Origin of the sequence: Sulfitobacter sp. 1A12779, assembly GCF_043557315.1 — a bacterium.
Classification (GTDB): Bacteria; Pseudomonadota; Alphaproteobacteria; order Rhodobacterales; family Rhodobacteraceae; genus Sulfitobacter; species Sulfitobacter faviae.
The window spans coordinates 1-54,970 of sequence record NZ_JBIFFU010000018.1; the positions used below are offsets into that span (position 1 = coordinate 1).

55 protein-coding genes, 2 tRNA genes and 3 pseudogenes are annotated in these 54,970 nt (G+C 63.4%); 30 read left to right on the forward strand and 30 right to left on the reverse strand.

The genetic code is table 11. The features are described 5' to 3' along the window. Positions 1–379 precede the first annotated feature (379 nt). The 4 genes and pseudogenes from ACGYLQ_RS16415 to ACGYLQ_RS16430 all read left to right on the forward strand — a co-directional run bounded on the left by ACGYLQ_RS16415 (position 380) and on the right by ACGYLQ_RS16430 (position 2,029). The gene (locus ACGYLQ_RS16415; protein ID WP_394443940.1) at positions 380–589 is read left to right on the forward strand and encodes a hypothetical protein; all 210 of its coding nucleotides are present in this window, start codon (positions 380–382) and stop codon (positions 587–589) included. Then, positions 586–1,041 (forward strand): host attachment family protein, encoded by a 456-nt coding sequence (locus tag ACGYLQ_RS16420; protein WP_209218648.1) that lies wholly within the window; start codon positions 586–588, stop codon positions 1,039–1,041. Before ACGYLQ_RS16415 ends, ACGYLQ_RS16420 begins: the two co-directional genes overlap by 4 nt. Positions 1,042–1,137: 96 nt before the next feature. Continuing rightward, a pseudogene (gene rarD, locus ACGYLQ_RS16425) lies at positions 1,138–1,641 on the forward strand (EamA family transporter RarD); the annotation flags it as partial. 58 nt (positions 1,642–1,699) lie between these two features. Continuing rightward, positions 1,700–2,029: an EamA family transporter gene (locus tag ACGYLQ_RS16430; RefSeq protein ID WP_394443941.1), complete on the forward strand. Its 330-nt coding sequence runs from the start codon at positions 1,700–1,702 to the stop codon at positions 2,027–2,029. Here ACGYLQ_RS16430 and ACGYLQ_RS16435 read toward each other — a convergent pair. After that, positions 1,966–2,514 (reverse strand): TIGR00730 family Rossman fold protein, encoded by a 549-nt coding sequence (locus tag ACGYLQ_RS16435; RefSeq protein ID WP_394443942.1) that lies wholly within the window; start codon positions 2,512–2,514, stop codon positions 1,966–1,968. The genes ACGYLQ_RS16430 and ACGYLQ_RS16435 overlap by 64 nt on opposite strands. Before the next feature lie 104 nt (positions 2,515–2,618). Between ACGYLQ_RS16435 and ACGYLQ_RS16440 the strand changes: the two genes are divergently transcribed. The 3 genes from ACGYLQ_RS16440 (at position 2,619) to ACGYLQ_RS16450 (ending at position 7,470) form a co-directional block, all read left to right on the forward strand. Then, the gene (locus tag ACGYLQ_RS16440) at positions 2,619–4,547 is read left to right on the forward strand and encodes a LysM peptidoglycan-binding domain-containing protein (protein WP_394443944.1); all 1,929 of its coding nucleotides are present in this window, start codon (positions 2,619–2,621) and stop codon (positions 4,545–4,547) included. A 117-nt stretch (positions 4,548–4,664) separates the two neighbouring features. Beyond that, on the forward strand, positions 4,665–6,536 hold the full coding sequence (locus ACGYLQ_RS16445) for an ABCB family ABC transporter ATP-binding protein/permease (RefSeq protein ID WP_394443945.1): 1,872 nt from the start codon (positions 4,665–4,667) through the stop codon (positions 6,534–6,536). A 103-nt stretch (positions 6,537–6,639) separates the two neighbouring features. Then, positions 6,640–7,470 carry an ion transporter gene (locus ACGYLQ_RS16450; protein ID WP_271691669.1) on the forward strand — a complete coding sequence of 277 codons (831 nt, stop codon included), beginning with the start codon at positions 6,640–6,642 and terminating at the stop codon, positions 7,468–7,470. A 22-nt stretch (positions 7,471–7,492) separates the two neighbouring features. On the opposite strand, the gene ACGYLQ_RS16455 is transcribed toward ACGYLQ_RS16450, so the two are convergent. Next, positions 7,493–7,942, reverse strand: coding sequence for a DUF302 domain-containing protein (locus ACGYLQ_RS16455; protein WP_271689661.1), 450 nt, complete (start codon positions 7,940–7,942; stop codon positions 7,493–7,495). Between the two features lie 151 nt (positions 7,943–8,093). On the opposite strand from ACGYLQ_RS16455, the gene ACGYLQ_RS16460 reads away from it, so the two are divergent. The 3 genes from ACGYLQ_RS16460 (at position 8,094) to der (ending at position 11,790) form a co-directional block, all read left to right on the forward strand. Continuing rightward, positions 8,094–8,798, forward strand: a complete 705-nt coding sequence (locus tag ACGYLQ_RS16460) for a tetratricopeptide repeat protein (protein WP_394443946.1) — start codon at positions 8,094–8,096, stop codon at positions 8,796–8,798. Between the two features lie 67 nt (positions 8,799–8,865). Beyond that, positions 8,866–10,248: a PQQ-binding-like beta-propeller repeat protein gene (locus tag ACGYLQ_RS16465; protein ID WP_394443947.1), complete on the forward strand. Its 1,383-nt coding sequence runs from the start codon at positions 8,866–8,868 to the stop codon at positions 10,246–10,248. Positions 10,249–10,308: 60 nt separating this feature from the next. Further along, positions 10,309–11,790 carry a ribosome biogenesis GTPase Der gene (gene der / locus ACGYLQ_RS16470; protein WP_067266411.1) on the forward strand — a complete coding sequence of 494 codons (1,482 nt, stop codon included), beginning with the start codon at positions 10,309–10,311 and terminating at the stop codon, positions 11,788–11,790. 6 nt (positions 11,791–11,796) lie between these two features. Here der and ACGYLQ_RS16475 read toward each other — a convergent pair whose 3' ends face one another. Beyond that, entirely contained in the window at positions 11,797–12,513 is a 717-nt protein-coding gene (locus ACGYLQ_RS16475) for a hypothetical protein (protein ID WP_394413351.1), read from the reverse strand. 186 nt (positions 12,514–12,699) lie between these two features. Beyond that, positions 12,700–14,136 (reverse strand): serine--tRNA ligase, encoded by a 1,437-nt coding sequence (gene serS / locus ACGYLQ_RS16480; protein WP_394443948.1) that lies wholly within the window; start codon positions 14,134–14,136, stop codon positions 12,700–12,702. Positions 14,137–14,353: 217 nt separating this feature from the next. Between serS and yajC the strand changes: the two genes are divergently transcribed. The 10 genes from yajC to ACGYLQ_RS16530 are packed head-to-tail and all read left to right on the forward strand — an operon-like array spanning position 14,354 to position 21,165. Further along, positions 14,354–14,632: a preprotein translocase subunit YajC gene (gene yajC / locus ACGYLQ_RS16485; RefSeq protein WP_067627241.1), complete on the forward strand. Its 279-nt coding sequence runs from the start codon at positions 14,354–14,356 to the stop codon at positions 14,630–14,632. Between the two features lie 35 nt (positions 14,633–14,667). Continuing rightward, positions 14,668–16,317 (forward strand): protein translocase subunit SecD, encoded by a 1,650-nt coding sequence (gene secD / locus ACGYLQ_RS16490; protein WP_209218655.1) that lies wholly within the window; start codon positions 14,668–14,670, stop codon positions 16,315–16,317. Between the two features lies 1 nt (position 16,318). Further along, positions 16,319–17,287 (forward strand): protein translocase subunit SecF, encoded by a 969-nt coding sequence (gene secF, locus ACGYLQ_RS16495; protein ID WP_394443949.1) that lies wholly within the window; start codon positions 16,319–16,321, stop codon positions 17,285–17,287. After that, positions 17,280–18,035: a sulfite exporter TauE/SafE family protein gene (locus ACGYLQ_RS16500; RefSeq protein WP_394443951.1), complete on the forward strand. Its 756-nt coding sequence runs from the start codon at positions 17,280–17,282 to the stop codon at positions 18,033–18,035. Before secF ends, ACGYLQ_RS16500 begins: the two co-directional genes overlap by 8 nt. A gap of 18 nt (positions 18,036–18,053) precedes the next feature. After that, positions 18,054–18,407, forward strand: coding sequence for an Mth938-like domain-containing protein (locus ACGYLQ_RS16505; RefSeq protein ID WP_394443952.1), 354 nt, complete (start codon positions 18,054–18,056; stop codon positions 18,405–18,407). 19 nt (positions 18,408–18,426) lie between these two features. Beyond that, positions 18,427–19,038: a heme ABC exporter ATP-binding protein CcmA gene (gene ccmA / locus ACGYLQ_RS16510; RefSeq protein WP_394443953.1), complete on the forward strand. Its 612-nt coding sequence runs from the start codon at positions 18,427–18,429 to the stop codon at positions 19,036–19,038. After that, positions 19,035–19,691, forward strand: a complete 657-nt coding sequence (ccmB, locus tag ACGYLQ_RS16515; protein WP_067266391.1) for a heme exporter protein CcmB — start codon at positions 19,035–19,037, stop codon at positions 19,689–19,691. Before ccmA ends, ccmB begins: the two co-directional genes overlap by 4 nt. A 52-nt stretch (positions 19,692–19,743) precedes the next feature. Then, positions 19,744–20,478 (forward strand): heme ABC transporter permease, encoded by a 735-nt coding sequence (locus ACGYLQ_RS16520; RefSeq protein ID WP_394443954.1) that lies wholly within the window; start codon positions 19,744–19,746, stop codon positions 20,476–20,478. Continuing rightward, positions 20,478–20,633, forward strand: a complete 156-nt coding sequence (gene ccmD, locus ACGYLQ_RS16525; protein WP_271691655.1) for a heme exporter protein CcmD — start codon at positions 20,478–20,480, stop codon at positions 20,631–20,633. The genes ACGYLQ_RS16520 and ccmD overlap by 1 nt, the downstream gene beginning before the upstream one ends. Positions 20,634–20,646: 13 nt before the next feature. Continuing rightward, on the forward strand, positions 20,647–21,165 hold the full coding sequence (locus ACGYLQ_RS16530; protein ID WP_394443989.1) for a DsbE family thiol:disulfide interchange protein: 519 nt from the start codon (positions 20,647–20,649) through the stop codon (positions 21,163–21,165). On the opposite strand, the gene ACGYLQ_RS16535 is transcribed toward ACGYLQ_RS16530, so the two are convergent. The 3 genes from ACGYLQ_RS16535 to acnA all read right to left on the reverse strand — a co-directional run bounded on the left by ACGYLQ_RS16535 (position 21,155) and on the right by acnA (position 25,539). Then, positions 21,155–21,745, reverse strand: a complete 591-nt coding sequence (locus ACGYLQ_RS16535; protein WP_394443955.1) for an NAD(P)H-dependent oxidoreductase — start codon at positions 21,743–21,745, stop codon at positions 21,155–21,157. The two genes, ACGYLQ_RS16530 and ACGYLQ_RS16535, sit on opposite strands and share 11 nt — an antisense overlap. Before the next feature lie 63 nt (positions 21,746–21,808). Next, on the reverse strand, positions 21,809–22,621 hold the full coding sequence (locus tag ACGYLQ_RS16540; protein ID WP_394443956.1) for a hypothetical protein: 813 nt from the start codon (positions 22,619–22,621) through the stop codon (positions 21,809–21,811). A 143-nt stretch (positions 22,622–22,764) separates the two neighbouring features. Beyond that, positions 22,765–25,539: an aconitate hydratase AcnA gene (gene acnA / locus ACGYLQ_RS16545; RefSeq protein ID WP_067266372.1), complete on the reverse strand. Its 2,775-nt coding sequence runs from the start codon at positions 25,537–25,539 to the stop codon at positions 22,765–22,767. 252 nt (positions 25,540–25,791) lie between these two features. Between acnA and ACGYLQ_RS16550 the strand changes: the two genes are divergently transcribed. After that, positions 25,792–26,502, forward strand: a complete 711-nt coding sequence (locus ACGYLQ_RS16550; RefSeq protein WP_394443957.1) for a DUF1223 domain-containing protein — start codon at positions 25,792–25,794, stop codon at positions 26,500–26,502. 13 nt (positions 26,503–26,515) lie between these two features. Here the strand turns inward: ACGYLQ_RS16550 and ACGYLQ_RS16555 are convergent, their stop codons facing one another. The 4 genes from ACGYLQ_RS16555 to ACGYLQ_RS16570 form a co-directional block, all read right to left on the reverse strand. Then, positions 26,516–27,424 carry a lysophospholipid acyltransferase family protein gene (locus tag ACGYLQ_RS16555; protein ID WP_394443959.1) on the reverse strand — a complete coding sequence of 303 codons (909 nt, stop codon included), beginning with the start codon at positions 27,422–27,424 and terminating at the stop codon, positions 26,516–26,518. A 138-nt stretch (positions 27,425–27,562) separates the two neighbouring features. After that, positions 27,563–27,721: a hypothetical protein gene (locus tag ACGYLQ_RS16560; RefSeq protein ID WP_394443960.1), complete on the reverse strand. Its 159-nt coding sequence runs from the start codon at positions 27,719–27,721 to the stop codon at positions 27,563–27,565. 74 nt (positions 27,722–27,795) lie between these two features. Further along, positions 27,796–29,100, reverse strand: a complete 1,305-nt coding sequence (purB, locus tag ACGYLQ_RS16565) for an adenylosuccinate lyase (RefSeq protein ID WP_394443961.1) — start codon at positions 29,098–29,100, stop codon at positions 27,796–27,798. 219 nt (positions 29,101–29,319) lie between these two features. Continuing rightward, positions 29,320–30,531 carry an alpha/beta fold hydrolase gene (locus tag ACGYLQ_RS16570; RefSeq protein ID WP_394443962.1) on the reverse strand — a complete coding sequence of 404 codons (1,212 nt, stop codon included), beginning with the start codon at positions 30,529–30,531 and terminating at the stop codon, positions 29,320–29,322. Positions 30,532–30,699: 168 nt separating this feature from the next. On the opposite strand from ACGYLQ_RS16570, the gene ACGYLQ_RS16575 reads away from it, so the two are divergent. Further along, on the forward strand, positions 30,700–31,854 hold the full coding sequence (locus ACGYLQ_RS16575) for a trans-sulfuration enzyme family protein (protein ID WP_394443963.1): 1,155 nt from the start codon (positions 30,700–30,702) through the stop codon (positions 31,852–31,854). A gap of 38 nt (positions 31,855–31,892) precedes the next feature. On the opposite strand, the gene ligD is transcribed toward ACGYLQ_RS16575, so the two are convergent. From ligD to ACGYLQ_RS16630, 11 genes are all read right to left on the reverse strand, one after another. Continuing rightward, entirely contained in the window at positions 31,893–34,352 is a 2,460-nt protein-coding gene (gene ligD / locus ACGYLQ_RS16580; RefSeq protein WP_394443965.1) for a DNA ligase D, read from the reverse strand. After that, a complete protein-coding gene (locus ACGYLQ_RS16585; protein WP_394443966.1) occupies positions 34,352–35,191 on the reverse strand; it encodes a Ku protein in 840 nt (279 codons plus the stop codon). The genes ligD and ACGYLQ_RS16585 overlap by 1 nt, the downstream gene beginning before the upstream one ends. Positions 35,192–35,201: 10 nt before the next feature. Further along, entirely contained in the window at positions 35,202–36,149 is a 948-nt protein-coding gene (locus ACGYLQ_RS16590) for a YihY/virulence factor BrkB family protein (RefSeq protein WP_394443968.1), read from the reverse strand. Between the two features lie 74 nt (positions 36,150–36,223). Further along, on the reverse strand, positions 36,224–37,495 hold the full coding sequence (locus ACGYLQ_RS16595; RefSeq protein WP_394443969.1) for a DUF3618 domain-containing protein: 1,272 nt from the start codon (positions 37,493–37,495) through the stop codon (positions 36,224–36,226). Then, complete coding sequence (locus ACGYLQ_RS16600; protein WP_067266354.1) at positions 37,485–37,883, reverse strand: phage holin family protein; 399 nt, start codon at positions 37,881–37,883, stop codon at positions 37,485–37,487. Before ACGYLQ_RS16600 ends, ACGYLQ_RS16595 begins: the two co-directional genes overlap by 11 nt. Beyond that, on the reverse strand, positions 37,880–38,497 hold the full coding sequence (locus ACGYLQ_RS16605) for a hypothetical protein (protein ID WP_168613080.1): 618 nt from the start codon (positions 38,495–38,497) through the stop codon (positions 37,880–37,882). The genes ACGYLQ_RS16600 and ACGYLQ_RS16605 overlap by 4 nt, the downstream gene beginning before the upstream one ends. Positions 38,498–38,783: 286 nt before the next feature. Beyond that, entirely contained in the window at positions 38,784–39,584 is an 801-nt protein-coding gene (locus tag ACGYLQ_RS16610; protein ID WP_394443970.1) for a lytic transglycosylase domain-containing protein, read from the reverse strand. A gap of 96 nt (positions 39,585–39,680) precedes the next feature. Further along, complete coding sequence (locus tag ACGYLQ_RS16615; RefSeq protein WP_394443972.1) at positions 39,681–39,911, reverse strand: hypothetical protein; 231 nt, start codon at positions 39,909–39,911, stop codon at positions 39,681–39,683. Between the two features lie 82 nt (positions 39,912–39,993). Next, entirely contained in the window at positions 39,994–40,584 is a 591-nt protein-coding gene (locus ACGYLQ_RS16620; RefSeq protein ID WP_394443973.1) for an exopolysaccharide biosynthesis protein, read from the reverse strand. Between the two features lie 141 nt (positions 40,585–40,725). Beyond that, positions 40,726–42,132: a type I glutamate--ammonia ligase gene (glnA, locus tag ACGYLQ_RS16625; RefSeq protein WP_168613076.1), complete on the reverse strand. Its 1,407-nt coding sequence runs from the start codon at positions 42,130–42,132 to the stop codon at positions 40,726–40,728. 49 nt (positions 42,133–42,181) lie between these two features. Beyond that, a complete protein-coding gene (locus ACGYLQ_RS16630; protein WP_067266338.1) occupies positions 42,182–42,520 on the reverse strand; it encodes a P-II family nitrogen regulator in 339 nt (112 codons plus the stop codon). Positions 42,521–42,731: 211 nt separating this feature from the next. Here ACGYLQ_RS16630 and ACGYLQ_RS16635 point away from each other — a divergent pair, with 211 nt between their 5' ends. Beyond that, entirely contained in the window at positions 42,732–43,586 is an 855-nt protein-coding gene (locus tag ACGYLQ_RS16635) for an NAD(P)H-hydrate dehydratase (protein ID WP_394443974.1), read from the forward strand. Here the strand turns inward: ACGYLQ_RS16635 and ACGYLQ_RS16640 are convergent. Then, positions 43,583–44,104: a Hint domain-containing protein gene (locus tag ACGYLQ_RS16640; RefSeq protein WP_394443975.1), complete on the reverse strand. Its 522-nt coding sequence runs from the start codon at positions 44,102–44,104 to the stop codon at positions 43,583–43,585. The genes ACGYLQ_RS16635 and ACGYLQ_RS16640 overlap by 4 nt on opposite strands. A gap of 134 nt (positions 44,105–44,238) precedes the next feature. Between ACGYLQ_RS16640 and ACGYLQ_RS16645 the strand changes: the two genes are divergently transcribed. Continuing rightward, positions 44,239–44,322, forward strand: a tRNA-Leu gene (locus tag ACGYLQ_RS16645). A 49-nt stretch (positions 44,323–44,371) separates the two neighbouring features. On the opposite strand, the gene ACGYLQ_RS16650 is transcribed toward ACGYLQ_RS16645, so the two are convergent. The 7 genes from ACGYLQ_RS16650 to ACGYLQ_RS16680 form a co-directional block, all read right to left on the reverse strand. Then, positions 44,372–45,301: an AEC family transporter gene (locus ACGYLQ_RS16650; protein ID WP_067266328.1), complete on the reverse strand. Its 930-nt coding sequence runs from the start codon at positions 45,299–45,301 to the stop codon at positions 44,372–44,374. A 62-nt stretch (positions 45,302–45,363) separates the two neighbouring features. Further along, positions 45,364–46,173 carry an MBL fold metallo-hydrolase gene (locus tag ACGYLQ_RS16655; protein ID WP_394443976.1) on the reverse strand — a complete coding sequence of 270 codons (810 nt, stop codon included), beginning with the start codon at positions 46,171–46,173 and terminating at the stop codon, positions 45,364–45,366. Then, entirely contained in the window at positions 46,173–46,979 is an 807-nt protein-coding gene (locus tag ACGYLQ_RS16660) for a TatD family hydrolase (RefSeq protein WP_394443978.1), read from the reverse strand. Before ACGYLQ_RS16660 ends, ACGYLQ_RS16655 begins: the two co-directional genes overlap by 1 nt. Before the next feature lie 13 nt (positions 46,980–46,992). Beyond that, on the reverse strand, positions 46,993–48,105 hold the full coding sequence (locus ACGYLQ_RS16665) for a DNA polymerase III subunit delta' (protein WP_394443979.1): 1,113 nt from the start codon (positions 48,103–48,105) through the stop codon (positions 46,993–46,995). 52 nt (positions 48,106–48,157) lie between these two features. Then, entirely contained in the window at positions 48,158–48,802 is a 645-nt protein-coding gene (tmk, locus tag ACGYLQ_RS16670) for a dTMP kinase (RefSeq protein WP_394443980.1), read from the reverse strand. Then, complete coding sequence (locus tag ACGYLQ_RS16675; RefSeq protein WP_394413283.1) at positions 48,799–49,989, reverse strand: D-alanyl-D-alanine carboxypeptidase family protein; 1,191 nt, start codon at positions 49,987–49,989, stop codon at positions 48,799–48,801. Before ACGYLQ_RS16675 ends, tmk begins: the two co-directional genes overlap by 4 nt. Positions 49,990–50,011: 22 nt before the next feature. Continuing rightward, positions 50,012–50,899, reverse strand: a complete 888-nt coding sequence (locus ACGYLQ_RS16680) for an SPOR domain-containing protein (protein WP_394443982.1) — start codon at positions 50,897–50,899, stop codon at positions 50,012–50,014. A 247-nt stretch (positions 50,900–51,146) separates the two neighbouring features. Here ACGYLQ_RS16680 and ACGYLQ_RS16685 point away from each other — a divergent pair. From ACGYLQ_RS16685 to ACGYLQ_RS16710, 6 genes and pseudogenes are all read left to right on the forward strand, one after another. Then, positions 51,147–51,236, forward strand: a tRNA-Ser gene (locus ACGYLQ_RS16685). A 151-nt stretch (positions 51,237–51,387) separates the two neighbouring features. Beyond that, a complete protein-coding gene (locus tag ACGYLQ_RS16690; RefSeq protein ID WP_394443983.1) occupies positions 51,388–51,789 on the forward strand; it encodes an Arm DNA-binding domain-containing protein in 402 nt (133 codons plus the stop codon). Between the two features lie 30 nt (positions 51,790–51,819). After that, positions 51,820–52,059: pseudogene (locus ACGYLQ_RS16695) on the forward strand (transposase); the annotation flags it as partial. A 267-nt stretch (positions 52,060–52,326) separates the two neighbouring features. Then, positions 52,327–53,649, forward strand: a complete 1,323-nt coding sequence (locus ACGYLQ_RS16700; RefSeq protein ID WP_394443990.1) for an IS110 family transposase — start codon at positions 52,327–52,329, stop codon at positions 53,647–53,649. Continuing rightward, a complete protein-coding gene (locus ACGYLQ_RS16705) occupies positions 53,613–54,047 on the forward strand; it encodes a transposase (protein ID WP_394443991.1) in 435 nt (144 codons plus the stop codon). Before ACGYLQ_RS16700 ends, ACGYLQ_RS16705 begins: the two co-directional genes overlap by 37 nt. A 15-nt stretch (positions 54,048–54,062) precedes the next feature. Next, a pseudogene (locus ACGYLQ_RS16710) lies at positions 54,063–54,938 on the forward strand (IS3 family transposase); the annotation flags it as partial. Positions 54,939–54,970 lie beyond the last annotated feature (32 nt).

Genomic DNA, 54,970 nt, shown 5'->3' on the forward strand with positions numbered 1-54,970 from the left:
ATCTAGCGGCGGCGCGTGCGAGAGCCGCTCGCGCCTGATGCGTGTGGCGCTCTCCCAGTCACCGACGCCCACGGCTACGCCGCAGGCTGGGTGAACTGGGACAACGTCGCGTCGCGCCTGTGATCTAGCGGCGGCGCGTGCGAGAGCCGCTCGCGCCTGATGCGTGTGGCGCTCTCCCAGTCACCGACGCCCACGGCTATGCCTCAGGCTGGGTGAACTGGGACAACGTCGCGTCGCATATGTGATATGACGGCGCGGCCTTACGGCCAGCCCGAACAAGACAGAAACCCCGCAGCCTGCTGCGGGGTTTTTCGTTGGAACCGAGGACCCTTCGCGGATGTTTTTCTCTTGAGACTTTACGTCAAAAAAGGAGGACAACATGGCCGAGCGGAAGCGATCCAACGACGGTAGCAAGGAGACGGAAAAATTCCTCTCCGATACCGAGACGCCAGACCAAGGTGGCCGCGCCGGGGGTGATCTGCAAAAGGACGTTGGCACCCAAGACGCCATGCGCCGCGCCGAGAAGGGCGAAGACGGCGTGACCCGCGTCACCGGCAAAGACAAACGCAACCATGGAGAGCCTTCATGACCAAACTCAGCCAAGACACATGGGTGCTGATCGCGGATGGCGAAAAGGCCCTTTTCCTGCAGAACCACACGGACGGCGAAGACCCCTATCTTCAGGTCGTGCGCAAGGAAGAGCAGGAGAACCCACCGGCGCGGGAGCAAGCCGCCAACCGCCCCGGTCGGATGAGCGATGGTCCGAGCGGGCACCGCTCTGCCTTTGACGACACGGATTGGCATGAGCTGGAAAAAGAGCGATTTGCCAAGGACTTGTCGGACATCCTTTACAAGCTGGCCCATAAGGGCCGCTTTGATCGGATCGTTTTGGTGGCCCCTCCGGCAGTGCTGGGCGACCTGCGCGATGACCTCCACAAAGAGGTGCAGAGCAAGGTGGTAGGGGAAATCCCCAAGACCCTGACCAACCACCCCATCGACGAGATCGAAAAGATCGTGGCCGGGGAATTGGCCCAAGCCTGACTTTTCCCTTGGCGCGGGAATTGATTGCCTTCACAAGGAAGCAGTCTACCGCGCCAAGGATTTCCCATGACCGACACCACCAAGGGTTTCGCCGCCATGATCGCGGCCTGCTGTATCTGGGGGCTGTCGTCTATCTTCTACAAATTGCTGTCGCATGTGCCCGCCGCCGAGGTGCTGGCCCATCGCACCCTCTGGTCGCTGGTGTTCTTCGTGACCGTACTGGCGGTGCAGCGGCGGCTGCGGGCGATCCTTGACGCAATGGCCGGGCCGCGGGCCTTTGGCCTGCTTGCTTTCGCGGCGCTGGTGATCGCGACGAATTGGTACCTCTTCATCTGGGCGGTTCAGAGCGGGCAGGCGACAGAGGCGGCCTTGGGCTATTACATCTTCCCGCTGGTCTCGGTCCTGCTGGGCCGTCTTGTCTTTGCCGAGCGGTTGAGCCCCGTACAGCTTTTCGCGGTGGGGCTGGTGACGGTCGCGGTCTCGCTGCTCACCTATGGCTTGGGCACCGCGCCTTGGCTCGCTATGGCGCTGGCGGCGTCTTTTGGGCTTTATGGGCTGGCGAAAAAGCGGTTGGCGGTGGGGCCGGTCGTCTCTGTCACCGCTGAGGTGCTGCTGTTGTCCCCCCTTGCGGTGCTCGTGCTGTGGCAAACGGGTGACAATGGGGCGGGGGGCCTTCGGGGCCTCCTTCCGCGATACGGCGCTGCTGATACTCGCCGGGCCGATCACCGCAACGCCGCTGATCCTGTTCAGCTATGCGGCGCGGCGATTGTCGATGGCGACGGCCGGATTGCTGAGCTACATCAACCCGACCTTGCAGTTCTTCTGCGCCGTGGTCCTGTTTCGCGAACCCTTCACGGGCTGGCATGTGCAGGCCTTTGTGCTGATCTGGTGCGCGCTGGCGGTCTATTCCGTCAGCACCTTCCGTCAGGACAAAGCGCGGCGCAGAGCGCTGAGAGCAGCATCGGCATCCGGCACCACGGTGACGTAATCCAGCAGCGTCGCATCGGCAAAACCATGGGTCACGACATGGTTCATGAGCGACATGAAGGGATCCCAGTAACCGTTTGTGTTCACAAGGAAAATAGGCTTTTCATGCAGGCCCAACTGGCGCCATGTCAGCACTTCGAAAAGCTCATCAAGTGACCCCGCGCCACCCGGCAACACCGCCACGGCGTCGCTGTTCATAAACATCACTTTTTTGCGCTCATGCATCGTTTCGGTGACGATATAGCGGGTCAGATCGGTCTTGCCGACTTCCCATGCCACGAGATGGGCGGGGATCACGCCGAAGGTGTCGCCACCTGCCGTTTGGGCGGCGCGCGCAACGCTGCCCATCAGCCCGACATCGCCCGCGCCATAGACCAGCCGCAGCCCGGCCTCGGCCAGACCCCGGCCCAATGTTTCGGCGTCTTGGGTGAAGGCTTCGTCGTCGCCGGGGCGGGAGCCGCAATAGACACAGACAGAATGTTGCATGGTAAAGCGTCCTGTTGATTAGGAAAATTCGGCGCGGATCGTCTGCGCTTTTGACCCCTGTTAGCCTGCTTGCTAAAAAGGCTCAACCACAGGGGAAGTTGAGAATGTTCAAGGGATTTGGCCGGTTTGGCGGCATGGGGGCGATGGCGGCGGGCGCCTTTGCGGCGGCGGTGCTGGCGCTTGGCGCTTGGATCGGCAGCAAGCGCGGCGCGCCGGAGGAGGCAGCCTCTGAGACGGTGGCCGTGCTCCCCGAACGCGATGCCACCCCTGAGAATGCCACGCTGGTGCCGGATGCTGTGAAAGGTGTCTCGGTCGGCCCTGAGGGCGAGGCGGCAACGGAGCCCGAGGCGGCGCCGCAGGCCCCGGCCTTTGACGAAGTGCGCCGCGAAAGCGACGGCATGACGGTGATCGCGGGCCGCGCGACGCCCGGCAGCACCGTGGCCGTGTTGATGGATGGCGAAGAAGCGGCCCGCGCCACCGCCGATGGGGCCGGAAAATTCGCGACCCTTGCCATGATCCCGCCCGATGGCAAAGGCCATGTGCTGACGCTTTTGGGGAAGAACGGCGCGGCGGAGCTTGCTTCGGAGGAGGAGATTATTCTCACCCCTCGCGCAGCGCCGGTGCAGTTGGCGGAGGCCAATATCGCGCCGGAGGAAACCCCGGTTGCGTCGGTTGAGGAGGGGGCCACACAGCCGGACGAGGCGGCGGAGCCTGAAACCTCTGAGACCACGGTGGAAGAGCCGATCCCGGCAACTGCAAACGACGCTGAAGAGGAGAGCGCGGCAGCGACGGGTCAAAACCTAGCCGCTGCGCAGGCGGAGCAGGCGACCCCTCTGGCCGGAACGGCCACAGCCGAAGCGGAGCGCGCTGCGACCGACAATGCGGACGCGCAAGACGTCGAGGCGGACCGAGGACAGTCGACGCAAGACGAGGCTGACACGGACGAAGACACCGCATCGACAGAGCAAGACCCGGCTATCGCCGAAGAGGAGGTCACCTCCGCGCCCGCTCAGGCCACGCCGCTCTCCGATACCGGGACCGCTGAAGACGTGAGTGCCGCGACGGTGGAGCAAGACGATGCCGCCGAGCAGAGCGAAGATACCAGCACCGCTCCGTCCCAAGCCACACCAATGGCGGGAACGGGTACGGCTGAAGACGTGAACGCCGCGCCGCGGGACCAAGACGGAGCCGCCGATCAGGGGGCAGACACCAGCGCCACGCCTTCTCAAGCGGCGCCGTTGGCGGAAACCGGCACCGAAGAGGGCGAGACCGCCGCGCCAAACGCTGATGGTGAGGCGCCATCTCCAGCCACACCACTGGCAGAGACGGGAACTACTGAGAGAGACGCCACCCTCGCGCAAACACCGCCCGCAGCCGTGACCGAGGCCCCGAACCTCGCGGACCGCAGCCCATCGCCGCCGGAAACCACGACCCCCGCCCCTGCGGAGGAGCCCGACACCACCGCCGCACCGGCAAAGCCTCCCGCGCCCGCGCCGGTGTTGAAATTCACCGCCGAAGGGGTCGAACGGCTCGACACCGCGCCGCCGCAGGTGATGACCAATGTGGCGCTCGACACCATCGGTTACTCCGATCAGGGCGATGTGCAACTGGCGGGCCGTGCCCAGCCGGACACTCGCGAAGTGCGCGTCTATCTGAACAACAACGCCGTGATCAGCCTGCCGGTCGATCAAGAGGGCCGCTGGCGGGGCGATCTGCCCAATGTCGATGAGGGCGTCTATACCCTGCGCGTGGATGAGCTTTCCCGCGGCGGCGATGTGACCAGCCGGGTAGAGACCCCCTTCAAACGCGAATCTCCCGAGGTGCTGGCCGCGGCCACCGAAGGGCTGACCGGCCCGCTCAGCGCGGTGACGGTGCAAAAAGGCGATACGCTCTGGGCGATCTCGCGTGCGCGCTACGGCGATCCTTTGCTCTATGTGAAGGTTTTCGAGGCCAATAGCGCCAATATCCGCGACCCCGATCTGATCTACCCCGGACAGGTTTTCGACCTGCCCGAAGACCCGGCATCGGAGTGATCTGAGCGGCCAAAACCGGGGCGGCATTCGCAGCGCGCAGAGCGGCTGTGCGCCGCCCGGTACTGGCAACCCAAGGCCATGGGGCCTATGTAGCCTGTAATCACTTCAGGAATTCCCATGCCAGCCGATACAGACCAATCTAACGCCGCGCGGCGGCGCGACCGCAAGACGCCCAAGCCCGAACGCATCCCCACAGAAGCCGAGATGATCGACGCCGCCGAGCGTCAGTCGGGCTTTCTGGTGCTGCGCAAGGTCGCGCCCTACCTCTGGCCCAAGGATATGCCATGGGTGAAACGCCGGGTGGTTCTGGCCATGCTGGCGCTGCTGGTGTCGAAGCTGATCATCGTCGCCACGCCGTTTTTCTACCGCGACGCGGTGGATGCGCTGGCGGGCGAGGGGACGCCGATGCTGGCGCTTGGCGCGATTGGTCTGACCGTGGCTTACGGCATGGCGCGGCTCATGGGGGTGGGCTTTCAACAGGTCCGCGATGCGGTCTTCGCCCGCGTCGGGCAGCGCGCCCTGCGGATGCTGGCGCTTGAGACCTTTCAGCACATCCACAAACTCTCGATGCGCTATCACATCACCCGCAAGACCGGGGGGCTCAGCCGGATCATCGAGCGGGGGGTCAAAGGTGTCGACTTTCTGCTGCGCTTCCTGCTTTTCTCCATCGGGCCGCTGATCCTTGAGCTGATCCTCGTGGGTGTGATCCTCGCCGTGCTCTTCGACGTCTGGTATCTGGCGGTCGTGGCCGTGACCATCGCGCTCTACGTCTGGTTCACCTTTGCCGTCACCGAATGGCGCGTGCGCCTGAGGCGGCAGATGAATGACAGCGACACCGACGCCAACCAAAAGGCGATCGACAGTCTGCTGAACTATGAAACGGTGAAATACTTCGGCGCAGAGGGGCGCGAGGCCGCGCGCTATGACGCCGCGATGGCCGATTATGAGAACGCGGCGATCAAGACGAACTATTCGCTGGCCTTCTTGAACTTCGGCCAAGCCTTGATCATTACTGCGGGGCTCGTGGGGGTCATGGTCATGGCGGCGATGGGCGTGCAAAGCGGCGAGCTGAGCGTCGGCGACTTCGTCATGGTAAACTCCTACATGATCCAACTGACCGTGCCGCTGAACTTCCTTGGCACCGTGTACCGTGAGATTCGTCAGGCGCTGGTGGACATGGGGCAGATGTTCGGCCTGCTCGAACAACCGGCCGAGATTGACGACAAGCCAAACGCGCCGGCCCTCAAGGTCGCTGGCGGCCATGTGACGCTGGAAAACGTGCGCTTTGCCTATGACACCGACCGCGAAATCCTCAAAGGCATCTCGCTTGAGGCGCGCCCCGGAGAGACGGTGGCGATCGTCGGCTCGACCGGCTCGGGCAAATCCACCATCGGGCGGCTGTTGTTCCGCTTCTACGATGTCGCGGGCGGGGCGCTGAAGATCGACGGGCAGGACGTGCGCGACGTGACCCAACATTCGCTGCATATGGCGATTGGCGTGGTGCCGCAGGATACGGTGCTGTTCAACGACACCATCGGTTACAACATCGCCTATGGCCGCGATGGGGCGACACAGGAAGAGGTCGAAGACGCCGCGCGCGCAGCACAGATTCATGATTTCATCATGGCGCTGCCGCAGGGCTATGAGACCATGGTCGGCGAGCGGGGGCTGAAACTGTCGGGCGGTGAGAAACAGCGCGTCGGCATCGCGCGGACCCTGCTGAAAGACCCGCCGATCCTGCTGTTGGATGAGGCCACAAGCGCGCTCGACAGCGAGACGGAGCATGAGATCCAAGACGCGTTGCGCCGCGCGGGCCAAGGGCGCACGGTGCTGACCATCGCCCACCGCCTTTCGACCATCGCCGAGGCCGACCGCATCGTCGTTTTGGAGAAGGGCGAGATCATCGAACAGGGCAGCCATGAGGTGCTGCTCGCCCAAGGTGGGCGCTATGCCCAGCTTTGGCAGCGCCAGCAGGCGGAAGAAGAGTAGACGGAGAAGCTGGCCCCGCCTTCTGTTTCGGCAGGCAGGCGGGGCATTGCCGCCGAGGGGGGCATTCGCGGGCGATCTGCTCTTGCACTGTGCGGGGCGGCGCATGATATCTACCGCCATGACCGATCTTTCGACCCCCTCGCAGACCTCGCTGCGCGCGCGCGCAGCCCGGCTGGCAGACCGCCCTTCGTTTCAGAATTTCATTCTGGGCGTGATTCTCTTTAACGCCGTGATCTTGGGGCTTGAGACCTCGGACGAGGTGATGGGGCAGGTCGGGCCGCTGATTCTGCTGCTGGACCGTATCTGTCTGGCCATTTTCGTCATCGAAATTGCGATCAAGCTTTTCGGGCGCGGGCTTGATTTCTTCAAACGCGGGTGGAGCATCTTCGACTTCGTCATCGTCGCCATCTCGCTGATCCCGGCCACCCAAGGGCTCAGCGTGCTGCGGGCCCTGCGCATCCTGCGGCTCTTGCGCGTCGTCTCGGTCGCGCCCTCGCTGCGCCGCGTGGTCGAGGGGCTGGTTAACGCGCTGCCCGGCATGGGCTCGGTCTTTTTGCTGATGGGGGTGATCTTTTACATCGCCTCCGTCATGGCCACCAAACTCTTTGGCGCGGATTTCCCGCAGTGGTTCGGCACGCTGGGCCAGTCGGGCTATTCGCTGTTCCAGATCATGACGCTCGAGTCGTGGTCCATGGGCATCGTGCGCCCGGTGATGGAGGTCTATCCCTATGCCTGGATGTTCTTCGTGCCCTTTATCATGGTCACTACCTTCGCGGTGGTGAACCTTTTGGTCGGTCTGATCGTGAACTCGATGCAAGACGCGCATCATGAGGAAAGCAACGAGCAGACCAACACCTACCGCGATGAGGTCATGTCGCGGCTGACTGATCTGGAAAACCTGATTAAGGCGCAGAACACCCCGCCCAAACCCTAAAAGGCCGGGGCGGTGAGGGGCGTTATTCCTCGCCGATCGCCTTGGCGGTGAGATTGTCCAGCGCCTTGGTCATCTTGGTGAGATATTCCGCCTCTTCGGGCAGGCCGTGGGCGGTGACCAGCGTTTCAGGCGCGGCATAGGTCACATGCACGGCCCCCTCGCCATCGGCGTAGACCAGCACCCGCATCGGCAGGTCCAGCCCGGCGGTCTGGGCATCCTGCATCGCGGGGGTGCCGAGCTTTGGGTTGCCAAAGATCAAAAGCTGCGTCGGGCGCAATTCCATCTCGGCCTTTTCGGCCCCGGCGGCATGATCGACCCGGGCAAAGACCTCGGCCCCTGCTGCCTCAACCGCGCTTTCCAGCCGGTCCATCGTCGTGGGCACGTCATGGGGTGAGACTTTGGCCACCAAATCCTGCGCCAATGCGGGCATGGCCGCCATCACGACACCTGCCGCCAGTGCAATCGCTTTCATCGTCGTCTCCTTTCGCTGCATTCTGCCCCTGACCTAGCGTGACGCGCCCCCGGGCCAAGCGCTCGGCGAAAAGGCGCTGCGGTTCACTGGGTCTTGGCTTGGCTGGCCACGCGCGGTAAGAGGGGCAAAATCAGGCCGGGGGCAGGGCGCGATGAGCGATACCGACAGTTTTATTGACGAAGTGAACGAAGAGGTCCGCCGCGACCGGCTATACGGCTACCTGCGCCGCTATGGTTGGATCGCCGTGCTGGCCGTGGTGGCCATCGTCGGCGGGGCGGCGTGGAACGAATACAGCAAAGCACAGGAGCGGGCCGAGGCCGAAGCTCTGGGGGATGCGATGCTCGCCGCGCTCGAAGCGGATGCCAGCAATGCCCGCGCCGAAGCGCTCGCTCCGATCGAGGCCGATGGCCCCGGTGCCCGCGCCGTGCTGAACTTCATGCGCGCCGATGCGCTGGCCGAAGCGGGGGAGACCGATGCCGCTGTGGAGCAGCTTGATGCCGTGGCGCTCGACGGTGACCTCGCGCCGATCTACCGGGCCTTGGCGCAGTTCAAGATCGTGACCCTTCAGAGCCAATCCGTGCCCGTGGCCGAGCGGCGTCAGGCGCTCGAAGCGCTGGCCCAGCCCGGTGCCCCGCTGCGCCTGTTGGCAGAAGAGCAACTGGCCCTGATCGACATCCAAGAGGGTGAGACCGACAAGGCCGTGGCGCGCTACCAGTCCATTCTCTCCGATGCGGAAACCACCCCGGACTTGCAACAACGCGCCCTTCAGGTGATTGTGGCCTTGGGTGAAGAACCGGGTGATGAGGGCGCCGCCGCAGAGGCCGCGCTGGAGATCCCCGAAGCAACGGGTGACTGACACATATCCACCCGCCAAAAATGGCGGGGGCGTGAAGGTTGAGGAAAGACAGAAAGTGAGCAGGTCCATGACGAAGCATCGCGAAACCGAACCCGGGCAAGCGGGTCTGCGGGGTCTGGGCGTGGCGGGGGCCATCGGTGCCGCGCTGTTGCTGACGGCCTGCGCGGACGAGCAGACCTATCTGCCGGGCAAACGCGAAGACGTGCGCGCGGTGCTGCAAAACCCCGGCGTGCAAGACCCTGCCTTTGACGCCGCCACCGGCCCCGTGCCAGAGAATACCAGCCGCGCCATCGCTCTGGGCGGCACGGTGAACAACGCCAATTGGACCCATAGCATCGGCACCGCCGTGACCCGCATCAGCCATCCCGCGCTGCGGACCGCGTTGCAGCCGGTCTGGAGCGCCGATATCGGCGCGGGCGACAGCCGCAAACAACGTATCACCGCCGATCCGGTGGTGGCGGGCGGGCGTGTCTTCACGCTCGACGCCGGGGCGCAGGTCACAGCGACCTCGACCTCAGGCCAAACGCTCTGGACCCGTGACCTCACTCCCGCATCCGACCGCGAGGGCCAAGCCACCGGTGGCGGCCTCGCCGTGGATGGGGAAACGCTCTATGTCTCCGTGGGCTTTGGCGTTCTGGCCGCGCTCGACGTGACGACGGGCGGCGTGCGCTGGACCCAAGATCTTGACGCCACCGGTTCGGGCACGCCGACCGTCTCGGGCGATCTGGTCTATCTCACGGCGGGTGACGATACCGGCTGGGCGCTCGACAAGGCGACTGGCCGCATCCAGTGGCAGACCGGCGCTGTGACCAGCCTCAGCAATGTGCTGGGCGCGCCTGCGCCCGCCGTCACCAGCGATCTGGCGATCTTCGCCTTCGGCTCGGGCGAGGTGCAGGGGCTGTTCCGCCAAGGCGGGCTTGAGCGGTGGTCGACCTCTGTTCTGGGCAAGCGTCCGGGCCGCGCGCTGAGCTTTGTGGGCGACGTGACAAGCGCGCCTGTGGTCTCGAACGGGACCGTCTATGTGGGCAATCATTCGGGCCGTCTGGCCGCGCTGGATGTCAACAGCGGCGACCGTAAGTGGGTCGCACGTGACGGGGCGATCGGACCGGTCTGGCCTGCGGGCGATTCTGTCTTTGCGGTGACGGACCTGAACGAACTGGTCCGGCTCGACGCCAGCACGGGCCGCCGCATCTGGGGCACGCCGCTGCCGAATTTCGTCAAGGACAAGCCCAAGAAGCAATCCGAAGTGGTGGCCCATTACGGCCCGATCATCGCCGGGGGGCGCGTGATCGTGGCCTCCAACGACGGGGTGCTGCGCAGCTTTGACCCCGTGAGCGGCGGGCTGACCGGCACCACCCAAATCCCCGGCGGGGCGACAACCGCCCCCGTCGTGGCGGGCGGCACGCTTTATGTCGTCTCCACCAAGGGGCAATTGCACGCTTTCCGTTAGGCCGCAAATAGGCTAAGGCGCGTGTCTGAACTGGCCCAACCGGGGCCCGGAGCCTGAATTATGTCCTTTACCCTTGCCATCGTGGGCCGTCCCAATGTCGGGAAATCCACGCTGTTCAACCGCCTTGTCGGCAAACGCCTTGCGCTGGTCGATGACCAGCCCGGCGTGACCCGCGACCTGCGCGAAGGCGCGGCCAAATTGGCCGACCTGCGCTTTACCGTGATCGACACCGCGGGGCTGGAAGAGGTCACTGACGACAGCCTGCAAGGCCGGATGCGCCGCCTGACCGAACGTGCGGTGGACATGGCCGATGTCTGTCTCTTCATGATCGACGCCCGCGTGGGCGTAACCCCCTCTGACATGGTCTTTGCAGAGATCCTGCGCAAGAAATCCGCCCATGTGATTCTCGCGGGCAACAAGGGGGAGGGCAAGGCCGCCGACGCCGGGATGATTGAGGCCTATTCGCTGGGTCTGGGCGAGCCCATTCGCATGTCCGCCGAACATGGTGAGGGGCTGACCGATCTTTACACCGCTTTGATGCCGCTGGCCGATGAATATGCCGAACGTGCCACCCAAGACGCGCCCGAGACGGATGTGGACCTGCCCGAGGATGACGCCGATCTCGAAGCCGAATCCTTGCCGATGCCGACCCGCGCCAAGCCGCTGCAGGTCGCCGTGGTGGGCCGCCCCAATGCGGGCAAGTCGACGCTGATCAACCAGATTCTGGGTGAGGACCGTCTACTGACCGGCCCAGAGGCTGGGATCACCCGCGATGCGATCTCGCTGACCACCGAATGGGCCGGGCCGGATGGTGAGCCGGTGCCGATGCGCATTTTCGACACCGCCGGGATGCGCAAAAAGGCCAAGGTTCAGGAGAAGCTGGAAAAACTCAGCGTTAGCGACGGTCTGCGCGCGGTGAAATTCGCCGAGGTTGTGGTGCTCTTGCTCGACGCCGAAATCCCGTTTGAGCAGCAAGACCTGCGCATCGCCGATCTGGCCGAGCGTGAGGGCCGTGCCGTCGTCGTCGCCGTGAACAAATGGGACATCGAAGAGAACCGGCAGGAGAAACTGCGCGATCTTAAGGAGAGCTTCGAGCGGCTCTTGCCACAGTTGCGCGGTGCGCCGCTGATCACCGTGTCGGCCAAGACGGGCAGGGGGCTCGACCGCCTGCAAGCCGCGATCATGCGCGCCTATGAGGTCTGGAACCGCCGGGTGACCACCGCGCAGCTCAACCGCTGGCTCTCGGGCATGATGGAGGCGCATCCGCCCCCCGCGCCGCAGGGCAAGCGCATCAAGCTGCGCTATATGACCCAAGCCAAGACCCGCCCGCCGGGTTTCGTGGTGATGTGCAGCCACCCTGACAAGGTGCCGGACAGCTACACGCGCTATCTGGTCAACGGGTTGCGGTTGGATTTCGACATGCCCGGCACGCCGATCCGTCTGTGGATGCGCGGCCAGTCCGACGCCAACCCCTATAAGAACCGCAAGAAAGCGGCGCCGTCGAAGCTGCGCAAGCACACCGACGGTCGCCGCAAGGACTGAGCGCGCTCAGCCGCGCCGGAATGCCCTGACGGTGGGCAGCGCCACGATGACGCTGCCCCCGAGCGCCAGATAGGCGACCAAGGGCGTCTCGCCCCAATTGGTCACGACCACGCCCACCAGCCCCCAGATCACCGCGATGCCATAGGTGGGTGTCCGCCCCAGAGCGGTCTGGACGATGGCGCCGATTGCAATCGCCAGTCCGACAAAAACCACCGCCGCCGTCTGCTCTTCCAAATAGCCGTATCCCGCCGCCAACAGCGCCAGCGACACGCAGGAAGCGGCAGAGAGCCAGCCCGCGTAGAGCCCCACCGGGGCGGCGGCCCAGAGCGGGTCTTCGACCGGGGCGAGGAACAGGGCGATGAGGGCGGTGATCAGCATGATCCAGATCAGTATCGCGGCCCAGACCGGGCTCATGGTCGCCACGGCAAGCCATGTGGTCCCCACGGCGAGCGACAGGCAGAGCGGCACGCGCATGTCGTGCCACTGCCCATCCCGCGGCGCGCGCAGCAGGCCATAGCCAAGGCCCGCGATCAGCCACAGGTAAATCACCCCCCAGATGGAAAAGGCATAGCCCGCCGGCTGCGCGGGCGGGTTGTCCTGCGGAATGGGGAATTGGTTCGGATCAAAGCCCGAGAAGCTGGGAACGAAAAAGGGTGAGATCGCAAAGGCGATGCTGAGCAGCAGGGCAAGCACGGCGATCAGGGTGCGGGAGGATTTGGGCAAGGTCGGCCTCGCGGAATTAGCTGTTGCGGTACAGATAATCCTAGGGCGCCCGCGCGCCACGGCAACCAAGGGCCAGCGCCTACGCGGTCGCACCGCAAGTGCGCCCAAAATTATCTGGTACGCCCCCCCGGCGGGGCGGGCAGGCGATGGCCCGACCCCTGCGGGCGGATCGGGCCTAGTGGTGGCTCACCCTAAGGCGAGCACACCTTCCGCAGTGAGGGTCGTCTTACCCCCCAGATAGGGCGCAAGCGCCTCGGGCAGTTTCACCGAGCCATCCGCCTGCTGGCCATTCTCCAACACCGCAATCAGGCAACGCCCAACCGCCAGCCCCGAGCCATTCAGCGTATGCACGAACTGCGGCTTGCCACCGCCTTCGGGCTTGAACCGCGCGTTCATGCGCCGCGCCTGAAAATCGCCGGTGGTGGAGACCGAGGAGATCTCGCGGTAGCAATCCTGCCCCGGCACCCAGGCTTCGATGTCATAGGTCCGCCGCGCGCCAAACCCCATGTCGCCGGTGCAGAGGATCACCGTCCGGTAGGGCACGCCGAGTTTTTCGAGGATGCCTTCGGCGCAGGTCACCATGCGCTGCTGTTCGGCGTCGCTCTCATCCGGGTGGGTGATCGAAACCATCTCGACCTTTTCGAACTGGTGCTGGCGCAGCATCCCGGCGGTGTCGCGGCCCGCGCTCCCGGCCTCGGAACGGAAGCAGAGCGTATGCGCCGTCATGCGCATGGGAAGTGATCGTTCTTCGAGAGTATCCCCGGCGATGCTATAAGTAAGCGTGACTTCTGAGGTTGGGATTAGCCAATAGTCTTCTTGCGTATCGGCTCTTTCGTAGGCCTCTTCGACAATGTCAGCGAGAGAGGCGTCGGAGAGTTTATCCAGAATTTCGGGTTCAGATTTACTGTAGTCTTCTAGGGCCATTTTGCTAAGTCGAGCTCGGCTGGCCATTGAAGCGGCTACAAATGAATCGCCACCAAATTTCGGCAGTTTGTCTGTACCGTACATTGCCGCATTGTTGACGAGAACAGGCGTGTTGTATTCTGTCAAGCCGTTCTCATCCACATGGGTGTCGATCATGAATTGCGCCAGCGCGCGGTGCACCCGCGCCACGGCACCTTTCAGCATGACGAAACGCGCGCCCGAGGTCTTGGCCGCGGTCTCGAAATCCATGCCGGGTTTGACGCCCTTGATCTCGTAATGCTCAACTGGTTTGAAATCGAAGGCGGGCTTGTCGCCCCAGCTTTTCACCTCGACATTGTCGTTCTCATCATCGCCTTGAGGCACGTCCTCGGCGGGGTTGTTGGGGATGCGGGCGAGCATGTCGGTCAGCTTCGCGTCCAACTCCTGCGCCTCGGCGTTCATCGCGGCGACTTCGGCCTTTTTGTCGCTGACCAGCGCGCGCAGACGCTCGAACTCGGCCTCATCCCCACGGCCTTTGGCGGCGCCGACTTCCTTGCTGGCCTTGTTCTGCTCGGCCTTGGCAGTCTCGGCGGCGGCGATCTTGGCGCGGCGCGCGGCATCGAGGGACAGCACCGCCTGCGACATCGCCGCCTCTCCCCGGCGGGCAAGAGCGGCGTCAAAAGCCTCGGGATTGTCGCGGATGGCGCGGATGTCGTGCATGGGTTTGTCCTCAAGATCGGGTGAGTCGGTTTTGCTGCCTTATGCCTTAATGTGCGGTGCGGGGGTAGGGGCCGCAACCATGCGGCGATTGGCCCCGCGCGGGCGGGCAGGCGGCATCGGCTTTCCACCTTGCACCCCGCTGTCACCGCGCATAGGTTCTGGCCAAATTCTCAAGGCCCATTTTGCGGCCCAATACCCATCGAAAAGGACGACCCCCATGGAAGGCATCCAGCAATTCGTGCCGCTGATCCTGATCTTCGCGATCATGTATTTTCTGCTCATCCGCCCGCAGCAGAAGAAGGCGAAGGAACATCAGGCCATGGTGGCCGGTCTGCGCCGGGGCGATCAGGTCGTGACCCAAGGCGGCATCATCGGCAAGGTCTCCAAGGTCAAAGACGACGGTGAGCTTGAGGTGGAAATCGCCGAGGGCGTGAAAATTCGCGTGGTGCAGGCCACCATCGCCACCGTGGTCTCCAAGACCGAACCGGCGAAATAAACCCTACCCCGAGGCCGCAACCCAAAGGCGGAACTATGCTACAGATTGATCTGTGGAAGCGGATTGTCATTGTCCTGACCTGTCTGGCAGGGCTTTGGCTGGCGCTTCCCAATGCCTTTTACGCTCCTGTCGAAAAGCACAATGACGCCGTTGCGGCCATCGAGGTTCAGGGCAGCACGCCCGAACTGGAAGCGCAGCGCGCGCTTTGGCCCGAATGGATGCCCTCGGGGCTGGTGAACCTTGGCCTTGACCTGCGCGGCGGTGCGCATCTGCTGGCCGAAGTGCAACTGGCCGATGTCTATGCCTCGCGCATGGAAGCGCAATGGCCCGAGGTCCGCGACGCTCTGCGCAGTCTCACCCCGGTCCGCCGCCAAGAAGCGCCAGCGGGGGAGTTGCGGGTCCGTCTGAACGATCCGTCGAAAATGGCCGAGGCGCTGCAGATCACCCGTGATCTGGCCCGCCCCGTCACCACCGTGACCGGCGCAGGCGGCAGCGACATCGACGTAAGCGGGGCCGATGGCATCATCACCATCACCCTGTCGGATGCCGAGAAACAGGCGACCGACGAACGCACCATGCAGCAGAGCCTCGAAATCGTGCGCCGCCGCATTGACGAAGTCGGCACCCGTGAGCCGACGATCCAGCGTCAGGGGGCGGACCGCATCCTGATCCAAGTGCCCGGCATCGGCTCGGCGGCCGAGTTGAAAGCCATCATCGGCACCACGGCGCAGCTGACCTTCAACCCGGTGGTGAACCGCGGCTCGAATGAGAACGACAACCCGGGCATCGGCAACGCCATCCTGCCCGCGGCGGATGAAGAAGGCGTCTTCTACACGATCGAGACCGCCCCCGTCGTCACCGGCGAGCAATTGGTCGACGCACAGCCAAGCTTTGATCAGAACGGCGCGCCTGCCGTGTCTTTCCGCTTTGACACCTCCGGCGCACGCAAGTTCGGCGATTACACGGCTGAAAACATCGGCTCTCCCTTCGCCATCGTGCTCGACGACGAAGTCATCAGCGCGCCGACGATCCAGAGCCATATTCCCGGCGGGTCGGGCATCATCACCGGGCGCTTCTCGGTCGAAGAAAGCACCAACCTTGCCGTGCTGCTGCGTGCAGGCGCCCTGCCTGCGGGGCTCAGCTTTGTCGAAGAACGCACCATCGGCCCGGAACTGGGCCAAGACAGCATCGACGCGGGCAAGATCGCGACCATGGTCGCCTTCGTGGCCGTGCTGTTCTTCATGTGGGCGTCCTACGGGCTGTTCGGCTTTTTTGCCAATATCGCGCTGATCATCAACGTCGGGCTGATCTTTGGCCTTTTGAGCTTGATCGGGGCCACGCTGACGCTGCCGGGCATCGCCGGGATCGTGCTGACCGTCGGCATGGCCGTCGACGCCAATGTGCTGATCTTTGAGCGTATCCGCGAGGAGCAGCGCAACGCCAAGGGGGCCGCGCGGGCAATCTCGCTGGGGTATGAGCGCGCGCTCAGCGCCATTCTGGATGCCAATATCACCACTTTCATCGTGGCGGTCATCCTCTTCGCTCTCGGCTCTGGCCCGGTGCGCGGCTTTGCCGTCACGCTGGGGCTGGGCATCGTCACATCGGTTTTCACCGCCTTCTTCGTCACCCGCTTGCTGGTGGTGATCTGGTTTGAACGCCGCCGTCCCAAGACAATCGAGGTTTGACATGCGACTGAAGCTGGTACCCGACAATACGAACTTCGATTTCTTCGGCTATGCCAAGATCACCTTTGGCGCCTCGGTGGTGTTGATGGTCCTGTCCCTGATCGCTTGGAGCGTGATGGGGCTGAACTTCGGCATCGACTTCCGCGGCGGCACCACCCTGCGAACCGAAAGCTCCCAAGCCGTCGACGTGGGCGAATACCGCGATGCGCTCGCGCCGCTTGAATTGGGCGACGTGACCATTTCTGAGGTCTTTGACCCCGGTTTCGGCGCTGACCGCCATGTGGCGATGATCCGCGTGCAGGCGCAAGAAGGGCAGCAGGCGGCGACCACCGACACGATCGAAACCATCGAAGCGGCATTGCAAGGCGTCGCCCCCGATATCAAGTTCACCTCTGTCGAATCCGTGGGCCCCAAGGTCTCGGGCGAGCTGATCCAGACCGCTTTCCTTGCCGTGGGCGGGGCGCTGGCGGCGATCCTGATCTACATCTGGCTGCGGTTCGAATGGCAGTTCTCGGTCGGCGCGGTGGTGGCGCTGTTCCACGACGTGGTGCTGACCATCGGGTTGTTCTCGCTCCTCCAGATCCGTTTCGACCTGCCGGTCGTGGCGGCGATCCTGACCATCATCGGCTATTCGATCAACGACACCGTGGTGATCTTTGACCGCCTGCGGGAGAACCTGCGCAAATACAAAAAGCGTCCTCTGCGCGATGTGATGAACCTCAGCGTGAACGAGACGCTGAGCCGTACGCTGATGACCTCGGGCACCACCTTGCTCGCTCTTATCGCGCTGCTGATCTTGGGCGGCGATGTGATCCGGGCCTTCGTCTTTGCCATCACATGGGGCGTGATCGTGGGCACCTATTCCTCGGTCTATGTGGCCAAGAACGTGGTGCTCTACCTTGGGGTGAAGCGCGACTGGTCCAAGCCCGACGCGGGGGCGGGCACGCAATTCGCCAATATTGATGCCTGACCTGCTTGCGCAGGCCATCGCCACCCCCGGGGTGGCATGGCTTGCGCTGGCCGTGATCGTGGCGGGGCTGGTGCGCGGCTTTGCCGGTTTCGGCTCCGCCATGATCATCATGCCCGTCGCGGCCTCTGTCCTCTCTCCGGTCGAAGCGATTCTATTTCTCACCGCTGCCGAATTGATCGGCCCCCTTCCAAACCTCCCCGATGCCCTGCGCGAGGGCGCGCCCCGCGAAGTGGGGCGGCTGCTGCTCGGCGTGCTGATCGGGATGCCACTCGGGCTCTGGGGGCTGTCGCTGGTCTCACCCGAAGGGTTCGGCTGGATCGTCTCGGGCGTGGTGCTGGGGCTTCTGACGCTGCTGCTTGCGGGCTGGCGCTATCACGGCCCACTTGGCGCGAAGCTGGTGACGGCCACCGGCGCTCTGGGTGGCTTTATTACTGGTTTCGCGGGCATCGCCGGGCCGCCGGTGATCCTGCTCTATATGGCAAGCCGCAGGCCCGCTGCGGTGATCCGGGCGAATTTCCTGCTCTATCTTCTGGGGCTCGACCTGATGCTCTTTGCCATGCTCGCGGCGACGGGGCAGGTGGTCTGGCCGGTGCTGTGGCTGGGCCTCTTGGCCGGGGTGCCCAATGTCATCGCCAATATCATCGGGGCGCGGCTATTTGACCCAAAGCGAGAGCGGCTTTTTCGCGCGGTGGCCTATATCGTCATCGCTGCATCGGCTATCCTCGGCCTGCCGCTGTGGAATATCTGAGCCTGTGAGGGACGTAACATGCGATTGAACGAGATCACCTATACCGACGCCAAACCGATCGACGGCTACGGCCCCGGCTTCTTCCGCATCGACGGAGAGGTTGTCGAGGGCGCGCAGGTGATCGGCCCGGAGGGCATTACTGGCTGGGGCGGACTGGCCGATCCCGCGCCGGTCCTGGCGCTGGCGGGCAAGGTGGATGTGGTCTTCCTCGGCACCGGGGCAGAGGTGGCGCATATCCCCGATGACCTGCGCGAAACCTTGGAAGAGGCCGGGCTGGGGGTCGAGGTGATGTCCTCTCCCGCCGCTTGCCGCACCTACAACATCTTGCTGAGCGAGGGGCGGCGCATCGCGCTGGCCCTCTTGCCGGTCTAAGGGCGGAGCGGCGCGGCCAGTGCAAGTCAGCAACCTCAGCGTCGCCCGCGGCGGGGTGCCCGTGCTCTCGGGCCTGTCCTTCGCGCTGGCGGCGGGGGAGGCTTTGGTGCTGCGCGGCCCGAACGGGGCCGGAAAGACGACGCTGCTGCGCTGTATTGCCGGGCTGCAAGCGCCGCTCACGGGGCGGATCGAGGGGGCGGAGGACCGTGTCGCCTATGCCGCCCACGCAGATGGGCTGAAATCCATGCTGACCGTACGCGAGAACCTGAGCTTTTGGGCGCAGGTCTTTGGCAACACTGACATTTCCGCTGCACTTGATGGCTATGCGCTGCGCCCTTTGGCGGACCGTTTGGCCGCGACCCTCTCTGCCGGGCAAAAGCGCCGTTTGGGCTTGGCGCGGCTCTTGGTGACGGGGCGGCCGATCTGGGTCTTGGATGAGCCGACGGTCTCGCTCGACGCGGATGCGGTGGCGCTGTTCGGTGCTGTCCTGCGCGGGCATTTGGCGGCGGGTGGATCGGCCCTCATGGCCACGCATATCGATCTGGGGGTGGAGGCGCGCATGCTCGATATCAGCGCCTTCCGCGCGGACCCCGATGCCGATCTTGGCGCAAGCGATGCGGCTTTTCTATGAAGGCGTTGCTGCTGCGAGACTTGCGCTTGGCGCTGCGGGCAGGCGGGGGCTTTGGCCTTGGCTTGGCGTTCTTCCTGATTGTGACGATGCTGGTGCCCTTCAGCGTCGGGCCAGAGGCCACGCTGCTGCGCGCGATTGCGCCCGGTGTGCTTTGGCTCGGGGCGCTTTTGGCCTGCCTTTTGTCGCTCGACCGTCTGCTAGCGCTCGACCTCGAAGACGGCTCGTTGGAGCTGCTGTTGACCGCCCCGTTGCCGCTGGAAGGGGCGCTGGCGGTCAAGGCTTTGGCGCATTGGCTGACCACCGGGCTGCCGCTGGTTCTGGCGGCACCCTTTCTGGGGGTGATGCTGCAACTCGCAGCGCCGGGGCATCTGTGGCTGCTCGTCTCGCTGGCGCTCGGCACGCCCGCGCTGTCGGTAATCGGCATGTTCGGCGCGGCGCTGACGGTGGGGATCAAACGCGGCGGGCTGCTGCTGTCGCTGCTGGTGCTGCCGCTCTATATTCCGACGCTGATTTTCGGGGCCGAGGTCGCCCGGCGCGGGGCGGCGGGCTTGGAGGCCACGACGCCGCTTTTGATGCTTGCGGGGTTGACGCTGGCCGTGGTGGCCTTGATGCCATTTGCCGCAGCCGCCGTGCTACGGATGGGGTTGCGATGACCCCAACAAATCGTGCATTGAGCACCACCCAACCGCGCGATAGGTAGTCTGCATGTCCCTTTGGCAATACGCAAACCCGGTCAAATTCCTTGCGCTTTCGCAGCGCGTGCAGCCTGCGCTTTGGGTGCTGGCGGCGGCTTTCGTGAGCATTGGCTTGCTTTGGGGCTTTTTCGGCACGCCTGATGACGCGCGGCAAGGCAGCACGGTCAAGATCATCTACCTGCATGTGCCCGCCGCCCTGATGGCGATCAACGCGTGGTTCATGATGCTCGTGGCCTCACTCATCTGGCTGATCCGCCGGCACCACGTCAGCGCATTGGCGGCCAAGGCCGCGGCCCCCGTGGGGCTGGTGATGACGCTGATCGCGCTGGTGACGGGCGCGATCTGGGGCCAGCCGATGTGGGGGACGTGGTGGGCGTGGGATCCGCGGCTCACGTCCTTCCTGATCCTGTTCCTATTCTATCTCGGCTACATCGCGCTGTGGCAGGCGGTCGAAGACCCGGACACCGCTGCTGATCTCACTTCGGTTCTCTGCCTTGTCGGCTCAGTCTTTGCGGTGCTGTCGCGCTATGCGGTGCAGTTCTGGAACCAAGGGTTGCACCAGGGCACCTCGATCCCCGTGGCCACGGGCAACCGCAGTGTGGCGGATGTTTTCTTTTACCCGCTGGTCCTGGCGATGCTGGGCTTTGGCATGCTGTTTCTGGCGCTGGTGGTCTACCGCACGGGCACCGAAATTCGCCTGCGCCGTACGGCGGCGCTCAGGGCGCGGATGAACAGGGGGGCGTGATGCCGGAGCTTGGAAAATACGCGGCCGAGGTGCTCTCGGCCTATGCCGTATCTCTGCTGCTGCTGGCAGCGCTGATCGGCTTGACCCTCTGGCGCGGTCGCGCGGCGCGCCGGGCCTTGGAAGAGACAGAGCAGGAGGCCGGACGCCGTGGCTAAACTCTCGCCCATGATGATCGCGCCACCGGTGATCTTTGCCGCCTTCGTCGCACTGGCCGCAGTGGGCATGTACCGCGATGATCCCGAGGGGCTGCCCTCAACGCTGGTGGGGCAACAGGCGCCTGCCATGCCCGAGGCCACGCTGCCCGGCTATCCGCAGGCCACGGATGACATGCTGCGCGCAGGGCAAGTGAGCTTGGTGAACTTCTGGGCCAGCTGGTGCCCGCCCTGCCGTGCCGAACATCCCAAACTGCTTGAGATGCAGGCCGAGGGGATGAACATCATCGGCGTCAATTTCAAGGATACCGAGAAGAACGCGACTGCCTATCTCGAAGACGAAGAAAGCCCTTTTGCCGGGGTCGGTTTCGACCCGCAGGGGCGTGTGGCGATTGATTGGGGCGTGACCGCCCCGCCGGAGACTTTCATCGTCGACGGGGACGGCACGGTGTTGTTCCGTTTTGCCGGGCCGCTGGTCGGCAGTGATTACGAACAGCGGTTCCTCCCGGCGCTGCGGGATGCGATCACCCGCTGATCTTGGCAGCGTATTCGACCAAACGTTTCGCCTGATAGGCGATGGATTTCTTGCCAGTCTCACTCAGCGGGCCGGGTTCGCAGGAGTATCCGTAGGGGTTGCCGCCATCTTCGAATTTGATGCCATCGGCATAGCCCGGCGGCACGATGATCGCACCCCAGTGCATGGCGGTGACATAGATCGACTGAAGCGTCGTTTCCTGCCCGCCATGCGGGTTCTGCGCCGAGGTGGTGGCCGTAATCGCCTTATTGGCCAGCGCCCCTGACTGCCAGAGCGGCCCCAGCGTGTCGATGAAGGCGCGGAACTGGCTGGCGGCGACGCCAAAGCGGGTGGGGGCCGAGATGAAATAGCCATTGGCCCATTCCATGTCCTCGGGTTTGGCCTCGGGGATGTCTTGCATCTTGTCCAGCTGCGCGCGCCACGCGTCTTGGCCATCGACGACGGCCTGCGGGGCGGTCTCGGCGCAGCGGCGCAGGCGGACCTCGGCGCCTGCCTCCTCGGCGGCGCGGGCGGCTTGCTCTGCGATGGCGTGGTTGGTCCCATAGGTGGAGTAGAACAGAACGGTGATTTTCGGGCTCATGGTATCTCCTTTCACGAGGTGCTTCGGGATCAACGGGAATTTCCGGTCTTCTGTTCCTTGGGGTCAGAGGGAATAGGGCCGCGCCCATTCGCGCAGACGGTCGATGAATTGGGCGTTGGTCAGTTGGTCCAAGCGGCCCTCGGGCGCGGTGAAACCGGGCAGCGGCTCAAGCGCGATGCGCAGGCGGCGCATCTGTTCGGGGTAGGGGGCCACCCGCTCGGCCAGTTCCACCATTCCTGCGGGCACCCGGCGGGCGGGGTGTTCGGCGCTGTAGTAAAGCGCGAACTGCATCGCATTGAGGTTCGACACCAGATCGGCAAGGGCGGGCATAATGATTGTGTTCATCTCATCGCTGTCCGCCGCGAACATCGACGCCTTGCTCAAAAGCCCCCGCGCTTGCGCGACGGTGGTGGTGGTCGACAGCACGAAACTGACCGAGAGGGTGAGGATCACCATCCCATTGACCCCAACAAGCACCGACATCACCTGCCAGAAGGAGCCTTGCGTTTGCAGCGGCCCGCCCCCGAGGGTGGAAAGCAGATGGCCGACAAAGGCGGAATCGCGGACGAAACCCGCAGGCTCTGCATTGTCCGACATCACCACCGCCTCACGGCTCATCTGAAACACCAAGGTCCAGCCGAGGGAGACGAGCACGATCCAAGTCACCGCGATGGCCGTCATCACCACTGGGCCAGAGAGGCGGTGCCGGGCGTTTCCCTTGGGCATGACTTTCGTGAAGAGAAAGAACGCCGCCCGCGCCACCCGTTCCGACAGGGGCGCCACAGGGGCCGCGCCGATGGCGGTATAGAGAAAATCCAGCAGGACGATAACAAGGATCACCGCGCCCAAAGCGCCAAGCGCGTAACCTGCTATCATTGCTGTGCCTTCCTCGAAAACAATCGTCTTAGGAAGGCAACCCTTGATGCGCGGGCAGGTTCCCGCTCAAGGCCCTGAGGCAAAGAAAAAGGAGCGGCCCGCATGGGCCGCTCCTTGATTTGTTTCGCAGTGGCGTTTGGCGCTTAGGCCGATTTCGCCAGATTGCGCAGCACGTAGTGCAGCACGCCGCCGTGCTCAATATATTCGATCTCGATCGCGGTATCGATGCGGCACTTCAGAGTGATATCCTTGGTGCTGCCATCCGCCATGGTGATCTTGCAGGGCACTTCCTGCAGCGGCTTGATCGTGTCCAACCCTTCGATGGAGACGGTCTCATCCCCCGTGAGGCCCAGCGATTTGCGGGTGTCGCCGCCGGTGAACTCGAAGGGGATGACGCCCATGCCAACGAGGTTGGAGCGGTGGATACGCTCAAAGCTCTCGGCGATCACGGCCTTCACACCCAGAAGGGCGGTGCCCTTCGCGGCCCAGTCGCGCGAGGAGCCCGCGCCGTACTGTTCACCACCGAAGATCACGAGCGGGGTGCCGTTCTCCTGATGCGCCATGGCGGCATCGAAGATCGAGGTCTGCTCGCCATCGGGGCCCTTGGTGTAGCCGCCTTCGACGCCGTCCAGCATCTCGTTCTTGATGCGGATGTTGGCGAAGGTGCCGCGCATCATGACCTCGTGGTTGCCACGACGCGAACCATAGGAGTTGAACTCCCGCACCGGCACCTGACGCTCGGTCAGATACTGACCCGCAGGCGTGGTTTCCTTGAAGGACCCGGCAGGCGAGATGTGGTCGGTGGTGATCATGTCACCCAGCACCGCCAGCACTTTCGCGCCTTCGATGTTCGAGATCGTGCCCGGCTCGGGCGACATGCCTTGGAAGTAGGGCGGGTTCTGAACATAGGTCGACTGCGGCGGCCAATCGTAGGTCTTGCTGTCGGTGGTCTCGACCGCCTGCCACTTTTCGTCGCCCTTGAAGACATCGGCGTATTTCTCTTGGAAGGCTTCGCGCGTCACGGTCTGTTCGACCAGTTCGGCGACTTCCTGCGTCGAGGGCCAGATGTCTTTCAGGTAGACGTCATTGCCGTTCTTATCCTGACCCAGCGGGCTGTTGGTCAGGTCGTGGTTCATGTCACCCACCAGCGCATAGGCCACCACGAGGGGCGGGGAGGCGAGGTAGTTGGCGCGCACGTCGGGGCTGATGCGGCCCTCGAAGTTACGGTTGCCCGAGAGCACCGAGGTGCCGATCAGGTCATAGTCGTTGATCGCCTTGCTGATCGGCGCTTCCAGCGGGCCGGAGTTGCCGATGCAGGTGGTGCAGCCGTAGCCGACGAGATTGAAGCCGATGGCATCCAGATCGTCTTGCAGGCCCGCGGCCTCAAGGTAATGCGACACAACCTGCGAGCCCGGCGCCAGCGATGTCTTGACCCAGGGCTTGCGCGTCAGGCCCAGCTCACGCGCCTTGCGCGCCACGAGGCCCGCACCGATCATGACATAGGGGTTCGAGGTGTTGGTGCAGGACGTGATCGAGGCGATCACGATGGAGCCGTCATGCAGCTGGTAATGGCCGTCGTCGGTCATCACATAGCCGCGGTTGTGGTGGCCCTCGTCACCGGGGATTTCCTGCGGCTCGGGCTGGCCGCCTTCGCCTTCCCAACGGATTTCGGAGTTCGCGGAGGTGTCTTTGCCCTCGCGGATGCCTTTGACGTATTCGGCAAAGGCGGTGTGCGCCTTGTCGAGTGCGATGTAGTCCTGAGGACGCTTGGGGCCCGAGATCGCGGGCACGATGGTGCCCATGTCGAGGCTCAGCGTGTCGGTGTAGACCGGCGCGTAATCCGCATCGCGCCACATGCCGTTTTCCTGCGCATAGGCTTTGACCAGCGCCACGCGGTCCTTGTCGCGGCCGGTGTTGGTCAGGTAGCGCAGGGTCTCGTCGTCGATCGGGAAGAAGCCACAGGTCGCGCCGTACTCAGGCGCCATGTTGGCGATGGTCGCGCGGTCCGCCAGCGGCAGGTGGTCAAGGCCGTCACCGTAGAATTCCACGAACTTGCCGACCACGCCTTTTTCGCGCAGCATTTCCACGACTTTCAGCACGAGGTCGGTGCCGGTGGTGCCTTCCATCATGCGGCCCGTCAGCTCAAAGCCAACGACCTCGGGGATCAGCATGGAGATCGGCTGACCCAGCATCGCGGCCTCGGCCTCGATCCCGCCGACGCCCCAGCCCAGAACGGCGGCGCCGTTGACCATGGTGGTGTGGCTGTCGGTGCCGACCAGCGTGTCGGGGTAGGCGACTTCCTCGCCGTTCTGGTCCTTGTCGGTCCAGACGGTCTGGCTGAGGTACTCAAGGTTCACCTGGTGGCAGATGCCGGTGCCGGGGGGCACAACGCGGAAGTTGTTAAACGCCTTCTGACCCCACTTGAGGAAGGTATAGCGCTCGATGTTGCGCTCATATTCGCGGTCCACGTTCATCTGGAAGGCGCGCGGGTTGCCGAATTCGTCGATCATGACCGAGTGGTCGATGACGAGGTCGACGGGGTTCAGCGGGTTGATCTTGTCGGCGTCGCCACCAAGCGCCACCAGACCGTCGCGCATCGCTGCAAGGTCGACAACCGCTGGCACGCCGGTGAAGTCTTGCATCAGCACGCGGGCCGGGCGGTAGGCGATCTCACGCGGGTTCTTGCCGCCCTTGGTCGCCCATTCGGCAAAAGCCTTGATGTCGTCTTGGGTGACGGTCTTGCCGTCTTCAAAACGCAGCATGTTTTCCAGAACGACTTTCAACGCCGCTGGCAGTTTGGAGAAGTCGCCCAGACCAGCTGCTTCGGCGGCGGGGATGGAGTAATAGGCGACGTTCTGGCTGCCAACGGAGAGGGTTTTCCGTGTCTTGGCACTGTCGTGACCGACTTGGATTGTCATGGCGGGCTCCCTTCGGGGTCTGATGGGTGGCTAGATTGCCGTCTCAATGCCACTACGGGCGCGGCGGTTCAACTGTTATCAGGCGGTTTCGCGCGATTTTGTATACCATTGTGTACCGACTTTAAAGGGGGCATCATGCGCGGCATGCGGCTGTGGGCGCTAACGGGCGTTTCAACAAAGGTTGATTGGTATTTTACCCTTCCAGCCGTTAGACCAAACCCATCACCGAGATATTGATCCGTCTGGAATTTTATGAAGCCCCTGATTTTTCCCGTCCTTGCCGCATTTTCGCTGCTGGCCGCGCCCTTGCAGGCTCAGCAGGAGCAGCCTGTGGTGGTCGAACTCTTTACCTCTCAGGGCTGTTCCTCTTGCCCCGATGCCGATGCGATGCTCGCCGAATTGGCCGAGCGGGAGGATATCATCGCGCTCGCGCTGCATGTGGATTACTGGGATTACATTGGCTGGGAGGATCCCTTTGGCGATCCGGCCCATGCCGAGCGCCAGCGCGGCTATGCCGCTGTCGGCGGGCGGCGCAGCGTTTATACGCCTGAGCTGATCGTGCAGGGGCAGACCGATATCGTCGGCGCGAAACCGATGAAACTGATGGACGCGGTCGAACGTCATGCAGAGGCCGCGCCGCAGGTGGCGCTGACGGTCGCGCGGTCAGGTGGAGCGGTTGAGATCACGGCAGACTCTTTGGCCAAAGGCGTGGGGCCGATGCAGATCCACATGCTGCGCTATTCCCCGATGGAGCGGACCAAGGTCACGCGCGGTGAAAATGCAGGCCATGTGATGGAGCATAGCAATGTGGTGGAGGGCTGGCAGGTCTTGGCGGAATGGGACGGGGCAGCGCCGCTGTCACTGCGTGCCGAGGCCGAAGGCGATCTGCCCGTCGTGGTCATCGTTCAGCGCAAAGAGCAGGGCGGGCCGGGGGCGATCCTCGCCGCTGCCCGCATCAAGTAAGGCGCGCGAGCCGTCATTTTTCGTGCGGGCGCCAGCGGCGGTGCACCCAGAACCACTGTTCCGGCGTCTTGGTGACCTGCGCGGTCAGACTGTCGTTCAGCGCCTGCGTCATGGTCATCGGATCGCTATGCGGCACCGGCGCTTCGAGCACCACGTCAAAGCTGACGCCATCGTCCTGACGAATGCCATAAAAGGGGATCAGCAGCGCATCATAGCGCAGCGCCAGTTCCGCCGCCGAGATGGCGGTGCGGGCAGGCTTGCCGATGAAATCGAGGATCGGTGCGCGGATGACATGCTGGTCGAACAGCAGCACCAGCCGACCGCCCTGTTTCAGATGCCGCACGAAGCCCGTCGTGCCGCGCCGCCCTTGGGGGAACACCGGCCCGCCGAAGGCTTCGAGCGTCTTGACGTAATGCGCGTTGAAATAGGGGTTCTTCATCTTGCGGTAGAGCCCGCCGATGTCATAGCCCCGCGCCACGAGGGAGGCCCGCGCCGCTTCGTAATTGCCGTAATGCCCGGTCACGAGGATCACCGACTGGCCCGTGCGGTTGGCCTCTTCCAGCGCCGCCATGCCCGGCCCCTGTGGGGCCACCTCGGCCATGCGTTTGGGAAAATCCTCGGCGGAGTAATTCTCGATAAAAGACCGGCCGAGATTGTTGAGGCAGCGGGTCGCGATTTCCTCACGCCGAGCAAGCGGCATCTCGGGCCAGACATGCTCCAGATTGTCCAGCGCACGGCGGCGGTAGCCCGCGAGCGGGGCCAGAATATGCTGCACCAATCCGCCGACAAAGCCGACCCGCGTCTTATAGGGCAGGGCCAAAGCCGTGCGAATAATCCCGACGATCAGCAGGTTGCTTAGGTAATGCCGGGCCCGGCGACCGAAGGGATAGGGCTTTTTGGCTTTGGTGGCTGGGTCCGACATGGGCTCTGACAGGCTGTTAAACTTTTCCTGACATAGCCTGCGCCGACGCGCGCAACAAGCCATGCCGGGCGGCATAGGCCGGGGTCAGCCGTCAGAGGCCCGGGCAGGGGGCATTTTACTTTGCCGCCGGTGGAAAGCTCAGGCGGTGGCGTCCGGCACGCAGGTGCCGGTGCTGATGTCGAGTTTCATACCCTCCGCGCAGGTCATGACCTGTTTGTCATGGACGCAGCCCGAGGCGAGGGCGAGGGAGGGGGCCGTGAGCGCCATGAGGGCGCCGAGTGTCAGTGCGAGTTTCATGTCGTTTGCTCCTTTGACAGGCGCGGATAGGGTACACCCACCCGCGCCAATCTCAAAGCGTTACGATCCGCGTGTCATGCGCCGAAGACGCGCTTAAAGATCGTGTCGACATGTTTGGTGTGGTAGCCCATGTCGAATTTCTCGTTGATGCCATCTTCGCCCAAGGCGGCGACGACCTCTTCATCGGCCAGCAGCAGCTCGCGGAAATCGAGCCGTTCTTCCCAGACCTTCAGCGCGTTGCGCTGCACCATGGAATAGGCATCTTCGCGGCTCACGCCCGCCTGGGTCAGGGCCAGAAGCACCCGCTGGCTCATCACAAGGCCGGGGAATTTGTTCATGTTTTCCAGCATGTTCTCGGGGAAGATCAGCATCTTGTCGACGACGCCCGCCAGACGGTGCAGGGCGAAGTCCAGCGTTACGGTGGCATCGGGGCCAATGCCGCGCTCGACAGAGGAATGCGAGATGTCGCGCTCGTGCCAAAGCGCCACGTTTTCCATCGCCGGGATCACCGACATGCGCACGAGGCGGGCCAGCCCAGTCAGGTTCTCGGTCAACACCGGGTTCTTCTTATGCGGCATGGCCGAGGAGCCTTTTTGCCCCATGGAGAAGAATTCCGCCCCTTCCAGCACCTCGGTACGCTGCATGTGACGAATCTCGATCGCGACGTTTTCGATGCTGCTGGCGATGACGCCGAGCGTGGCAAAGAACATCGCATGACGGTCGCGCGGGATGACTTGGGTCGAGATTGGCTCGGGGTTGAGGCCCAATTTCTCACAGACATGCTCTTCAACGCGCGGGTCGATATTGGCGAAAGTGCCAACAGCGCCCGAGATCGCACCGGTGGCAATCTCCTCACGCGCGGCGACGAGGCGGGCGCGGTTGCGGTCCATCTCGGCATAGAAACGGGCAAAGGTGAGGCCCATGGTGGTCGGTTCTGCGTGGATGCCGTGGCTGCGGCCCACGCGCACGGTGTCTTTATGCTCAAGCGCGCGTTTCTTCAGCGCGGCGAGCAGCTTGTCCATACCGTCGAGCAGCAGGTCGGCGGCACGGGTCAGTTGCACGTTGAAACAAGTGTCGAGTACGTCGGAGGAGGTCATCCCCTGATGCACGAAACGTGCCTCATCGCTGCCGACATGTTCGGCCAGATGCGTGAGGAAGGCGATGACGTCATGTTTGGTCACGGCTTCGATCTCGTCGATGCGGGCCACGTCGAATTCGACGTCCTTGGCTTTCCACACGGCGTCGGCGTTTTCGCGCGGGATGGTGCCCAGATCGGCCATGGCGTCGCAGGCATGGGCCTCGATCTCGAACCAGATGCGGAATTTCGTTTCCGGCGACCAAACGGCAACCATATCGGGACGGGAGTAGCGGGGGATCATGCGCGCACCTTTTTAGGACAGGGGATGGGTCAAGGGCGGCATAGACTGACTTGGGGTTAAGGACAAGTCTGAGGGGGGAGGGTGACGAGGGCCATCGCCTACCCGGTCGCACCAAAGGTGCGCCAGTGTATATCGGCACGCCTTTGGCGTGACGGGTGGGCAGACGATGGCCCGGCGCCTGCGGCTTGATTCCGGGCCGGGATGGTAAACCTGTTGTAGCTAAAGCAGTTCGGTCACCACCGTAGAACTCTGTTCCAACGTGCGATGCACCGGACACTTGTCCGCGATCTCCAACAACCGCTGGCGCTGCTCCTCGGTCAAATCCCCCTCCAGCCGGATACGCCGCCGCCAAGTGTCGATCTTCTCTGCCGCGCCGGTGCATGCGTCCTGCGCGTGCACCTTGTCGTGGCAGACATCCACGCTCACGCCGTCGAGCGGCCAGCCCTTGCGCCGGGCATACATGCGGATGGTCATCGAGGTGCAAGCCCCCAATCCGGCAGACAAAAACCCATAGGGCGACATGCCGCGGTTGGTGCCGCCATAGGCCCGCGGCTCATCCGCCAGCGCGTGGTGATGCGGGCCTGCGTTCACGTCTTGCAAGAACCCATCGGCATCCGCTTCGGTCACGCGCACGATGCCTTCGGGCGCGCCGGGGGGCGGGGCGGGGGATTTCAGCTCCATGTAGCGATCCGCCCATGTGGCGATGATCTCTGCCGCATATTCGGCGTCACGCGGGCGGGTGATCAGGTGGTCGGCATCGTCCAGCGTGACAAAGCTTTTGGGGTGTTGCGCGGCCATGAAAATCTGTCCGGCGTTGTCGATGCTGACGATCTCGTCGCGCGGCGCGTGCATCACCAGCAGCGCGGCTTTCAGCCCCGCGATATCGGGGGCGAGCGTGGCCCCCTGCAGATCGTCGATGAACCCCTGACTGATGGTGAAAGGCCGCCCACCGAGATTGACCTCGGCACTCCCATTTTCCGAAATCTCGGGCAGGCTCTCGGCGAAGTTATGGGTCACATGGGCCGGATCGAAAGGCGCGCCGAGCGTGGCGACGGCGCTGACATGGGGCAGTTGTGCGGCGGCTTTAAGCACTGCCGCGCCGCCCAGTGAATGGCCGATCAAAAGCGCGGGGGCCATGTCACGGCCCGACAGATACCGGCAAGCGGCGAGCAGATCATCGACGTTGGACGAGAACGACGTCTCCTCGAAATCACCCTCTGAATGGCCTAGCCCGGTGAAGTCAAAACGCAGCACCGCAATCCCCATCGCCGCCAAACGGCCCGCGATGCGCCGCGCGGCGGGGATGTCTTTCCCGCAGGTAAAACAATGCGCGAAAAGCGCGGTCGCCAGATGCGGCCCCTCCGGCATGTCCAACCGTGCGGAGAGTTCCGTGCCGCCCGGGCCGGGAAAGGTGATGCGTTCGATGGCCATGAGGCTCTCCAATTTGCTTGGGGTAAAGGTGACATCTCTAGCGGGCGGATCAAGGGCCGGGGCCGTGCGCTCACCCAAGCGTGACGCGAAAGCACTGCGCGTGATCGCATTTGCCCCGGCTTGTTGCTTTGTATACGACTTGCGCAAAACCCCTGTCGGAGACATATCTTGGCCCAGCCCCCCAAACCGAACCTGCACCCTGCCACCATCGCGGCCCAAGCCGCGGGCGCCGTCGATCCCGCGTCAGGCGGGGTGGTGCCGCCGGTGCAATTCGCCACCACCTATCTGCGGGATGAGAATTACGATCTGGTCAACCCCGACAACGTCTATCTGCGCTCGCATAACGAGAACACCCGCGTGGCGGAGCGTATGCTGAACGCGCTGGAACGGGCCGACGAGACGCTGATCTTCCCCTCGGGCATGGCGGCCATCGCGGCGGTCTTTCGCACCGTGCCCAATGGGGCGAGCGTGGTGGTGCAGAGCCAGATTTACTGGGGCACGACGAAATGGATCCGCGATTTCTGCGCCCGGCGCCAGATCGCTCTTCATGAGGTGGACGCGAGCGACCTTGATGCCTTCGCCGCCCTGTGCCGCGCCGAAAAGCCTGACCTCTGCCTGATCGAGACGCCGTCGAACCCATGGCTGCGGATCACCGATATCGCCGGGGCCGCTGCCGCCGCGCATGAGGTGGGCGCGACGCTGGTGGTCGACAGCACCGCAGCCTCGCCGGTGCTGAGCCACCCGTTGGAGCATGGCGCGGATATCGTGATGCATTCGGCGACCAAGGGGATCAACGGCCATTCCGATGTTCTGGCCGGATCGCTCGCCACCAAAGACGCCGAGACGCCGCGCTGGCAGATGATCCGCGATGACCGCAATGAGGCGGGCGCGGTGATTGGCCCGATGGAGGCGTGGCTTTTGGCGCGTGGGATGCGCACCCTGCCGCTCAGGATGCGCGAAATGTCTCGCAATGCCATGGCTTTAGCCGAATTTCTGTCGGATCATCCGCAGGTGGAACAGGTGATGTACCCCGGCCTGCCGGACCACCCCGGCCATGCGCTGGCCGCGCAGCAGATGCGCGGGGGCTATGGCGGGCTGTTGTCCTTTGTCGTCAAAGGCGGGGCCGAGGCGGCGTTGAAAGCGGCGGGGCGGTTGCAGCTGTTCCACCGCGCGACCTCGCTCGGCGGGGTGGAAAGCCTTGTCGAGCATCGCCACACGATCGAGCCGCATACCGGGATCCCCGAGGGGCTGTTGCGCCTGTCGGTCGGGATCGAGGACGTCGAAGACCTTGGTGCCGATCTGGGCCAAGCGCTCGGGCAGTGAAACGAAATTGGCCGCGCAGCCTCGCGACCAATCTTGCCTCACGTTTCAGACCATTCCTGCAACTTGTCGATCACCCCATCGGTCAGCGATTGCAGATCCTCCTGCACCGCCAGTGCCGGACAGGGCTGGTCCAGCCGTGCGGCCATATCGCCCATGTGGAAACCATTCGCGCTGTCGAGCGTCTCTAATTCCTCCCAAGTCACCGGCACGGCAACCGGTGCACCGGGGCGCGCGCGAAGGGAGTAGGGCGCGATGGCCGTGGCACCGCGTTCATTGCGCAGCCAGTCGATGAAAATTCGACCCTTGCGCTTGGCCTTGGACATGGTCGCGACATAGCGGTCGGGGTCTTGCGCGGCCATGACATGGGCAAAGGTCTTGGCGAAAAGTTTGACCGTCTCCCAACCGCGCGTGCGGCGCAGGGCCAGCCAGACATGCACGCCCTTGCCGCCGGTGACGATGGCCCCCGATTGCAGGCCGAGGGCCGCCAACGCATCGCGCAGCTCAAACGCTGCTGCGCGGACATCGGCCCAGTCTAACCCTTCATCGGGGTCGAGATCAAAGACCAGCCGGTCGGGGCGGTCCAACCGATCCACCCGCGCGCCCCAGATGTGATATTCCAGACTGCCCATCTGCGCCGCCGCGATCAGGCTTTCGGGGCGCGTGGCATAGAGGTAATCCGCGGCGTCGCCATCGCTTTCCTCGATCCAGACGCGTGACAGCGCGTCGGGCATCCCGCCGCTGTCATGTTTTTGAAAGAAACATTGCCCGTCGATCCCCGAAGGGCAGCGAAAAAGCGACAGCGGACGGTGGCCCATGAGGTCGATCATCCGCTCCCCGACACGTTCGTAATGCCGTGCCACATCGCCCTTGGTGCAGCCCGCATCGGGGAAGACTCTGCGGTCGGCGTTGCTGATCTGCACGCCGCCGATCTTGCTGTCGCTGTCCATCTTAGGCTCCTCTTGCGGTTCCTCCAAGGTCACGCTGCCCGCGTCCTTATCCTCGCGCAGGCCCAGAAAACTGCCGTGCCGGATCACGCCATCGTCGGTAAACTCGGCAAAGTCGACCTCGGCCACCAGATCGGCGCGGACCCATTTGGCATCGCGCGCCACCTCCGCAGGCACATCGCCTGCGGGCGGGGTCTTGCGGGTGGTCATGGCGCGGGCGAGGTCGGCCATCACCGCCTCGGAAAACCCCGTGCCGACGCGGCCTTTGTAGCGCAATTCCCCGCCCTCATGGCTGCCCAGCAGGAGCGAGGCAAAGGCGCGGCCCTTTTTGTCGGAGGGGGAATAGCCGATGATGACGAATTCCTGCCGCCGGGTGCATTTGACCTTGAGCCAGCTTTTGCTGCGTCTGCCGGAATAGCGCGCGTCGATGCGTTTGGAGATGATCCCCTCAGCTCCGGCTTTGCAGGCGCGGTCGAAGACTTCGGGACCATGGCCGATGACATGCTCGCTCAGCCGCAGCGGCCCGCCTGCGGGCACGCCGGATAGCAACTGCGCCAGACGCGCGCGGCGGTCCAACTGCGGCGCGTCGCGAAAATCCTCACCATCGAGTGACAGCAGATCGAAGGCGTAAAAGACCAGCGGATGCCCCTCTTTCAGCGCCTTTTGCAACGAAGAGAAGGCCGAACCGTTGATCTTGGCCGCCATGACCTCTCCATCCAAGAGCGCCCGGTCGCAGGGCAGCAGATCAAAGGCGGCCCCAAGCGCGCCGAACTTATCGGTCCAATCCTTGCCGGAGCGGGTGAAAAGCCGCGTGCCGTTCTTGCCCAGGGACACCAGACAGCGATAGCCGTCGAACTTGGTCTCATGCATCCAACCGTCTCCCTCGGGCGCGTCGGCAACAAGGGTGGCAAGCTGGGGTTTGACGAAAGCGGGGTTCTTGCCTTTGCGCTTGGGGCGCGGGTCGGCGACCTTTTTGGCGGGGGCGTCCTTGGCGATCTCGGCCATGGTGCGGCCCGTGGTGATTGACCGGGCGGTGCCTTTGGTCAGCCCATCGGGCAGATCACGGGCATAGTCGTCGCGCTCTTTGATCAGCAGCCAGTTCTCGCGCTTTTCCCGGCCCCGCATCCGCACCAGCGTCCAGCCGCCCTGCATCTGCTGCCCTTGCAGCGTGAACTTGAGTTTGCCGTCTTTCAGACCCTTGGCCACATCGCCCTGCGGCATCCATGTGCCCCGGTCCCAAAGCATGACCGTACCGCCGCCATATTGCCCCTTGGGGATCGTCCCCTCAAAGCCGCCGTAGTCGAGCGGATGGTCCTCGGTCCGCACGGCAAGGCGTTTTTCCGACGGGTCGGGGGAGGGGCCTTTGGTGACAGCCCAGCTTAGCAGCACCCCCTCCCATTCAAGGCGGAAATCATAGTGCAGGCGGGTGGCATCGTGTTTCTGAACGACAAAGCTTTGCCCCGCGCCGCTGCCGATCTGGCCGCGCGGCTCCGCTGTCGCCTCGAAATCGCGTTTGGCGTTGTAGCTGGCCAGCCTGTCGGGGGATTTGGCCATCACGAGGCCTTCTTACGCGGCGCCTTTTTCTTGGCGCTGGATTTCCCGCCGCCCGCTTCTTTCAGGCTCTCTTTCAGCGCGCCCATGAGGTCGATCACATTCTCGCCCTCGGCGGCGCTGTCATCCCCGGTCTGCACGCGCGGGGTCTTTTTGTTCTTTACCTTCGCATCTAACAGCTTTTGCATCGCCTCGGTATATTTGTCGGTATAGGCGGAGGCGTCGAAGGGCGCGGTTTTCTTGTCGATGAGCGAGGTCGCGACATCGAGCAATTCCTTGTCGGTCTTGTCGTCCTCGATATCAGTGAAGATCTGATCCGCCTCGCGCAGCTCATCGGCATAGTGCAGCGTCTCCATCAACAGCCCGTCGCCGCAGGGTTTGACGCAGGCCAGATATTCCTTGCCGCGCATGGTGACCTGCCCCAAACCAACCTTGCCGGATTGGCGCAGCGCATCGCGCACCACGCGGTAGGCGTCTTGGGCCAGATCGTCGGAAGCGGTGATGTAATAGGGTTTGTCGAAATAGAGCGGAGAGATTTCGCAGGCATCAACGAATTGCACCGGCTCAAAGGTCTTTTTCGTCTCTAGCTTGATCTCATCCACTTCATCGGGGTCGAGCAGGATATATTCGTCGCTGCCGACCTCATAGCCTTTGACGATATCCTCGGCCTTGACCGGGCCGATGCCGGGCACGGATTTCTCATAGCGGACCCGCTTGCCCGAGGGCTTGTGAATTTGCCGGAAAGAGACTTTGGAACTGGTCTTGGTGGCCGAGAATATCTCGACCGGGATCGACACCAGCGAGAGGCGAAGTTGACCTTTCCAAAGTGCGCGCGGTGCCATGAGAACTCTCCTATTTGCCCTTCGCGCGGCCCAGCTTATCGGCCTTGACCGCGTCGCGTTGGCCCATCGGCTCATCCGGGCCGGTGGTGCTGTCCTTACGGGTCTGGGCCTCCATCTCGGAGTTAAACTCAGCCCCCAGAAGCACGATGAAGGCCGAGATCCAAAGCCACATCAGCAGTATGATCGCCCCGGCCATGCTGCCGAAACTTTCATTGTAGCTGCCGAAGTTGCTGACGTAGATCGAAAACCCGATGGAGGCGACGATCCACAAGATGCAGGCGATGATGGAGCCGGGGGTGAGCCATTTCCACTCCGCATCGTCGCGGGCGGGGCCGTAGCGGTAAAGCACGGCCAGCGCGAGCGCGGTAAGTGCGGCAAGTAGCACCCAGCTGCCGTAGGTGAGCAGCGTCTCGACCCAATCGGGCAGGGCGAGAAAGGCGACCACAGCGGGCACGGCCAACGTGGCCGCAAGGCCCAGGAGCAGCACACCGATCAACATGAGGGTGAGGCCAAGCGTCCAGATCAGTTTGGAGACGAAACCGCGGGTCTCATCCTCGTCATAGGCGACGTTCAGACCCTCCATCAGACTGCCCACGCCCTTGGACGCGGAGTAGAGCGCGAGGGCTAGACCGATCAAGAAGGCCCAGCCCAGACCCGTCTCTTCCGACCCGGTCACGGCGACGGCTTGGTCGAGGATGATATTGGCGGCTTCTTCGGGAATGAGGTTGGTCAGGGATTCAAGCTGCGCGGTGACCTGCGCGGGCTCCATCACCAATCCGGCGAGGGCCATCAGAGCGGTCACGGCAGGGAAAATCGCCAGCAGTGCGTAAAAGGCGACACCAGCGGCGACAAGCGACACATGATCGGCGGCGATCTCATCCTTGACCCGCAACAGGATGTCTTTCCATCCGGGGGCCGGTATCTCCATCGGCGTTTCCGCTTTCCGTCCGCGCGCCATATCTGGTCCTTTGACGTTAAATTCGTATCGTAAAATATGCCCGCCCCCGAGGCCGGGAGCGGGCGTTGCTTGGCTTAGCTCTTCACGTCGCCGAGCTTTTGCTTGTCAGCTTCGCTCTTGGCGGCGTCCGCGACGCGCTGACCGCTTTCCTTTGCCTTTTTCACGGCGGCATCGGCGGCGGTCTCTTCGTCGGCGGCGGCATCGGCATTGTCTTTGGTCTCTTTCAAGACCTTGCCTGCCTCATCCGTCGCGGCCTTGGCGACCTTGCCCAGCTTGTCGCGCTCTTCCGCGTAGATACGCTCGGCTTCGTTAAAGAGCGCATCGCTGTGCTCGCCCATATAGGCGTCTTCGGTGCGGCTGCGGGGCAGGGCGGCGCCGATTGCGGCACCGACTGCGAGGGCTAGCGCGCCGGCGACCATCGGATGCTCTTCGAACATGTCCGAGGCACGCTCACCGCCCTGACGAGCATAGCGGCCGCTGGCGTTCCACGCATCCACAGCGCGGGCACGGGCCATCACGATGCGCTCACGCGCTTCGGCGGTCATGTTTTCGGTGCCTTCCGACAGACGGTCCCGCAGGGCATGGGCTCGCTCATTGGCGGCATTGGCGCTGTCGCGTACGCTATGGGCCGCGCCGCTGGCGGTGCTGCGGATGCTGTCTACGGCGGAACGCGTGCCATAGGACGCGCGGTCACGGGCATAGCGGGCGCCGCTGGCGACCGAGGAACCGGCGGAGCGGGCACGCCCGGCAGCCGAGCTTGCAGCGCCCTTGACGCTACCAGCGGCAGAGCCTGCGGCACTGGATACACCGCTCGCCGCGGAGCCTGCGGCCCCTTTCACGCTGCCTGCGGCAGAGCGGGCACGATCGCCGAAGCCGCGGCCATCATCATCGTCGTGATGGACGTCACGGGCCCATGCGGGCACATCATCGGCAGCGCCGCGCTGAGAGCCATAGCTTGTGGCATAGGCGCTTGCGGGGGCAGAGGAACGACGCGCGTCCCGCACGGCCGGGCGGTTTTCGGTATTGGTCACCGGCACCGGCACGGGATGTGCGCGGTCGCGGTCCAGTCCTTCGTAGCCGCGGCGGTCACGGCTGTTGCCGCTGCCGAACATCATCCACGCAAGGCCCGCACCTGTCAGCGCCAATGCGACCGGGTTGCGCTTGGCCGCGTCAGAGATGGAGCGACCCCAGTCGCCGCCATGCTCGCGGAACTGGTCAGAGAACTGACGCGCGATGCCTTCGACCGAGAAGCGGTCTTGGAGATCGTCCAGCGTATCGGCCAGACCGGCACGCTCCCGCTCGATTTCGCGTTCAATTTCTTCGGGGTTTCTGGAGTCATTTGTCATCGTAGACCTCCTTCATGGTCTCTGCGTCACGCTTGACGTTTTTGGCGGTGCGGCTCGGTGCAAGGCTGCTGAGCTTCAGATCATTGGTGCCTTTCTGGATCATCACATAGGCGACGATGGCCAGAAGAACGCCCACGATCACGGCGGACCAACCAGCGGCGATGCCAGCTTCGGTCAGAGCAGCGACGAGGGCGGCGCTCAACACGTTCAGGGCGGTGAGGGCCACAACCACGGCGCCGACGATCAGGCCAATGGCCACGCCCGCGTGTTTCAGGTTCTCATTCACTTCGGCGCGGGCCAGATCGACCTCTTTGCGCATTAGCGAACTGACGTGGGAGAGTGCTTCGGTCAGCAGGCTCCCGGCGGATTTGTTGCTTTCGGTGGTCATACTTTATCTCCTGTAACGACGTTGGGCGCGGCAGGCTGAGTTGTCGGCTGAGCGGCGGTGCGGCCGGGCACGGTGCTGGCGGCACCGGTGGGCGGCGTGCCGGTCATCGGGCGATCGATGCGGTCGTCGTCGTCATATTCGACGCCGGTGCCGCCGTAGCCGCCCTGAGGCCGATCGCTGGAGGCTTTGGCGAAACGGGTCGCCACGAAGCCCAGCAGGGCGGCGCCACCGAGGAAGACCATCGGGTTGCGCTTGGCGAAACCGTTCAGATCGCCCATCATTTCGCCCAGATCCTTGTCGCGCATGCTGTCAGAGACATCGGCGAGACCGTCGGCCAACTGGCTAAAGCTGCGCTCCTGCGGGGAGCCGCTGCGCAGCTCATCAGCCGCGGTGCGCAGGGCAGAGGCCACGCCTTTGACCTCATCAGCGGCGGTGTCGCGCGCTTGGTAGGCGTAGTTAGTTGCTTCGGCGGATACGGTGTCGGCCACGTCGCGGGCCTGTGCCTTGGCGGATTCAGCGGCGTTGCTCGCGGCAGCGGCGGCTTTGTCTTTCGCAGCGGTCGCCTGCTCTTTGGCGGCGGCGCTTTGGGTCTGTGTGGTGTTGTTGTCGGGCATGGTGACCTCCTTTAAAATACGAGATTCAGGATCGCGAGAACGACCACGATCAGGCCGATGAGGTAGAAAATTCCGTGCATGGGTCCCTCCATTCGTCTGCAGCTATTTGCTTATCTACGGTCCAACGACTGACGCCGCGCGCGGTTCCCCGGGCGGGGTAAAAGATTGCTGGGAACCCCTTGGCTTGCGGGGGGAAAATGGGGCGCAAAGGCGTGCCTATTGCACAAAAGCAAGCGGCGCGCCCCGATTGGGACGCGCCGCCGCTTAACAAAGTTTAAGTGTGATCTTAGCCGTCGATGCGGCTCGCCATGATGGCGATGGCCTTTTGGTATACACCCGCCGCGTTCCAAGCTTGGATCACGCGGAAGTTCGGCTGTCCCTCTTGATAGCCCGCCCCCGGCTGCCAGCCTTTCTGGCGAAGGAAATTGGCGGTGGAGGCCAGCGCGTCGACCTGATTGTAGAAATCGACCCGACCGTCGCCATTGCCGTCAACGCCATAGCGCAGCGCGTTGCCGGGCAGGAATTGCGTGTGACCCAACTCACCATGTTTCGCGCCTTGGGTGTTAGAGGTGATGGCGCCACGGTCGACCAGTTTCAGCGCGCCAATGGCATGGGGCACGAAAAAGTCGGAGCGGCGGCAGTCATAGGCCAGCGTGGTGATGGCCGAGACAACAGCGCTATTGCCCATGAAACCGCCAAAGCCCGTCTCCATCCCATGGATTGCCAGCAAGACACCGGCAGGCACGCCATAACGCTGCTCAAGCGCGTTATAGAGCCCGGCGTTGCGCGCTTTGCGTTTGCGGCCTTGGGCCACGATCGTATCCGCGCCGCGCACCTGCATGAACTTGGACAGGGAGTATTTGAAGGATTTCTGGTTCCGGTCGGCGGCGATGGTGCCATTGGCGTAGCGCGCGCTTGCCAATGCGTCCAAGCCGCGCTGGCCGACGCCTGCGGCGCGGGCCTCTTGGGCGAAAGCGCCTTTCCATGCCTCAAAGTCATTGGCCGTATTGCCGCATTGCGCGGCCAATGTCGGCGCGGCCATGAAGGTGCAGATGGCCGCGGTTGTGGTGAAAAGTGTTTTGAACATGAGATTGACCCTCTGCGTCTGTATGCCGAGCAGAGGTTAGCCCATATGGGAAACGGTTCAACTCACTTGGCGACCGAAAGGGAAAATCTTTGGCCCTCAGCGGGGCAGTAGCGCACGGATATACTCAAAGGCGGTGCCGGCCCAGAGATTGACATGCGGCGCGCTGTCTTGAGCGAAGCTTGCCCCGCCAAAGAGCAGGCCGATGGTCACCAGAAAGACCAGCCCTTTGCGGCTGCGCTTGGCGCGGCGCTGCTTGCCGCGCGCCTGTTTTGCGCGCTGTTCGATGCGGTGCAGCCGCTCGTTAAAGGTCGTCGTGGAAATCGCCATCTATCCGCTTCCTCTGCAGGGTCGTGGTTAAGATTGCTTGGGCGCTATGGCCCTTTTATGGCGATGGTGCGGCGCGGGGCGGTCAGCCACCCAGAAAATAGGACGCGCCTGCAAAAGCCGCGATCCCGGCGCCGATAAAGCCCAGCAGCATCAGCAGACCGTCGCGATAGAGCAGGGCCAGTCCGAAGATGGAAATCACGATCATCGGCGCGGAGGTGGCGAAGGGCACAACCTCAAGCGGGGGGACGGAAAAGCACAGGCAAAGGATGACGACGCAGGCGACCTTTTGACCGGTGGGGCCTGCGATGCGCGACAGCCGGGCCTGTAGCTTGTCGTCGATCCATTGTGAGACGGGCCGCAGCCATTCGACGGATTTCAGCACCTTGTCGGTATCCAATGTGCGCTTGCGCAGCCAGTTGGGGGCCCAGAAATGCTCATACCCCAGCAGCATCCGCAGGGCGAGAATGCCAACCAAAAGCGCCAGAGCGGTGGGAAAACCGGGAATGCCGCCCAAGGGGGTAAGCTCCATCAGCGGCAGCACGGCAAGGGCGGGGCCATAGCCGCGCTGGTCGAGCGCGTCGATCAATTGGCCAACTTCAACGGTCTCTTTCCCCTCGGAGGCGTCTTTCAACTCATCGACAACATCCGTCAGCGCCGTTGAATCCTCGGCCATGATGCGCACCCCTTTCTTGCTGCTCTGCCAAGCCAACGCGGTAGGGCAGGCTCTGTTCCCGGGGGGGCGCCAAGCAAAAGGGCGCGGAATGAACCGCGCCCTTTCGAATTTCTCTCTCGTCCCCGCGGGGCCGGTGGCTGATCAGCAGCTGTAGTACATGCCGAATTCAACGGGGTGCGGGGTCTGTTCGAATTTCAGAACTTCTTCCATCTTCAACCCGATATAGCCTTCGATCTGGTCGCGGGTGAACACGTCACCGGCCAGCAGGTAGTCCATGTCGTTGGACAGCTCGTCCAGCGCCTCGCGCAGCGAACCGGCCACTGTCGGGATGTCTGCCAGCTCTTCCGCGGGCAGGTCATAGAGGTTCTTGTCCATCGCCTCGCCCGGGTCGATCTTGTTCTTGATGCCGTCAAGGCCAGCCATCAAGAGCGCCGAGAACGCCAGATAGGGGTTCGCCGCCGGATCGGGGAAACGGGCCTCAACGCGCTTGGCCTTGGGGCTTTCGGTCCACGGAATACGCACGCAGCCCGAACGGTTACGCGCGGAGTAGGCACGCAGAACCGGCGCTTCGAAACCCGGGATCAGACGCTTGTAGCTGTTGGTCGTCGGGTTGGTGAAAGCGTTGAGCGATTTGGCGTGGGCCAGAATGCCGCCGATGAACCACAGCGCTTCTTGGCTGAGGTCGGCGTATTTGTCACCCGCAAACAGCGGCTTGCCGTCTTTCCAGATCGACATGTTCACGTGCATGCCAGAGCCGTTGTCGCCAAAGACCGGCTTCGGCATGAAGGTCGCCGATTTGCCATAGGCGTGGGCCACGTTGTGGATCACGTATTTGTACTTCTGGATTTCATCCGCCTGTTTGGTCAGCTCACCAAAGATCAGACCCAGCTCGTGCTGGCAGGAGGCAACCTCGTGGTGGTGCTTGTCGACCTTCATGCCAAGGCGCTTCATGGTAGAGAGCATCTCGGCGCGCAGGTCTTGCGCTTCGTCCACCGGGTTCACCGGGAAGTAGCCGCCTTTGAGCCCCGGGCGGTGGCCCATGTTGCCCATCTCATAGTCGGTGTCAGTGTTCCACGAGCCGTCGGATGCGTCGACTTCGTAGGATACCTTGTTGACTTCGTTCGAGAATTTGACGTTGTCAAAGAGGAAGAACTCAGCCTCGGGGCCAAAGTAGGCATTGTCGCCAATGCCCGAGGAACGCAGATAGGCTTCGGCCTTTTCCGCGGTGCCACGGGGGTCACGCTCATAGCTTTCGCCGGTGTCGGGCTCAACGATGGAGCAGTGCAGGCAGATCGTGGTTTCGGCATAGAAGGGGTCGACATAGGCGGTGCTGACGTCGGGCATTAGCTTCATGTCGGAGGCTTCGATGCTTTTCCAACCTGCGATGGAGGAGCCGTCGAACATGAAGCCTTCTTCGAGGAAGTCTTCGTCGACCAGATCGCTCACGATGGTTACGTGCTGCAAGGCGCCGCGGGTGTCGGTAAAGCGGATGTCGACATATTCGATGCCTTCATCTTTGATTTTGCTCAGGAATTCCTGGGTATCCATCGTGTAGGTCCTTTATGGTCTATTCGTAGTCTGGGCCCGAGGGCCGTTGTCAAAGCGCGTCTGAACCGGATTCACCGGTACGGATGCGAATTGTTTGTTCAACAGGGGAAACGAAGATTTTGCCGTCACCGATTTTCTCCGTCTTGGCGGCGTCGACGATGGCCTCGATAGCGGCATCGACCTGATCGTCATCCAATACCACTTCGACCTTCACTTTGGGAAGGAAATCTACAACATACTCCGCACCGCGATAGAGCTCGGTGTGGCCTTTCTGGCGGCCGAAGCCTTTCACTTCAATCACACTCAGACCTTGAACACCCACGTCTTGAAGGGCTTCTTTGACTTCGTCGAGTTTGAACGGCTTGATGATGGCTTCGATCTTTTTCATGGTAATCCCCTGACAATTCCCGCGCATTTATGCTCTGGTTTCGACAGAGCATCCCGCCCGCGTAACGTCCAGCGCCGGGCAGGGGGTAACATGGCGCGGCGGATGCATTTGCCAAGAGGCGCTGAGAATTTGCGCAATGCGCCTAAAAAATACGCATTCGTGAATCGGTCCGGGGCTGTACCTTTGGGCGGCAGTTGCTAGATCCCTTCGCATGCGTATTTCCGAGATCACCCGCGAGAGCCTGAACGTCGATTTGCTGCGCAAAGAGCCGGGGCATAAGTATGACCACGGCCATGCGCTCGTCCTATCCGGCGGGCCGGGCCAGACCGGGGCCCCGCGTATGGCGGCGCGCGGGGCGCTGCGGATCGGGGCAGGGGCCGTGACCTTGGGCGTGCCGCCCGCCGCGCAACTTGAAGCGGCGATGCAACTCACGGCGGTCATGCTGCAACGGATACCGGATGGCGCGGCATTGTCCGAAACGCTCGAAGACAGCCGGATCAACGCGCTTTGCCTCGGGCCAGCCTTGGGATTGGGCGCGCGCGCGGCAGGGCTTGTCAAAGCAGCCCTCGCCGCGCCGCATGTCGTGTTGGACGCCGATGCGATCACCCTGCTGTCGCAAGAGGCGGATCTGCGCGACGTCCTGCATGAAGGCTGCGTTTTGACCCCGCATATGGGGGAGTTCGCCCGGCTGGCCCCAGATCTTGCCGAGGCTGCGAAGGCCGAGGAGGAGGGGGCCAAGGCGCAGGCCGCCCGCGAGGCTGCCGCACGGTTCGGCTGCGTGATCCTGTTGAAAGGGCCGGAAACGATCATCGCCACGCCCGGTGGAGAAGTGCGCCGCCACAGCGCGACCCAAGACCGCGCAACCCCTTGGTTGGCCACGGCGGGGGCGGGCGATGTGTTGGCCGGGCTTATCACAGGACTGCTCGCGCGGGGGATCGCACCGCTGGAAGCGGCAACACTCGCGGCATGGATGCATGCCGAGGCGGCGCTTCTGCATGGACCGGGGCTGATCGCCGAAGATTTGCCCGACCTGATGCCGAAGGTGCTGCGCGACCTTGGGGCTTAGGCCGCGTGCAACACCGCGCCGCGGGCGCGGGCGGCATCGGCGGTGCCAAGCTCCAGCCCGTCGGCATAGATCACATGCGGGCCGTCGCAGAATATCTGGATCAAGGTCGTCTCTTCCTCCCCCAGATCGGTGATGAATTCATCGTCGACCAAGGCCCGCGCCGCGACCAGGGCGCGTTCGGAATTGAAAAGCGCCCGCGCGCGCCAATCCCGCACCAGCACCATCTGATCTCCGGCAAGCGCGACGTCCCGTTCGGGCCGCCTATGGCCCAGCGATCCCGCCGCCAGCGCGATGCGCCGCACGCTGCGGGTTGTGCGTTGAATATGAAGGATTTTTGCAAAGCCACTGTCGCGCGTAATGACACGATCCCCGACCGAGAGATACTCAACCGGGATTTCACCATCCAGCGTCAAAATAAGGGCGCCCTGCACAAGACCGGTGTCCAGCGCAGCGAAAGGGGAAAACTGCCCCCCATGGCGATCTTTGCCGCCTACGCACCCGACCGTATTCGGTTTCATGGGCGTCTCTTTCTAATGTACCTGCCTCAGGTATCACCAACCATATGCAAACATCCGGTTAATGTCTTGTGCTTTTTTGCTCTCGCATCTGCCGCGCGGGTTTGCTAATCAGCGCGGGCACCGGTTGGTGCAGTGCGGGTGTGGCGGAATTGGTAGACGCACCAGATTTAGGTTCTGGCGCCTTTGGCGTGGGGGTTCGAGTCCCTTCACCCGCACCACTTTCCCCGGTAAATCACAGAGATCGCAGGCTTTTCGCGCGTGCCCCGCTCAGCCCAGTACCGTGAGCCAAAGCCATACCGTTAGGATCGAACTGCCCGTCGCGATCAGCACGGAGCTGGCCGCCACACGGCGCGCGCGGCCGTACATATTGGCGAAAATATAGGCGTTGAACCCCGGTGCCATGGCCGCCGTCAGCACGCCGGACCTGAAACCGGCCTGCGGCAGCGACAGCATGGTGCCAAAGCTCCAGACCAGCGCGGGGTGCACCAAAAGGGCGATGGCGCAGACCATGAGGATCGCCTTCATGTCGCCTTCGGGCTTGTATTGCAGCAGCACGCCGCCAAGCGCGAAGAGCGCGGCAGGCAGGGCGGCGCGGACAATGAGCGACAGGGCGTCATCCACTACGCCGGGGATCGGCAGACCGCTGAGGTTAACGGCAAAGCCCCCAAGGATCGCCAGCACCAGCGCGTTGCGAAACATCGCCCGGCTCACATTGCGCAGCAGCGACAGGCCCGATTGCCCGCGGTTGCGCACGAATTCCATCACCGTGATGCCCAAACCGTAGCAAAAGGGCGCGTGGAACGACAGGATCGCATAGTTCCCGGCCAGCGCCTCGGGCCCGTAAGCGCGTTCGGTGATCGGCAGGCCCAGAAGGATCGAGTTTGAGAACAGGCAGCAAAACCCGATCGCCACGCTGTCTTCCCAATCGCGGCGGAACAAGAGCCGCGCGCCAAGGATGCCAAGCGCAAAACACAGCGCCGCGCCGCCGTAGAAACTGCCCAGAAGGCGCGGGTCATAGCTGCTCGACAGGTCAATGCGGGCGATGGCTTGGAACAGCAGACAGGGGATGGCGAAGTTCTGGGTGAATTTCATCACCCCATCGATGCCCGAGACGGGGAAGAGCCCGCGCCAGACCGCAACATAACCAAAGCCGATGACCAGAAAGACCGGCAGAATGACGTCTAAGAGAGTTTGCACTTGAAAGGGGCCTTATGGGGTGCGGCGGGGGCGCCGACCCTCAGGCCCGCGCCCGGCGCTGCCTAGTCTGAATGGGGAAGGGGGAAATGCAGGGTCAGCCCGTCATAGGCCGGTTGAATGTGATCCGGCGTCTCTGCGGCGACGGTGTGGTAATCAAGGTCGTTGTGCATATTGGTCAGGACCGCCGTCTGCGGCGCCACCCGGTCGATCCAGCCAAGGGTCTGCGCCAGATGGCTATGGGTCGGATGCGGCTCCCGCCGCAGGGCGTCGACGATCCAGCAGCGCAGGTTGTCCATCATCGGCCAGCAGTCCTCAGGAATGGCCGAGACATCGGGCAGGTAGACGATATCGTCAAAGCGAAAACCGAGCGCGTCGATATTGCCATGGGTGACGGTGAAGGGCGCGAATTTCAGGGTGCCACCCGGGCCGTCGATGCTGACCTCGCCGGTGATCTCATGCATGTCGAGGATGGGCGGGTAGCTCGACCATTCGGGCTGCACGAAGGCATAGCCAAACCGTTCGATCAGCGCGTCCCGCGTCGGCGCATCGGCCCAGACCGGCAGGCGCGCGCGCATGTTCATCACCACCATGCGCAAATCATCCAGCCCGTGAACGTGATCCGCGTGGGAATGGGTGTAGATCACCGCATCGAGCCGCCCGATGCCTGCGTCCAACAGCTGGGTGCGCATGTCGGGGGAGGTGTCGATCAATACGGTGGTGGTGCCTGCCTCCGTCACCCGCTCCACAAGGATCGAGCAGCGGCGGCGGGCGTTCTTGGGCTCATTCGGGTCGCAAGCGCCCCAATGGCCGCCGATCCGCGGGACCCCGCCGGAGGAGCCGCAGCCCAATATGGTCACCCGCAGGTCGGCCATCAGCGCGCAGGCTCCCAAGCGGCGGCTTTCGCGAAGAGACGCTCAAAATTCTCCTGCGTGCGGGCCGCGAAATCGGCGTAGTCGAGGCCAAAGGTCTCAGCTGCGCGGCGGGCGGTATGGGCGGTAAAGGCAGGCTCATTCGGTTTGCCGCGATGCGGCGGCGGGGCGAGATAGGGCGCGTCGGTTTCCACCAGAATACGGTCGAGCGGGGCGGCGGCGAAAATATCGCGCAGGTCCTGCGATTTGGGGAAGGCGGTGATGCCGGACATCGACAGGTAGAACCCCAGATCAAGCGCGGCACGGGCCAGTTCAGCGGAGGAGGAGAAGCAATGCATGACGCAGCTATAAGCGCCATTCGCATGTTCTTCGCGCAGGATGCGGGCCATGTCGTCATCCGCGTCGCGGGCATGGATGATCAGCGGCAAGCCACTTTCCCGCGCCGCCGCGATATGAATGCGCAGGGAGGTCTTTTGCACCTCGGCACTCTCGGCGGTGTAGTGGTAGTCGAGGCCCGTCTCACCGATGCCGACCATCTTGGGGTGCTGGGTCAGGGCGAGAAGTTCGTCGACCGAAGCCATCGGCTCTTCCGCGGCGGACATCGGGTGGGTGCCTGCGGCGTAGAACACCGGCTCATGCGCCTCGGCAATGGCCCGCACGCTGGGCTCGTTCTTTAGCCGGGTGCAGATGGTGACCATGCGGGTGACGCCCGCCTCCGCCGCGCGGGCGATGACGCCGGGCAGGTCTTCATGCAGGCTCTCGAAATCGAGGTGGCAGTGGCTGTCGGTGATCTGGGGCGTGTCGGTCATGCTGTCCTTTCGGCTATCTTGGCGCCGTCTGGCCTATCTGCCGCAGGGTATCTAGGACCAGCGCGGCAGGGTCAAGGTTCACCGCCAGCCCGTGACGGGCGCGGTCGGATATCTGCTGCGCCGCGTCGGCCCATGCGCGCCCCTGTGCGGGGCTGGGCGAAAGGCGTTGCAGCACGGCGATCTCATCGGCGCATGCGGGCTGCGCGGGCGGCGCACCGGTGGCCCCGGTGCGGGCCAGACGCACCAGCAGCAGGTCCAGCAGAGTAAAGAGCAGGTCGAGTTTCGCCTCCCCCCCGCGCTGTGCTGCGGCTTCGGCCAGTTTGATGGCGCGGCCCCGGTCAAGTTGCGGCAGCGAAGAGATCAGCCCGACGAGATCGGCATAGGTTTTCACCCCGCCCATCAGCGACAGGCGCAGCGCCCCGCCGACCGACCCGCCGGAAAGCTCGGCCAGTGCGGCGGGATCGTCTTCGACCTCCACACCCGACCCGGCCAGTGCCTCGGCCATCTGATCCGCGTCGAGCGTGCCGAGCCGCAGGGTGCGGCAGCGCGAGCGGATGGTGGGCAACAGGCTGGAGGGCTGGTGGCTGAGCAGCAGCAGAACGGCGCGTTCCGGCGGCTCCTCCAGCATCTTCAGCAGCGCGTTGGCGGCGTTGGGGTTCATCTCATCCGCGTCGTCGATGATGACAACGCGGCGGCCCCCATCGGCGGCGGACATCTGGAAAAAGCCGTTCAGCGCGCGGATGTCATCGACGACGATCTGCTTGCGCATTTTCTTGGTGTCGGGGTTCAGCGTGCGGGTGACGGACTTCAGCCCCGCCTCGGCCCCGGCGGCGACGCGGCGGGCGACAGGGTGGTCGGGGTCGATCTCAAGCGTCTCGGCCGGGGGCAAGTCGAACATCCCGCCATCCGGGTCGGGGGTCGCCAGAAGAAACCGCGCGATGCGCCATGCCAGCGTCGCCTTGCCCACACCGCGCGGGCCGGTCAGCATCCATGCGTGATGCAGTTTGCCGCTGTTGAAAGCGTCGAGAAAGGCAGCCTCGGCGGCGCTTTGGCCGATCAGTTTCGGCGTGTCGCGCGGGTGGCGGGCACCTTCCACACGGTCTGGCTGGGGGGCGTCGTCTGTCATGGCCTCGGTCTAGCATGTTTCGCCGCAGAGGGAAGCGGGCAGGGCGCGTGGATCAGCCCAATCGCGCGGTGACGCAGGCGGTCACGTCGCGGGCCACGCTGTCGATGTCGCGGCCCCCGTCGATCACATGGAAGCGGTGGTTGAATTCCTTGGCAAGGCTCAGAAAACCCGCGCGCATATTGGCTTGAAGTTCCACGCCGAAATCCTCGAACCGCTCCTCTGCCGTCTGGCGAGAGAGGGCGCGTTCAAGGCCATGGGCCGGATCCATGTCGATCAAGAGGGTCAGGTCAGGCTCCATCCCGATCATCAGCGCGTGCAGGTCATCGACCATCTGCCGCAGATCGCCGCGCGAAAGGCCCTGATACATCCGCGTGCTATCGGCGAAACGGTCGCAGATCACGACCTTTCCGGCGTCGAGCGCGGGGCGAATGGTACGTTCAAGATGATCGCGGCGGGCGGCGGTGAAGAGCAGGATTTCCGTTTGCGCCGACCAGCGGTCGGGATCACCCTGCAAGACGAGCGCACGGATCTCCTCGGCCCCCGGGCTGCCGCCCGGTTCGCGGGTCAGTACCACGTCATGGCCCTGTGCCGTCAGATGATCCGCCAAAAGCCGCGCTTGGGTGGATTTGCCAGAGCCATCAATGCCTTCGAAAGTGACGAAGAGGCCCGGCGCGCGGGCCTTCTCTGCGCTGGTCACGAAGCTTCCGCTTCCACGGTGGGGGCCGCCTGCGGGCCTGCGTTGAGGCGGTTCATCAGATGCAGCGCGGCGGCGGTCATCTTGACCATGAACCCGCCCGGCGCGATGGAGGCCGAGGCCACCAGCGGCACGCGCATGGCAGGCAATTCGCCCCGGTCGACCACCAGTTCGCCCAATTCGTCGCCCTTGCTGATCGGCGCTTGGAAAGGGCCGGTGTAGATCACCTCGGCCTCAATCTCATCCCCGCCGGTGACAGGCACCAGCATCGAGAGATCGTCCTTCAGCTCAAGTCCGACCGATTGGGTCGTGCCAAGGGCCACGGGGGCTTCGGCAATGCGGGTGCCCGCTTCGCCCAGATCCCGCTGCGTGAACTGGCGGAAGGCCCAGTTGACCACCGATTCAGCCTCCTGCGCGCGGGCAGCGGCACTGTCGAGGCCCGAAAGGACAAAGATCACCCGGCGGTCGCCCTGTTTGGCCGAACCGACAAGCCCATAGCCCGCCTCATTGGTATGCCCGGTTTTCAGGCCATCCGCGCCGATGCCCAGACCCAAAAGCGGGTTGCGGTTGGTCTTGTTCTGCGGCGCGCGGCCATCAAAGGCGAACTCACGTTCTGCAAAAAGCGGGTAGAACTGCGGGAAATCGGTGATGATGCGGTTGGCCAGCAGACCAAGGTCGCGCACTGACATCAGATGCCCCGCCTGCGGCCAGCCGTTGGAATTGGCGAAGGTGGAATTGGTCATCCCCATCTGCTGCGCGCGCTGTGTCATCAGCCGGGCAAAGCCGTATTCGGTACCATCGGGGCTCAGCGCTTCGGCAATCACGGCGCTGGCGTCATTGCCCGACAGCACGATGATCCCGCGGATCAGGTCCTCGACCGAGACGCGGTCGGTGGTGTCGAGGAACATGGTCGAGCCGCCATAGGACATGGCGTGTTCGGACACGGGCAGTTTCTCGACCAAATCGAGCCCGCCGTTCTGCTTCCCACGCTCCACGGCCTCGAAGGCCATGTAGAGCGTCATCAGCTTGGACATGGAGGCGGGCGGCAGCGGCTCATCCGCGTTCTTGGCCAGCAGCACGGTGCCGGTGGTCTGGTCCAACACATAGGCGGCGGTGGCGCGGGTATCGAAAGCGGCGGCGGGCTGGAGCGTCAGCACCAGCGCCACGGCGGCGGCAAAAAGGCGGATCATAGGAAGCATTTCCTCCGGTTTGTCAGTTCGACACGGCGTAGGCGTCGGTAAAGCCCTCGGCCTTGACCTTCTTGAGAAGGGTGTCGAGTTCGGATTTGCTGGTGGCGGGGCCGATCACCACGCGCCAGAAGGGTTTGTTGTTGATCGCGCTTTGCTTGACGGTGGGCACCATGCCCGCGCCGCGCATCTGTTTGGCGGTGCGGGTGGCATTGGCCTCCACGCTGAAGATGCCCAGCTGCACGTAGGGCTTGGACAGTTTCGCACCAGCCGCCGGGCGCGCCGGTTTCGGGGCCGCGGGGGCGGGCGGTTTGGCGCTCGCCGTGGCAGTGGCAGCGGCGCTGGCCGTCGGCGCAGGGGCCAGCGCCGTGGCGGTGACGGGGGCAGGGCTGGCAAGAGTGGCTGCAGCGTCACCGCTATTCTCGGCCTCAAAGCTCTCTTCCGGGGCGGCGCTTTCCTCGCGCCGCAGAGCGGTCACGTTCAGCGGCGCCGGAGCGCCCGCCAGAATGCCAAGCGCGGCGGCGGCATCCGAAGAGATTTGCAGTTTGGGTCCGGGCAACTCCCGCTCACGCCGGAACAGGGCACCGATAACGAATTTCCCGTTCGCCTCATTGCGCACGATCACGCGCTCAGGTTCGGTGACGTCCGGATGCGCCACCCAGACCCCGCCGAGCGAGGGGCGCCCGTCCCAAAGACCCTCATCCGTGGCTGAGAAAACCTCAGGTGCTTCGACATCACGTTCCACCAATTTGGTCGAGGTGCTGCGCGGCGCGCTGGCACCTTCGTTTGCACCGAAGGGGAGTTTGAAATCGCCGCCCTCGCAACCGGCCAGCAAACCAACTGCCAGAATGCCCACGCCCAAGCCCGCCGCGCGGCTTTTCTTGATGCGCAACGGTTGATTGTCCCTGCTCATGCCCTTGATGTCCTTGCCTGCTGTCGTCGCGCGCCGCGACCCATGTCCCGCGAGAATGTCGCGCCGTTGGATCGGCACGCCCTGCGCCCCTCTGAAAGGGGCTTTGGCGCAGAATAACCCGACCGGGCAGCGCTTGAAAAGACCGCGCAGGGCAGATCGGCGAATTTCCCCAAAGGGGTGCGGGGGGCTGGCCGCGAAAATGTGCGTTTGCCGAATCGATCCCGGCGCTCTAGGAGGAGCGTGCTGCGGAGGAGTGGCAGAGTGGTCGAATGCACCGGTCTTGAAAACCGGCGTGCGTGAGAGCGTACCGTGGGTTCGAATCCCACCTCCTCCGCCAAAATAGCTTTTTGTTTGATTTCGGTGGGCTGCTTTCAGCGAATTTTTTCTTTCGCCTGTAACGCTTTAACGGTTATCTGTGGTTGCCTTGAGTTTCTCTCGGTTGTGCCTATATTCGTTACTTGAGTGGTATAGAATGTGGTATTTGTGAGATGGCGCTGTCTGGCAAACTGACAAAGAAGTTGGTCGAAAATCTTGGCCCAGGGCGTCATGGCGATGGCAACGGCCTTTATCTAGTGGTCGATCCGTTGGGCGCACGACGCTGGATCGTACGGGTGGTCGTGAAGGGCCAGAAGAATAAGAAGGGCGCTCCGCTGCGCACCGATTTTGGTCTTGGAGGCGCGGATATTGTCACGTTGAACCAAGCGCGCGAGCGGGCACTAGAATATCGTCGGATGGCCAAGCAGGGGCTGAACCCGCGCTTCAGTGCACGCCAAGAGGTGCCAACGTTCGAACAGGTGGCGCAGCAGGTCCATATTGATAGGATGCCCACATGGAAAAATGCCAAACATGGTCAGCAATGGACGTGTCGCGGTTTGATGCCGCTCCTTTGATAGCATTTATTGCAACAAAGGAGACTGACTATGGGAACGAAACGGACGGACGAATTCCGGGCTGAAGCGGTGCGGATCGCGTTGACGAGCGGGCTGACACGCAAACAGGTGGCATCGGATTTGGGCGTCGGGCTTTCGACGCTGAACAAGTGGGTGACGGCGCTTCGTGACACCGATGTTGTGTCGGAGAAGGATCTGGACCTTGCCCGTGAGAATGAACGGCTTCGGAGAGAGAACCGCATTCTCAAGGAGGAGCGGGATATTCTAAAAAACCGTTCCGGGCCGTTGCCCGCCTGTGCGCGGTAGGAACAGCTTGTGCTATGCTGCGACTGAAGGGCAGTTGCCGATGGCTTATTGGTGGGCTGGACCCCGTTAAAAAACGTGGCACATGGGCTGATGCGCACTTGAGAGTGGTGACGCCGCCATCGCGGTGATCCCGGTTAGGAAGATGACGAACTTGCATGGCCCACGCCCTTCGAATTGAACGGAGGAGATGCCATGACAAAGTCCAAGACCGGCGGCCACCCGGATTTGAAGATGGTCAACCCCAATGCGGCTGCGATCGACATCGGCTCGACCATGCACATGGCGGCTGTGAACCCTGACGCAGATATTATGCCAGTGCGCGCCTTTGGGACTTTCACTCAGGATTTGCACGACCTTGCCGACTGGTTCCGGTCCTGCAATGTCACCAGCGTGGCCATGGAATCGACCGGCGTTTACTGGATCCCGGCCTTCGAGATCCTGGAAGCGCATGGCTTCGAGGTCATCCTTGTGAATGCCCGCTACGCCAAGAACGTGCCAGGCCGCAAAACCGATGTGAGCGACGCGGGATGGCTGCGCCAACTGCATTCCTACGGCCTGCTCCGCGGCAGTTTCCGCCCTGAGGCGGAGATCGCCACCCTGCGCGCCTACATGCGGCAACGGGAACGGCTCACCGAGTATGCCGCCGCTCACATCCAGCACATGCAGAAGGCGTTGATGGAGATGAACCTTCAACTGCATCATGTCGTCTCCGACATCACGGGCGCGACGGGCATGCGGATCATCCGTGCCATTGTCGCTGGCGAGCGTGATCCGGAGGTTCTTGCCGCGTTCCGGGATATTCGCTGCAAATCCTCGATAGAGACGATCAAGGCCGCGCTGGTCGGCAACGACCGTGAGGAGCATGTCTTTGCCCTAACACAGTCGCTTGAGCTTTATGATTTTTACAAAGCGCAGATCGAGGCGTGCGACCGAAGGCTGGAGGCGGCGGTTGGGGCACTGACGGTCCGAGCTGACGATGATCTGGCTCCGCTGCCCAAGGCGCGGATCAAAGGCAAGCAGCACAATGCGCCGTCCTTCGATGTGCGTGCCGCACTTTACGGGGTGTTGGGCACGGACCTCACGCAGATCCACGGGCTTGGACCATCGCTGGCCCTTAAGTTGGTGGCTGAATGCGGCACGGACCTGCGCGCTTGGAAAAGCGCCAAGCACTTCACGTCTTGGCTCTGTTTGGCCCCGGGCAACAAAATCTCTGGTGGCAAGCTGCTGTCTTCTCGGACACGCCGAACCTCCAGTCGCGCCGCGGCACTCCTGCGCCTGGCGGCAGTAACGATTGGCCGAAGCGACACGGCCCTGGGCGCGTTTTACCGCCGACTGTCATCGCGGATAGGCAAGCAAAAGGCGGTTACGGCCACGGCGCGCAAGATTGCAGTCTTGTTCTACAACGCAATCCGCCATGGCATGGCCTATCAGGATCAAGGTGCAGCGGCCTATGATGAACGACATCGGAAACGCGTGCTCTCCAACCTTCAACGGCGCGCCAAGACCCTCGGTTTTGCATTGAAGCCCATTCCCGAGGCCGCGGCTGTTTCTTAGGAAGCGCCAAGCACTTCACGTCTTGGCTCTGTTTGGCCCCGGGCAACAAAATCTCTGGTGGCAAGCTGCTGTCTTCTCGGACACGCCGAACCTCCAGTCGCGCCGCGGCACTCCTGCGCCTGGCGGCAGTAACGATTGGCCGAAGCGACACGGCCCTGGGCGCGTTTTACCGCCGACTGTCATCGCGGATAGGCAAGCAAAAGGCGGTTACGGCCACGGCGCGCAAGATTGCAGTCTTGTTCTACAACGCAATCCGCCATGGCATGGCCTATCAGGATCAAGGTGCAGCGGCCTATGATGAACGACATCGGAAACGCGTGCTCTCCAACCTTCAACGGCGCGCCAAGACCCTCGGTTTTGCATTGAAGCCCATTCCCGAGGCCGCGGCTGTTTCTTAGGAAGGCCACAGCCTTCTTCGCGAGCCAAAAGTCATGAGGTTCCGGTTCATCGAAGAGCATGGCTGCGACTTCCCGACTACCCGCCTGTGTCAGGTTCTGGATGTCAGCCAACGAGGCTTACGTGCCTATCGCAGCCGTCCGGCCAGTCAACGGCAGCGGACCGACATGGTCGTTCTGGCCCATATCAAGGAACAATCGCGGCTCAGCCTGGGCAGCTATGGCCGCCCCAGAATGACCGAGGTGTTGAAAGAACTGGGCCTGAACGTCGGCCATCGTCGGGTCGGTAGACTGATGCGTGAGAACGGCATACGTGTTGAAAGGTCAAAGAAATATAAGGTCACGACGGACAGTAATCATGCGTTTAACATCGCGCCGAACCTGTTGAACCGGGACTTCCGCGCAAATCACCCGAACCAGAAATGGGCAGGTGACATCAGCTATGTCTGGACGCGTGAAGGATGGTTGTATCTGGCAGTGATCCTGGACCTGCATTCCCGGCGCGTGATCGGCTGGGCGGTGAGCAATCGCATGAAGCGCGACCTGGCGATCCGTGCACTGAAGATGGCCATCGCTCTTCGGCAACCGCCCAAAGGCTGCATCCACCATACAGATCGCGGAAGCCAATACTGTTCTCACGATTATCAAAAGCTCCTGCGCCAGCATGGCTTCCAGGTATCGATGAGCGGTAAAGGCAATTGTTATGACAACGCCGCCGTTGAAACATTTTTCAAAACAATCAAGGCTGAGCTGATCTGGCGCCAGTCTTGGCCAACGCGACGGGCAGCAGAGATGGCAATCTTCAACTACATAAACGGCTTCTACAATCCGCGCCGAAGACACTCGGCCTTAGGCGGAAAAAGCCCCGTCGCTTTCGAAAGGAAAGTGGCTTAAACGAGCACTTGGGGCGGCACGAATACGTGACA

Excerpts from the sequence above, each read along its gene's own strand:
- ACGYLQ_RS16415 (WP_394443940.1), top strand. The coding sequence starts at position 380 with ATGGCCGAGCGGAAGCGATCCAACGACGGTAGCAAGGAGACGGAAAAA.
- ACGYLQ_RS16420 (WP_209218648.1), top strand. The coding sequence starts at position 586 with ATGACCAAACTCAGCCAAGACACATGGGTGCTGATCGCGGATGGCGAA.
- ACGYLQ_RS16430 (WP_394443941.1), top strand. The coding sequence starts at position 1,700 with ATGGGGCGGGGGGCCTTCGGGGCCTCCTTCCGCGATACGGCGCTGCTG.
- ACGYLQ_RS16435 (WP_394443942.1), bottom strand. The coding sequence starts at position 2,514 with ATGCAACATTCTGTCTGTGTCTATTGCGGCTCCCGCCCCGGCGACGAC.
- ACGYLQ_RS16440 (WP_394443944.1), top strand. The coding sequence starts at position 2,619 with ATGTTCAAGGGATTTGGCCGGTTTGGCGGCATGGGGGCGATGGCGGCG.
- ACGYLQ_RS16445 (WP_394443945.1), top strand. The coding sequence starts at position 4,665 with ATGCCAGCCGATACAGACCAATCTAACGCCGCGCGGCGGCGCGACCGC.
- ACGYLQ_RS16450 (WP_271691669.1), top strand. The coding sequence starts at position 6,640 with ATGATATCTACCGCCATGACCGATCTTTCGACCCCCTCGCAGACCTCG.
- ACGYLQ_RS16455 (WP_271689661.1), bottom strand. The coding sequence starts at position 7,942 with ATGAAAGCGATTGCACTGGCGGCAGGTGTCGTGATGGCGGCCATGCCC.
- ACGYLQ_RS16460 (WP_394443946.1), top strand. The coding sequence starts at position 8,094 with ATGAGCGATACCGACAGTTTTATTGACGAAGTGAACGAAGAGGTCCGC.
- ACGYLQ_RS16465 (WP_394443947.1), top strand. The coding sequence starts at position 8,866 with ATGACGAAGCATCGCGAAACCGAACCCGGGCAAGCGGGTCTGCGGGGT.
- der (WP_067266411.1), top strand. The coding sequence starts at position 10,309 with ATGTCCTTTACCCTTGCCATCGTGGGCCGTCCCAATGTCGGGAAATCC.
- serS (WP_394443948.1), bottom strand. The coding sequence starts at position 14,136 with ATGCACGACATCCGCGCCATCCGCGACAATCCCGAGGCTTTTGACGCC.
- yajC (WP_067627241.1), top strand. The coding sequence starts at position 14,354 with ATGGAAGGCATCCAGCAATTCGTGCCGCTGATCCTGATCTTCGCGATC.
- secD (WP_209218655.1), top strand. The coding sequence starts at position 14,668 with ATGCTACAGATTGATCTGTGGAAGCGGATTGTCATTGTCCTGACCTGT.
- secF (WP_394443949.1), top strand. The coding sequence starts at position 16,319 with ATGCGACTGAAGCTGGTACCCGACAATACGAACTTCGATTTCTTCGGC.
- ACGYLQ_RS16500 (WP_394443951.1), top strand. The coding sequence starts at position 17,280 with ATGCCTGACCTGCTTGCGCAGGCCATCGCCACCCCCGGGGTGGCATGG.
- ACGYLQ_RS16505 (WP_394443952.1), top strand. The coding sequence starts at position 18,054 with ATGCGATTGAACGAGATCACCTATACCGACGCCAAACCGATCGACGGC.
- ccmB (WP_067266391.1), top strand. The coding sequence starts at position 19,035 with ATGAAGGCGTTGCTGCTGCGAGACTTGCGCTTGGCGCTGCGGGCAGGC.
- ACGYLQ_RS16520 (WP_394443954.1), top strand. The coding sequence starts at position 19,744 with ATGTCCCTTTGGCAATACGCAAACCCGGTCAAATTCCTTGCGCTTTCG.
- ccmD (WP_271691655.1), top strand. The coding sequence starts at position 20,478 with ATGCCGGAGCTTGGAAAATACGCGGCCGAGGTGCTCTCGGCCTATGCC.
- ACGYLQ_RS16530 (WP_394443989.1), top strand. The coding sequence starts at position 20,647 with ATGATCGCGCCACCGGTGATCTTTGCCGCCTTCGTCGCACTGGCCGCA.
- ACGYLQ_RS16535 (WP_394443955.1), bottom strand. The coding sequence starts at position 21,745 with ATGAGCCCGAAAATCACCGTTCTGTTCTACTCCACCTATGGGACCAAC.
- ACGYLQ_RS16540 (WP_394443956.1), bottom strand. The coding sequence starts at position 22,621 with ATGATAGCAGGTTACGCGCTTGGCGCTTTGGGCGCGGTGATCCTTGTT.
- acnA (WP_067266372.1), bottom strand. The coding sequence starts at position 25,539 with ATGACAATCCAAGTCGGTCACGACAGTGCCAAGACACGGAAAACCCTC.
- ACGYLQ_RS16550 (WP_394443957.1), top strand. The coding sequence starts at position 25,792 with ATGAAGCCCCTGATTTTTCCCGTCCTTGCCGCATTTTCGCTGCTGGCC.
- ACGYLQ_RS16555 (WP_394443959.1), bottom strand. The coding sequence starts at position 27,424 with ATGTCGGACCCAGCCACCAAAGCCAAAAAGCCCTATCCCTTCGGTCGC.
- ACGYLQ_RS16560 (WP_394443960.1), bottom strand. The coding sequence starts at position 27,721 with ATGAAACTCGCACTGACACTCGGCGCCCTCATGGCGCTCACGGCCCCC.
- purB (WP_394443961.1), bottom strand. The coding sequence starts at position 29,100 with ATGATCCCCCGCTACTCCCGTCCCGATATGGTTGCCGTTTGGTCGCCG.
- ACGYLQ_RS16570 (WP_394443962.1), bottom strand. The coding sequence starts at position 30,531 with ATGGCCATCGAACGCATCACCTTTCCCGGCCCGGGCGGCACGGAACTC.
- ligD (WP_394443965.1), bottom strand. The coding sequence starts at position 34,352 with ATGGCCAAATCCCCCGACAGGCTGGCCAGCTACAACGCCAAACGCGAT.
- ACGYLQ_RS16585 (WP_394443966.1), bottom strand. The coding sequence starts at position 35,191 with ATGGCACCGCGCGCACTTTGGAAAGGTCAACTTCGCCTCTCGCTGGTG.
- ACGYLQ_RS16590 (WP_394443968.1), bottom strand. The coding sequence starts at position 36,149 with ATGGCGCGCGGACGGAAAGCGGAAACGCCGATGGAGATACCGGCCCCC.
- ACGYLQ_RS16595 (WP_394443969.1), bottom strand. The coding sequence starts at position 37,495 with ATGACAAATGACTCCAGAAACCCCGAAGAAATTGAACGCGAAATCGAG.
- ACGYLQ_RS16600 (WP_067266354.1), bottom strand. The coding sequence starts at position 37,883 with ATGACCACCGAAAGCAACAAATCCGCCGGGAGCCTGCTGACCGAAGCA.
- ACGYLQ_RS16605 (WP_168613080.1), bottom strand. The coding sequence starts at position 38,497 with ATGCCCGACAACAACACCACACAGACCCAAAGCGCCGCCGCCAAAGAG.
- ACGYLQ_RS16610 (WP_394443970.1), bottom strand. The coding sequence starts at position 39,584 with ATGTTCAAAACACTTTTCACCACAACCGCGGCCATCTGCACCTTCATG.
- ACGYLQ_RS16615 (WP_394443972.1), bottom strand. The coding sequence starts at position 39,911 with ATGGCGATTTCCACGACGACCTTTAACGAGCGGCTGCACCGCATCGAA.
- ACGYLQ_RS16620 (WP_394443973.1), bottom strand. The coding sequence starts at position 40,584 with ATGGCCGAGGATTCAACGGCGCTGACGGATGTTGTCGATGAGTTGAAA.
- glnA (WP_168613076.1), bottom strand. The coding sequence starts at position 42,132 with ATGGATACCCAGGAATTCCTGAGCAAAATCAAAGATGAAGGCATCGAA.
- ACGYLQ_RS16630 (WP_067266338.1), bottom strand. The coding sequence starts at position 42,520 with ATGAAAAAGATCGAAGCCATCATCAAGCCGTTCAAACTCGACGAAGTC.
- ACGYLQ_RS16635 (WP_394443974.1), top strand. The coding sequence starts at position 42,732 with ATGCGTATTTCCGAGATCACCCGCGAGAGCCTGAACGTCGATTTGCTG.
- ACGYLQ_RS16640 (WP_394443975.1), bottom strand. The coding sequence starts at position 44,104 with ATGAAACCGAATACGGTCGGGTGCGTAGGCGGCAAAGATCGCCATGGG.
- ACGYLQ_RS16655 (WP_394443976.1), bottom strand. The coding sequence starts at position 46,173 with ATGGCCGACCTGCGGGTGACCATATTGGGCTGCGGCTCCTCCGGCGGG.
- ACGYLQ_RS16660 (WP_394443978.1), bottom strand. The coding sequence starts at position 46,979 with ATGACCGACACGCCCCAGATCACCGACAGCCACTGCCACCTCGATTTC.
- ACGYLQ_RS16665 (WP_394443979.1), bottom strand. The coding sequence starts at position 48,105 with ATGACAGACGACGCCCCCCAGCCAGACCGTGTGGAAGGTGCCCGCCAC.
- ACGYLQ_RS16675 (WP_394413283.1), bottom strand. The coding sequence starts at position 49,989 with ATGATCCGCCTTTTTGCCGCCGCCGTGGCGCTGGTGCTGACGCTCCAG.
- ACGYLQ_RS16680 (WP_394443982.1), bottom strand. The coding sequence starts at position 50,899 with ATGAGCAGGGACAATCAACCGTTGCGCATCAAGAAAAGCCGCGCGGCG.
- ACGYLQ_RS16690 (WP_394443983.1), top strand. The coding sequence starts at position 51,388 with ATGGCGCTGTCTGGCAAACTGACAAAGAAGTTGGTCGAAAATCTTGGC.
- ACGYLQ_RS16700 (WP_394443990.1), top strand. The coding sequence starts at position 52,327 with ATGGTCAACCCCAATGCGGCTGCGATCGACATCGGCTCGACCATGCAC.